Source organism: Pectobacterium betavasculorum, assembly GCF_000749845.1.
Classification (GTDB): Bacteria; Pseudomonadota; Gammaproteobacteria; order Enterobacterales; family Enterobacteriaceae; genus Pectobacterium; species Pectobacterium betavasculorum.
Map to the genome: position 1 here is coordinate 288,357 of NZ_JQHM01000001.1, position 57,671 is coordinate 346,027.

50 protein-coding genes and 1 tRNA gene (2 of these 51 cut by a window edge) are annotated in these 57,671 nt (G+C 45.8%); 36 read left to right on the forward strand and 15 right to left on the reverse strand.

The annotated features are described in order from the left end of the window. The 4 genes from galM to modE form a co-directional block, all read right to left on the reverse strand. Positions 1 to 131, reverse strand: partial view of a galactose-1-epimerase gene (galM, locus tag KP22_RS01305; RefSeq protein WP_039321901.1) — the 5' portion only. The gene continues 916 nt to the left of window position 1, outside the view; the window shows 131 of its 1,047 coding nt (coding positions 1–131); the start codon lies at positions 129 to 131; the stop codon falls past the left edge of the window. 367 nt (positions 132 to 498) lie between these two features. Continuing rightward, positions 499 to 1,518 carry a UDP-glucose 4-epimerase GalE gene (gene galE, locus KP22_RS01310; protein ID WP_039321904.1) on the reverse strand — a complete coding sequence of 340 codons (1,020 nt, stop codon included), beginning with the start codon at positions 1,516 to 1,518 and terminating at the stop codon, positions 499 to 501. A gap of 204 nt (positions 1,519 to 1,722) precedes the next feature. Beyond that, on the reverse strand, positions 1,723 to 3,192 hold the full coding sequence (modF, locus tag KP22_RS01315) for a molybdate ABC transporter ATP-binding protein ModF (protein ID WP_039321907.1): 1,470 nt from the start codon (positions 3,190 to 3,192) through the stop codon (positions 1,723 to 1,725). A 40-nt stretch (positions 3,193 to 3,232) separates the two neighbouring features. After that, positions 3,233 to 4,024, reverse strand: a complete 792-nt coding sequence (modE, locus tag KP22_RS01320) for a molybdenum-dependent transcriptional regulator (RefSeq protein ID WP_039321910.1) — start codon at positions 4,022 to 4,024, stop codon at positions 3,233 to 3,235. Between the two features lie 201 nt (positions 4,025 to 4,225). Between modE and KP22_RS21385 the strand changes: the two genes are divergently transcribed. The 4 genes from KP22_RS21385 (at position 4,226) to modC (ending at position 7,044) form a co-directional block, all read left to right on the forward strand. Beyond that, a complete protein-coding gene (locus tag KP22_RS21385) occupies positions 4,226 to 4,381 on the forward strand; it encodes an AcrZ family multidrug efflux pump-associated protein (RefSeq protein WP_010285329.1) in 156 nt (51 codons plus the stop codon). Between the two features lie 145 nt (positions 4,382 to 4,526). Then, positions 4,527 to 5,297 carry a molybdate ABC transporter substrate-binding protein gene (gene modA, locus KP22_RS01330; protein ID WP_039302175.1) on the forward strand — a complete coding sequence of 257 codons (771 nt, stop codon included), beginning with the start codon at positions 4,527 to 4,529 and terminating at the stop codon, positions 5,295 to 5,297. Next, on the forward strand, positions 5,297 to 5,986 hold the full coding sequence (gene modB / locus KP22_RS01335) for a molybdate ABC transporter permease subunit (RefSeq protein ID WP_039302179.1): 690 nt from the start codon (positions 5,297 to 5,299) through the stop codon (positions 5,984 to 5,986). Before modA ends, modB begins: the two co-directional genes overlap by 1 nt. After that, complete coding sequence (gene modC / locus KP22_RS01340; RefSeq protein ID WP_039302183.1) at positions 5,986 to 7,044, forward strand: molybdenum ABC transporter ATP-binding protein ModC; 1,059 nt, start codon at positions 5,986 to 5,988, stop codon at positions 7,042 to 7,044. The genes modB and modC overlap by 1 nt, the downstream gene beginning before the upstream one ends. A 41-nt stretch (positions 7,045 to 7,085) precedes the next feature. On the opposite strand, the gene KP22_RS01345 is transcribed toward modC, so the two are convergent. Then, a complete protein-coding gene (locus tag KP22_RS01345) occupies positions 7,086 to 7,907 on the reverse strand; it encodes a pyridoxal phosphatase (protein ID WP_039321913.1) in 822 nt (273 codons plus the stop codon). A 262-nt stretch (positions 7,908 to 8,169) separates the two neighbouring features. On the opposite strand from KP22_RS01345, the gene KP22_RS01350 reads away from it, so the two are divergent. Next, positions 8,170 to 8,257 (forward strand) — tRNA-Ser (locus KP22_RS01350). Positions 8,258 to 8,356: 99 nt separating this feature from the next. Here the strand turns inward: KP22_RS01350 and KP22_RS01355 are convergent. Further along, positions 8,357 to 8,719, reverse strand: a complete 363-nt coding sequence (locus KP22_RS01355) for a DUF4186 domain-containing protein (protein WP_039302190.1) — start codon at positions 8,717 to 8,719, stop codon at positions 8,357 to 8,359. A 233-nt stretch (positions 8,720 to 8,952) separates the two neighbouring features. Here KP22_RS01355 and pgl point away from each other — a divergent pair, with 233 nt between their 5' ends. Continuing rightward, positions 8,953 to 9,951 (forward strand): 6-phosphogluconolactonase, encoded by a 999-nt coding sequence (gene pgl, locus KP22_RS01360; protein WP_039321916.1) that lies wholly within the window; start codon positions 8,953 to 8,955, stop codon positions 9,949 to 9,951. A gap of 51 nt (positions 9,952 to 10,002) precedes the next feature. On the opposite strand, the gene KP22_RS01365 is transcribed toward pgl, so the two are convergent. The 6 genes from KP22_RS01365 to metG form a co-directional block, all read right to left on the reverse strand. After that, on the reverse strand, positions 10,003 to 11,253 hold the full coding sequence (locus tag KP22_RS01365) for an LVIVD repeat-containing protein (protein ID WP_039321919.1): 1,251 nt from the start codon (positions 11,251 to 11,253) through the stop codon (positions 10,003 to 10,005). Between the two features lie 13 nt (positions 11,254 to 11,266). Further along, the gene (locus tag KP22_RS01370; RefSeq protein ID WP_039321921.1) at positions 11,267 to 12,343 is read right to left on the reverse strand and encodes a sugar ABC transporter substrate-binding protein; all 1,077 of its coding nucleotides are present in this window, start codon (positions 12,341 to 12,343) and stop codon (positions 11,267 to 11,269) included. 266 nt (positions 12,344 to 12,609) lie between these two features. Beyond that, positions 12,610 to 13,245: a formate dehydrogenase-N subunit gamma gene (gene fdnI, locus KP22_RS01375; RefSeq protein ID WP_039302202.1), complete on the reverse strand. Its 636-nt coding sequence runs from the start codon at positions 13,243 to 13,245 to the stop codon at positions 12,610 to 12,612. Beyond that, positions 13,238 to 14,146, reverse strand: a complete 909-nt coding sequence (gene fdxH / locus KP22_RS01380) for a formate dehydrogenase subunit beta (protein WP_039302205.1) — start codon at positions 14,144 to 14,146, stop codon at positions 13,238 to 13,240. Before fdxH ends, fdnI begins: the two co-directional genes overlap by 8 nt. A 12-nt stretch (positions 14,147 to 14,158) precedes the next feature. Continuing rightward, positions 14,159 to 17,206, reverse strand: a complete 3,048-nt coding sequence (fdnG, locus tag KP22_RS01385; RefSeq protein WP_072012524.1) for a formate dehydrogenase-N subunit alpha — start codon at positions 17,204 to 17,206, stop codon at positions 14,159 to 14,161. A gap of 280 nt (positions 17,207 to 17,486) precedes the next feature. Continuing rightward, entirely contained in the window at positions 17,487 to 19,517 is a 2,031-nt protein-coding gene (gene metG, locus KP22_RS01390; protein ID WP_039323386.1) for a methionine--tRNA ligase, read from the reverse strand. A gap of 223 nt (positions 19,518 to 19,740) precedes the next feature. On the opposite strand from metG, the gene apbC reads away from it, so the two are divergent. The 5 genes from apbC (at position 19,741) to dcuC (ending at position 25,884) form a co-directional block, all read left to right on the forward strand. Next, on the forward strand, positions 19,741 to 20,850 hold the full coding sequence (apbC, locus tag KP22_RS01395; RefSeq protein WP_039302208.1) for an iron-sulfur cluster carrier protein ApbC: 1,110 nt from the start codon (positions 19,741 to 19,743) through the stop codon (positions 20,848 to 20,850). Between the two features lie 177 nt (positions 20,851 to 21,027). Beyond that, positions 21,028 to 21,669 (forward strand): uridine kinase, encoded by a 642-nt coding sequence (gene udk / locus KP22_RS01400; protein WP_039302211.1) that lies wholly within the window; start codon positions 21,028 to 21,030, stop codon positions 21,667 to 21,669. Positions 21,670 to 21,790: 121 nt separating this feature from the next. Further along, positions 21,791 to 22,372: a dCTP deaminase gene (dcd, locus tag KP22_RS01405; protein WP_005974037.1), complete on the forward strand. Its 582-nt coding sequence runs from the start codon at positions 21,791 to 21,793 to the stop codon at positions 22,370 to 22,372. Positions 22,373 to 22,429: 57 nt separating this feature from the next. Beyond that, positions 22,430 to 24,265: an outer membrane assembly protein AsmA gene (asmA, locus tag KP22_RS01410; protein ID WP_039321923.1), complete on the forward strand. Its 1,836-nt coding sequence runs from the start codon at positions 22,430 to 22,432 to the stop codon at positions 24,263 to 24,265. A 266-nt stretch (positions 24,266 to 24,531) separates the two neighbouring features. Beyond that, positions 24,532 to 25,884, forward strand: a complete 1,353-nt coding sequence (gene dcuC, locus KP22_RS01415; RefSeq protein ID WP_039321925.1) for an anaerobic C4-dicarboxylate transporter DcuC — start codon at positions 24,532 to 24,534, stop codon at positions 25,882 to 25,884. Between the two features lie 43 nt (positions 25,885 to 25,927). Here dcuC and hepT read toward each other — a convergent pair whose 3' ends face one another. The 3 genes from hepT to KP22_RS01430 all read right to left on the reverse strand — a co-directional run bounded on the left by hepT (position 25,928) and on the right by KP22_RS01430 (position 28,457). Next, on the reverse strand, positions 25,928 to 26,347 hold the full coding sequence (hepT, locus tag KP22_RS01420) for a type VII toxin-antitoxin system HepT family RNase toxin (protein WP_039302221.1): 420 nt from the start codon (positions 26,345 to 26,347) through the stop codon (positions 25,928 to 25,930). Next, positions 26,344 to 26,727, reverse strand: a complete 384-nt coding sequence (mntA, locus tag KP22_RS01425) for a type VII toxin-antitoxin system MntA family adenylyltransferase antitoxin (protein ID WP_039302224.1) — start codon at positions 26,725 to 26,727, stop codon at positions 26,344 to 26,346. Before mntA ends, hepT begins: the two co-directional genes overlap by 4 nt. A gap of 143 nt (positions 26,728 to 26,870) precedes the next feature. Continuing rightward, the gene (locus KP22_RS01430; protein WP_039302227.1) at positions 26,871 to 28,457 is read right to left on the reverse strand and encodes a TerC family protein; all 1,587 of its coding nucleotides are present in this window, start codon (positions 28,455 to 28,457) and stop codon (positions 26,871 to 26,873) included. A gap of 703 nt (positions 28,458 to 29,160) precedes the next feature. Between KP22_RS01430 and wecA the strand changes: the two genes are divergently transcribed. From wecA to KP22_RS01555, 25 genes are all read left to right on the forward strand, one after another. Then, a complete protein-coding gene (wecA, locus tag KP22_RS01435; RefSeq protein WP_039321928.1) occupies positions 29,161 to 30,258 on the forward strand; it encodes a UDP-N-acetylglucosamine--undecaprenyl-phosphate N-acetylglucosaminephosphotransferase in 1,098 nt (365 codons plus the stop codon). Positions 30,259 to 30,375: 117 nt separating this feature from the next. Continuing rightward, positions 30,376 to 31,512 carry a polysaccharide export protein gene (locus tag KP22_RS01440; protein WP_039321932.1) on the forward strand — a complete coding sequence of 379 codons (1,137 nt, stop codon included), beginning with the start codon at positions 30,376 to 30,378 and terminating at the stop codon, positions 31,510 to 31,512. Between the two features lie 8 nt (positions 31,513 to 31,520). Further along, on the forward strand, positions 31,521 to 31,955 hold the full coding sequence (locus tag KP22_RS01445; protein ID WP_039302237.1) for an arsenate reductase/protein-tyrosine-phosphatase family protein: 435 nt from the start codon (positions 31,521 to 31,523) through the stop codon (positions 31,953 to 31,955). A gap of 15 nt (positions 31,956 to 31,970) precedes the next feature. Further along, complete coding sequence (gene wzc, locus KP22_RS01450; RefSeq protein WP_039321935.1) at positions 31,971 to 34,139, forward strand: tyrosine-protein kinase Wzc; 2,169 nt, start codon at positions 31,971 to 31,973, stop codon at positions 34,137 to 34,139. A gap of 247 nt (positions 34,140 to 34,386) precedes the next feature. Beyond that, positions 34,387 to 35,823, forward strand: coding sequence for an undecaprenyl-phosphate galactose phosphotransferase WbaP (gene wbaP / locus KP22_RS01455; RefSeq protein ID WP_039321939.1), 1,437 nt, complete (start codon positions 34,387 to 34,389; stop codon positions 35,821 to 35,823). 59 nt (positions 35,824 to 35,882) lie between these two features. Further along, positions 35,883 to 36,788: a glycosyltransferase family 2 protein gene (locus tag KP22_RS01460; RefSeq protein WP_039321942.1), complete on the forward strand. Its 906-nt coding sequence runs from the start codon at positions 35,883 to 35,885 to the stop codon at positions 36,786 to 36,788. 50 nt (positions 36,789 to 36,838) lie between these two features. Beyond that, positions 36,839 to 37,903 carry a dTDP-glucose 4,6-dehydratase gene (rffG, locus tag KP22_RS01465; protein ID WP_039302249.1) on the forward strand — a complete coding sequence of 355 codons (1,065 nt, stop codon included), beginning with the start codon at positions 36,839 to 36,841 and terminating at the stop codon, positions 37,901 to 37,903. Between the two features lie 19 nt (positions 37,904 to 37,922). After that, entirely contained in the window at positions 37,923 to 38,792 is an 870-nt protein-coding gene (gene rfbA / locus KP22_RS01470; RefSeq protein ID WP_039302252.1) for a glucose-1-phosphate thymidylyltransferase RfbA, read from the forward strand. A 1-nt stretch (position 38,793) separates the two neighbouring features. Beyond that, entirely contained in the window at positions 38,794 to 39,330 is a 537-nt protein-coding gene (gene rfbC, locus KP22_RS01475; protein ID WP_039321945.1) for a dTDP-4-dehydrorhamnose 3,5-epimerase, read from the forward strand. Continuing rightward, a complete protein-coding gene (rfbD, locus tag KP22_RS01480; protein ID WP_039321948.1) occupies positions 39,327 to 40,184 on the forward strand; it encodes a dTDP-4-dehydrorhamnose reductase in 858 nt (285 codons plus the stop codon). Before rfbC ends, rfbD begins: the two co-directional genes overlap by 4 nt. Positions 40,185 to 40,261: 77 nt before the next feature. Further along, the gene (locus KP22_RS01485; protein ID WP_039321950.1) at positions 40,262 to 41,368 is read left to right on the forward strand and encodes a glycosyltransferase; all 1,107 of its coding nucleotides are present in this window, start codon (positions 40,262 to 40,264) and stop codon (positions 41,366 to 41,368) included. Continuing rightward, on the forward strand, positions 41,365 to 42,261 hold the full coding sequence (locus tag KP22_RS01490; protein WP_039321954.1) for a glycosyltransferase family 2 protein: 897 nt from the start codon (positions 41,365 to 41,367) through the stop codon (positions 42,259 to 42,261). The genes KP22_RS01485 and KP22_RS01490 overlap by 4 nt, the downstream gene beginning before the upstream one ends. A gap of 73 nt (positions 42,262 to 42,334) precedes the next feature. Next, positions 42,335 to 43,318: an EpsG family protein gene (locus tag KP22_RS01495; RefSeq protein ID WP_039321957.1), complete on the forward strand. Its 984-nt coding sequence runs from the start codon at positions 42,335 to 42,337 to the stop codon at positions 43,316 to 43,318. Between the two features lie 38 nt (positions 43,319 to 43,356). Next, complete coding sequence (locus KP22_RS01500) at positions 43,357 to 44,886, forward strand: hypothetical protein (RefSeq protein WP_156107254.1); 1,530 nt, start codon at positions 43,357 to 43,359, stop codon at positions 44,884 to 44,886. Positions 44,887 to 45,094: 208 nt separating this feature from the next. After that, positions 45,095 to 45,895, forward strand: a complete 801-nt coding sequence (locus KP22_RS01505) for a glycosyltransferase family 2 protein (protein WP_244879994.1) — start codon at positions 45,095 to 45,097, stop codon at positions 45,893 to 45,895. 47 nt (positions 45,896 to 45,942) lie between these two features. After that, on the forward strand, positions 45,943 to 47,175 hold the full coding sequence (locus KP22_RS01510) for a rhamnosyltransferase WsaF family glycosyltransferase (RefSeq protein WP_039321967.1): 1,233 nt from the start codon (positions 45,943 to 45,945) through the stop codon (positions 47,173 to 47,175). 9 nt (positions 47,176 to 47,184) lie between these two features. Beyond that, entirely contained in the window at positions 47,185 to 48,408 is a 1,224-nt protein-coding gene (locus KP22_RS01515; protein ID WP_039302283.1) for an MATE family efflux transporter, read from the forward strand. A 172-nt stretch (positions 48,409 to 48,580) separates the two neighbouring features. Beyond that, positions 48,581 to 49,747 (forward strand): nucleotide sugar dehydrogenase, encoded by a 1,167-nt coding sequence (locus tag KP22_RS01520; protein WP_039302288.1) that lies wholly within the window; start codon positions 48,581 to 48,583, stop codon positions 49,745 to 49,747. A 91-nt stretch (positions 49,748 to 49,838) separates the two neighbouring features. Then, complete coding sequence (locus KP22_RS01525) at positions 49,839 to 50,735, forward strand: sugar phosphate nucleotidyltransferase (protein WP_039302879.1); 897 nt, start codon at positions 49,839 to 49,841, stop codon at positions 50,733 to 50,735. Positions 50,736 to 50,965: 230 nt separating this feature from the next. Beyond that, positions 50,966 to 52,372 carry an NADP-dependent phosphogluconate dehydrogenase gene (gene gndA / locus KP22_RS01530; protein WP_039321970.1) on the forward strand — a complete coding sequence of 469 codons (1,407 nt, stop codon included), beginning with the start codon at positions 50,966 to 50,968 and terminating at the stop codon, positions 52,370 to 52,372. Positions 52,373 to 52,804: 432 nt separating this feature from the next. Then, complete coding sequence (gene yjbE, locus KP22_RS01535) at positions 52,805 to 53,062, forward strand: exopolysaccharide production protein YjbE (protein ID WP_039302294.1); 258 nt, start codon at positions 52,805 to 52,807, stop codon at positions 53,060 to 53,062. A 76-nt stretch (positions 53,063 to 53,138) separates the two neighbouring features. Beyond that, positions 53,139 to 53,816 (forward strand): YjbF family lipoprotein, encoded by a 678-nt coding sequence (locus tag KP22_RS01540; protein WP_039321973.1) that lies wholly within the window; start codon positions 53,139 to 53,141, stop codon positions 53,814 to 53,816. 9 nt (positions 53,817 to 53,825) lie between these two features. Further along, complete coding sequence (locus KP22_RS01545) at positions 53,826 to 54,608, forward strand: capsule biosynthesis GfcC family protein (RefSeq protein ID WP_039302300.1); 783 nt, start codon at positions 53,826 to 53,828, stop codon at positions 54,606 to 54,608. Next, positions 54,605 to 56,740 (forward strand): YjbH domain-containing protein, encoded by a 2,136-nt coding sequence (locus KP22_RS01550; RefSeq protein ID WP_039321976.1) that lies wholly within the window; start codon positions 54,605 to 54,607, stop codon positions 56,738 to 56,740. The genes KP22_RS01545 and KP22_RS01550 overlap by 4 nt, the downstream gene beginning before the upstream one ends. A gap of 378 nt (positions 56,741 to 57,118) precedes the next feature. Then, positions 57,119 to 57,671 carry the 5' portion of a chorismate mutase gene (locus KP22_RS01555; RefSeq protein ID WP_039302305.1) on the forward strand. 5 nt of this gene lie beyond the right edge of the window, so only the first 553 of its 558 coding nucleotides appear in the window; it begins with the start codon at positions 57,119 to 57,121; its stop codon lies beyond the right edge, outside the window.

The window sequence follows — 57,671 nt, forward strand, 5'->3', positions numbered from 1 at the left end:
GGGAGCTCACAGGAAAGCCAGGTTGCACCCCAGTCCATCAGACACACCCGCATGCCTGCCTGATTCTGCAACGTCGTTAATTGAAACGGCTGGCCATCTGGTGCCAGCGTGCTAAGACTTTCATTCAACATGACTTGCTCCTGTAGAGGCCTGAGAAGATAGAGAGGATTGGCCGATGGTTGCAATGTTGGGAAATTAAGCAGAAAGGAGTTTGCTGACAAAGTACGCCGAGCGGTGTTAATGGGTAGATCGTAAAGACGCTGCAAGTACGTCCGTTGTAAGCTCGAACCGCGCAGATAGGAATCTCATTCCTGAGATTCACCCTTTCAGGGCCGTCGCAAGCGACGTTCAAAAACGTTCCTGACGTTTTTGTCCCTGGCGCGGACTTTACTCTTCTATCCCATTATCACCGTTCTTGTTCCCTAAATGGGGTTGTCAACGGTATGAATCAGTTCTGCTTATCTTCCCTTATCTGTCACTCGGCGTGAAAAAACGTCGTCAAGCCTCTTCGTACCCATTAGGGTGGTTGGATTGCCAGCGCCAGGTATCCTGCGCCATTTCTTGTAATGAACGCGTGACTCGCCAGTTAAGATCTTTCGCTGCACGCTCGGCATCCGCCCAGTAAGCAGGCAGATCGCCCTGACGGCGCGGTGCAAAATGGTGAGCCAGCGGCTTACCACAGGCCTGACTAAAGGCTTCGACGACCTGCAATACACTGTAGCCTATGCCTGCGCCCAAGTTATAAATGTGTACGCCAGCACGATTTTGCAGGGTGTTCATGGCGGCGATATGACCGTCAGCCAGATCGACGACATGGATGTAATCGCGTACGCCAGTGCCGTCAACGGTAGGATAGTCATTACCGAAGATCGCCAGCGAATCGCGACGGCCTACAGCAACCTGAGCGATGTAGGGCATCAGGTTATTAGGAATACCCTGTGGGTCTTCACCCATCTCACCGGATGGGTGGGCACCGACTGGGTTGAAATAACGCAACAGCGTAATACTCCATTCTGGTTCCGCATGTTGCAAATCTTGTAGGATTTGCTCAACCATCAGCTTGCTGCGGCCATAAGGGCTGGCTGGGTGTCCGGTTGGGAAGCTTTCCTGATAAGGCGTGTGTGGTTGATCGCCATAAACGGTGGCGGAGGAGCTGAAAATCAGGTTTTTCACACCGGCTTTCTTCATCGCTTCAACCAGCACGAGCGTACCGTTGACGTTATTGTCATAGTAACTCAGCGGTTCACGCACCGACTCCCCCACGGCTTTTAAGCCAGCAAAGTGGATGACGGAATCAATAGCATGTTTAGCGAAGATATCGTCCAGCAGCGCGCTGTCGCGGATATCTCCCTGATAAAAAAAGGGCTTTTTATCGGTTAAACGTGTAATGGTTTTAACGACGCTAGCCTTGCTGTTGCACAAGTTATCAAGAATGACGGGAGTGTGCCCGGCAGCCAGCAATTGAACGCATGTATGACTCCCTATGTAACCGCTACCACCTGTAACCAGAACGTTCATAATGACCTCTATATATCGCAATGTTGTAAAATAACATGGATGGATACTGAAAAAGGTGATCCACAGCGAGAATCTGCCTCTGTTATCAATGATTTTTTTACAAATAAATTTAGTGAAGCGTATACGACAGTGTAAATGAGCTCGTCTTTCTACCCTACATTTTATTTTGTGGTAGCGTTATCATTTCTGTTTTAAGCGTTATCCCTATAGCTCATCAATTTGATAGCCATAGATATTATTTTGTGGGACGAAAGTGAGCCGATGCGTGATGCACTCAGGTGCGTCCTCCGCATGGTGGGAGACAAAGAGCAACTGCGTTTCGCCCTCGCCAATCAGAATATCCAGCCAGCGGCGTACTAGCTGGCGATTGAGCGGATCAAGCCCCTGTAGCGGTTCGTCAAGAATGAGCAGGGCAGGGTGTTTGACTAACGCGCGGGCAATCAGCGTCAGACGCTGCTGACCCCAGGAGAGTGATTGAAACGGCGTATCGGCGATAGCGCCACTGAGCCCAAGCAGGGTGAGCCACTGTTCAGTCAGGTGACGTTGACGATCGGAAACTGCTTGATAAATACCGATAGAGTCAAAGAAACCAGACAGGATGACGTTACGCACGCTGGTGCTGACACGGTAATCCAGATGCAAGCTGCTACTGACGTAACCGATGTGGCGTTTGATATCCCAGATGGTTTCACCGCTGCCGCGTTTACGGCCAAACAGGGTGAGATCATTGCTGTAGCCTTGCGGGTGATCGCCAGTAATCAGGCTGAGCAGCGTCGATTTTCCTGCGCCATTTGGTCCGACAATCTGCCAATGCTGCCCTGGCAATACTTCCCAGGTCAGCTTGTGCAGAATAGGGCGATCGTTGTACTGCACTATGCCGTTACGTAGCAGAATACGCGCTTCATCGGCGGGGAGCGTCATATACCGCTGTGGATCTTCGGGTTCTGGCAGCGAACTTCCCGACAGTTTTTCGCTAAACGCGAGTTGAGCCACCAGTGCTTCAGAGAGAATCGCTTCACGCTTGCCAACGCGAGTCAGCGTGCAGTCGGCCAACACACCAACATGGTTGATAAACTCAGGAATGTCGTCAAAGCGATTTAAAATAAGCACCAGCGTATAGCCAGCGCTTGCCAGTTTCCGCAGTTCGTCAACAAGCTGCTGGCGAGAGGCAATATCCAGCCCATCAAAAGGATCATCAAGGATCAGCAGATCGGGCTGAGGCATCAGCGCCTGACAAAGCATTGCCTTGCGGGTTTCCCCCGTCGAGAGGTATTTGAAGCGACGCTCCAGCAAATGCGCAATATCAAACTGGCGTGCCAGCTGTTCACAACGTGCAGGATCGTTGAGGCTATCCTGAATCACTTCTGCTGTGGTGCGGCCAGTGTCGTCTTCGCCTTCGCTCAGGAGATCGGTGTTATTGCGTTGCCACTCGTCAGAAACCAGCTTTTGCAATTGCTCAAACGACAGACGAATAGGATGTTGAAATCCGGTTATCCGCTCACCACTCAATAACGGTAGTTCGCCAGAGAGCGATCGCGCCAGTGCCGATTTACCACTTCCGTTGGCTCCGACAAAGGCCCAGCACTGGTTTTGTTCAAGCGTCAGTTCGTCCAAACGCAGCATGCGGGTATCGCTGAGACGAAACAACCCTTGCGTAATTTTCAACAATGACATCTTCTATCCTTCGTCAATGGCCTGTAGCGCTAAAGTGGTATTAACAAAGCGTGGCGATGATGACCCGGTCGGCATGAAAACAGGCCTTCACATCCATTCCCAGTTGCAGCTTTTGCTGTTCAAGCAAGGTATTCGACACCATGGCACACAGGGTTTCTCCCCCAGTTAGCGTAATCAGAATTTCGCTGTTTTCCGCACCGTGCTGAATGGCCTGAATTTGTCCTGGCAAGACGTTATCTACTGCGGGCGCGGCGGAGGTGGTGGCATACACATCGATCCACGGTGCTTTAATCAGCGCCAGCACCTCTTTTCCTTTCTGTAATTGCAGACGCTCGGCGCTTTGCTGCGTAATCAGCGCGCTGATCGTTGTTTTACCATCGGCGAGTAAAATATCCAGATGTTGTTGCACCTGTTCTTCACCGCGTGCGAGCACCGTTCCAAAAAATTGATTACGTGCGCTGGTTTGCAGCGAGAAACGCGCGATGGCTGCCAGCAGGCTATCCAACGGCAGTCCTTCTTCCTGCAAGACATCAAAGGCTTTTTGCTGAATTTGTGCGAGTAAATCGTACAGTTGAAGAAGGCGTGCGCCATAGCGGGTAAGTTGTGCACCGCCGCCGCCTTTGCCGCCCGTCATGCGCTCGACGATAGTTTGCTCGGCCAGTTGGTTCATCTCATTGATGGCATCCCATGCGCTTTTATAGCTAATTCCCGCCAGTTTGGCTCCCTGACTGATTGAACCGGTATGGCGAATTTGCTTGAGCAATTCAATACGCCGCGGGTCGGCGAATAAACGCTGTTGGAGTTTCAGGGTGAGGAGAATTTCAGCCTGCATAGTGAGAGCACCGTCGATGAGTTCAATTCCCTGTATTGTCGCTATTTTTTTCATCAGGGGCAAATCGCACAAATAGGCGCACTATTTTCTATTACTGCGGTAGACTACATCACAATTACGACGATCTCGGTTTACAGTGAAATAGCGTACCAAAAGGGCTAAAGTAGCGTTACCGTTGCAATAAGTGAAAGTGAGGTAAGCATGTTGGAGTTGTTGAAAAGCCTGCTGTTTGCAGTTGCCATGGTTCCTGTGATGATGGTGGTTATCATGGGGGCGATTTATTGCCTGGGCGAAGTATTTAACGTGTTGTCCCGCATCGGCCATTCCGACGGCCAGCGCGCAAAGAATCAGCACTGATTCACGTTCCTTTTCTATTTGATGTCCGGCTTCTTGCCGGACATTTCTTTTCTACCTCTCTGTATCTACCTCTTTAAAGCACATGACACTGCTTCATTATTCGTTATATTATTATTTACACAACGATAATTGTCAGGAGACAAGAATGAAGCAGCAATGGTTAAAATGGTTTGCCGCATTGACACTCAGTGCAGGAATGGCGTTGCCCGCGGTGGCAGAAGATAAAGTCACGGTGTTCGCCGCGGCATCATTGACGAATGCGTTGCAGGAGATCGCTACGCAATATCAGAAAGAGAAAAATGTCGCCGTTGTGGCATCTTATGCCTCATCCTCAACGCTAGCACGCCAGATTGAACAAGGTGCGCCAGCCGATATGTTCATTTCCGCTGACCAACAGTGGATGGACTACGCGCAAGATAAAAACCTGATGGATACCGCTACGCGTCACACGCTGCTGGGTAATGAGCTGGTCGTGATTGCGCCGAAGGCGAGTACGCAGAAAGAGATTAACATTGACGTTAAAACGGACTGGAAAAGCCTGCTGAAAGGCGGACGTCTGGCCGTTGGCGACCCGGATCATGTGCCTGCTGGGATCTATGCCAAGGAAGCATTACAGAATCTGAAAGCCTGGGATGAACTTTCCCCGCTGATGGCGCGAGCCAACAACGTGCGTGCAGCCATGGCACTGGTTGAACGTGAAGAAGCCCCTCTGGGTATTGTTTATGGTTCTGACGCAGTTGCTAGCGATAAAGTTAAAGTTATCGGCACGTTCCCTGCTGCGAGCCACAAGCCTGTCGAATATCCAATGGCGATAGTGAAAGAGCATAAAAACGCCGCGGTTACCGGTTTTTATGATTATCTGAAAACGCCTGAAGCGGCAGCCGTATTTAAACGCTATGGCTTCGCGCCGCGCTAATGATGCTGAGCGATTACGAATGGCAGGCGGTTGAGCTGAGCCTCAAAGTTTCCGTTGTGGCTGTGGCGTGCAGCTTGCCGTTTGGGATACTGATGGCGTGGGTTTTGGTGCGCTGTCGGTTTCCCGGCAAATCACTGCTGGACAGCATTATCCATTTACCATTGGTGTTGCCACCCGTGGTCATTGGTTACCTGCTGCTGGTGGCGATGGGAAGACGCGGCGTAATTGGTTCCTGGCTCTATGACTGGTTCGGCTTCAGCTTTAGTTTTAGCTGGCGCGGTGCGGCGTTAGCGTCGGCGATTGTCGCGTTTCCGCTGATGGTTCGGGCGATCCGGCTGTCGCTTGATGCCGTTGATACGCATCTGGAACAAGCCGCCCGAACACTCGGTGCCTCGCCCTGGCGCGTCTTTTTCACCATCACATTACCTCTCTCTTTTCCTGGGATCGTGGTTGGAACCGTATTGGCGTTTGCCCGCTCGCTTGGCGAATTTGGCGCGACAATTACGTTTGTCTCCAATATTCCCGGCGAAACCCGAACCATTCCACTGGCGATGTACACCCTGATTGAAACGCCCGGTGCGGAAGCTGATGCGGCAAGGTTGTGCATCATTGCTATCGTGTTGTCGCTGGCTGCGCTGATGGCATCGGAATGGCTAACAAACTTGAGCCGCAAGCGATTGGGGGGATAATGCTGCAACTCGATTTTCATCAACAACTGGGGAGCCTCGAACTCCACGTTCAGTCTGAATTGCCCGCCAACGGTATTACCGCTATTTTCGGCGTATCTGGGGCAGGAAAAACGTCATTGATTAACGCCGTTGTTGGTCTGACTCGACCTGATGGCGGCAGGATTGTGCTCAATGACCATGTTCTGGTGGATACGCAGCAGCGTGTTTTCCTCCCGCCGGAAAAGCGGCATATTGGCTATGTGTTTCAGGATGCTCGGCTATTTCCGCATTACCGTGTACGTGGCAATTTGCGCTACGGTATGGCTGAAACAATGGCATCGCAGTTTGATGATATCGTCAATTTACTGGGTATCGAGCATTTACTGAATCGCTACCCGCTGACGCTGTCTGGTGGCGAAAAGCAGCGCGTTGCGATTGGCCGGGCGTTGCTGACTGCGCCGGAATTGCTGCTCATGGATGAACCGCTGGCATCGCTGGATCTGCCCAGAAAGCGTGAGCTGTTGCCCTATTTGGAACGGTTGGCAAAAGAGGTCAATATTCCTATTCTATATGTCAGTCATAGTCTGGAAGAAATTGTTCGGTTAGCCGATCATGTTGTGGTGCTCGATAAAGGTAAGGTGAAAGCGCAGGGGCTGCTGGAAGAAGTGTGGGCCAGTAGCGCGTTACGCCCTTGGTTACCTAAAGATGAGCAGAGCAGCATTCTGAGTGTGCGCGTGTTGGCACAGCATGAGCATTACGCGATGACGGCATTGGCAGTAGACGATCAGCAGGTGTGGGTTGGAAAAGTCGAGCTACCGCTGGACGCCGCATCGCGTATTCGCGTGAATGCCGCCGATGTCTCTCTGGTGCTACAGCCACCGGAAAAAAGCAGCATCCGTAATGTACTGCGAGCCAGAGTAGTGGAATGCATTGAGGTTGACGAACAGGTTGAAGTGAAGCTGGCGGTCGGTCAGCAGACGCTGTGGTCACGTATCACTCCATGGGCGCGGGACGATCTCGCGCTTCATCCTGGGCAAATGCTCTACGCGCAGATTAAGAGCGTATCGATTACGGCATAAACCGTGTTAGCCACCAGTGTGTTGATGGCTAACATGATAAACTAGGCCAGAATGCGGGTGCGGATGACCTCTGCGATACTCGGTTCTTCATTACTGCCAATCACCAGATCGGCCCGTGCCTTGATCTCGTCGGCGCTGTTGCCCATTGCGATACCTAACCCTACGCCTTCCAGCATGCTGATATCATTAAAGTTATCGCCAAATGCCACGACGTCCTTCATGCTAATACCCTGTTCGTCGAGCCATTGCTGAAGCAGTTTACCTTTGCTGTTGCCGGTTTGGGCGATATCAACCTGATCCTGCCATGACCACTCGCAGGCTAATCCGAGCTGTTTTTCCACTTCCGCCGCGAAATTATTCAGCGTAGGGACATCGGCGTGGGTGGTCGCGAATTTCCAGATGTCACGAGACTCCTCCGTTTGACGCACCAGATTTTCCACCTGTGCGAAGCGCGGTCGCTGCTGCTCCGGCAGGCTAGAAGCCCATGCCAGCGTGCGAACTACGTGTCCGGTAGGATACTGATAATACATATCGTCATCGGCATACATCAGCCCGTGAATATCGAATTCCTCTAGTAGTGTGATGACATTTTTTGCCTGATCGACAGAGAGCGGATTGGTGTGCGACGCTCGGCCCTGCTGGTAATCATAGACGTAGGTGCCGTTGCAGCAGATTGCTGGCGTATCCAACTGCAATCCCTGATAAAAAGGGTGGATTGCTGAGTGGTGGCGTCCCGTGACGATCATCACTTTTATGCCTTGCTGACGGGCCAGCGCGAGTGCGCTAAGAGATTCTGGGAGGATTTTTTTCTGTTGATTCAGTAGGGTACCATCAAGATCCAGTGCAATTACTTGGTAGGTCATAGCTGTCTCGCAAATAAAAATGTGGGTAGCAAATTACCTCTACGATAAAGGACACGGCGAAAAATAGACAGATAACAGCGAGATAAAAGTGTCTGGGTTGGCTTGGTTGCGAAGTATTCGTTATGATGGGATGAAGTGGAGTCATGCAGGATGTTATTGTCTATTTTCTATGCTTTCAACGGGTTATCATCTATTTTTTAAGCAATCAATCACAACATAGCTTTACAATACGTGGCGTACTGTTTATAGTGCGCGTCATTGCGGAGGAGTGGCCGAGTGGTTGAAGGCACCGGTCTTGAAAACCGGCGACGCGAAAGTGTTCTAGAGTTCGAATCTCTACTCCTCCGCCACTTTCAATATTTCCCTTTCTTATCCAATTTCTTCTCTTGTCATTTATATCTGGCGATTTATCTCCTGTCGTTTCTGCTTTGCTCATCATCGTGGCATTTTTAGCGTCGGCTAATCAAATCGTTTTCCAACCAATACAGAATGACCTCAACTACATAGCGCTGTTCTTCGTCGTTCAGCGGTCGGTGTTGGGCGATGTGATGCCATTTTTCCAGGCATCCCCGGCAGCATGTAGCGGTAGCGTGCTGTGCAATAAACACCGGATGACCACGCATCGGTGTCTGTTTCCCGTCATTGATCGGATCCGCTGGTGCTAGCCTACGAGCGACAAAATCGGCCGCGTGGGATGCAACCCTTTCCTTACCTTTGCTGTAGCAATAGTCACGCTCTTTGACACCCAACTGAAAACGCTGGCGGAAAGGGGAACGCGATAGTCGAGAAAACAGCGAATCAAACATGCTCATAATATGAAGTCCGTAGAATGTAAATCATGCAATAACCGATAAGTTCGGGCACCACCGTATAACTTAAATCAGCCATTGCTTAAATCAATAGTAGCCTTGCGCTGTCTCTGTAGAATAGAGTGGTTGGTCATTTATGGTATACCGTGCGTCAGGGTGAGCCAGTTCTAGCCTTGCAATGAATCTCTTCTGAGCTTTCCTGTGCCGCCACATTCGCGTGAAATAAGGAGAATACGATGCAGCAAGTGGTTTATGTCGCCAGCCCGGAAAGCCAGCAGATTCATGTCTGGCAGCTCGGCGCTCAGGGAAATCTGACATTATTGCAAACCGTTGAAGTCCCAGGACAGGTTCAGCCGATGACGATTGCGCCAAATAAACGCCACCTGTATGTCGGTGTGCGTCCTGACTTCAGGGTTCTTAGCTATCGTATTGATGAACAGGGTAAATTGACGGAAGCAGGTGTTGCATCCTTACCCGGTAGCCCGACACACCTGTCGACCGATAACGACGGGCGTTTCCTGTTTAGTGCGTCTTACAGTGGTGCTTGTGTTAGCGTTAGCCCGATTGGTGCTGATGGCGCCGTCGGCGAGCCGATTCAGCAACTGGACGGACTGGAAGGGTGCCACTCTACCAATATCGATCCAACCAATACCATTGTGTGGGCGCCTTGCCTGAAAGAAGACCGTATCCGCCTGTATGATCTAGGTGCGGCGGGAGAATTGAGCGTACATCGTCAGGCTGAAATGACGACGGTATCGGGGGCCGGTCCGCGCCATATGGCTTTCCACCCGAATCAGCGCTTTGCCTACTGCGTGAATGAACTGGACAGTTCAGTCGATGTGTATCAGTTGGATGCGGCCAACGGCGACGTGCAGAAAGTACAAACGCTGGATGCTATGCCAGCAGGTTTCAGTGATACGCGCTGGGCAGCAGATATTCACATTACGCCAAATGGCCGCTTCCTGTACATCAGCGATCGTACTGCCAGCCTGCTGAGTGTTTTCCAGGTGTCAGAAGACGGCAGCACGTTAACGCTGACCGGGCATCAGCCAACCGAAACGCAGCCGCGCGGTTTCAATATCGACAACACCGGTGAATTCCTGATTTCTGCGGGGCAGAAGTCTCAGCACATTGAGGTGTATCACATCGATCAGCACACGGGCGATCTGCAACCGCTGGCGCGTTACGCCGTCGGTCAGGGGCCAATGTGGGTGGCGGTGCTGGCGCTGGATTAAGTTTACGCTCAGCAATAAGCCCTGTATTTATCCGCAGGGCTTTTTTTTCGATTAACCCCGGTATTCGATGATCGATAAACCTGCGTTGTAATCCGTGCTGTAGATGATGCCATCGGCATCAACAAACACATCGCAAGACTGAATAATTTGCGGTCTACCGGGACGTTTATCGACCATTGTGGCTGGCGCCGCAGGCACGAGTGCGCCAGTTTCTTTCGGCTGATACGGATTACTGATGTCGTAAGCCCGTACTCCTGCGTTTTGATACGTAGCGAAAATCAGCGATGAACTGATGAAACTGCCGGGTCGATTTTCATGCAGGTTATGTGGGCCAAAGTGTGCGCCTTTTTTCACATAATCCGTCTCTTTCGGCTGTGGAAAGGTCGCGATGCTCACCGGATTACTCGGTTCACGAATGTCGAAAACCCAAATCAATTTCTCGCCATCTTCCTGATTATCCAATACCGCTTCATCCAATACTATCAACAGATCGCGATCTGGCAGCGGTAGCGCTGTGTGGGTGCCACCGCCAAACGGCGGGCTCCAGTTACGGTGGCTAATGAGCTGTGGATTGGTGCGATCGCTCACGTCCAGCAGCGTCAACCCGCCATCGCGCCAGCTTCCGTAGGCGGTGTCGCCGCTGATGATGGCATGGTGAAGCGCGTAACGCTTGCCTTCCGGCCAACTTGCGGTTTCTCCGCCTGCGGTGTGCATGCCGGGTAACCAGTAACGCCCGGCAACTTCAGGGCGCTGCGGATCGGCCAGATCGATAGTCAGAAAGATGTAGTCGCTATAGCCGTCGAGCAACGCAGAGACATAGGCCCAACGCCCGCCCACATACCAGATGCGGTGAATGCCGATGCCGTCCAACGGCAGGAAGCTGATTTCGCGCGGTTTATCCGGCGTTGAGATATCGAAAATTCGTAATCCGGCGCTCCAGCTTTTGCCTTGCTGTTTGGTACTAACTGTATCGGCGACGGAGCGGGTGTAATAGACCTTTTCCTCGGCGAAGCTGGCGTCGGCAAACAAATCCCGCGCATTGACGACGAGTAACAGGTCATCATGCGTTTGCAAATGGATGTTCCAGGTGCCGGGCGGGGCTGCAATAAACCCCGCCGGCTTGGGATTCTTGGCATCGCGCACATCCACAATCGACACGCCTTGTGAAACCATATGCCCGATGTAAGCGTAGCCGCGATGAACCATCACCTGCACGCCATCGGGTCTGCCGCCCTGATCGCTGTGCCCAATCAGCCGCATATTGCGGCTGTAATCGGGTGTTGGCAGAGGAGTCGATGCCATGAGTATCTCCGTATTATTTCGCCTGTTTGGCTTCCAGTGTAGCAAACCACGGTGCGATAAAATCATCCGTATGGCCCCAGCCTGGGATGATTTTCGCCAGTCCACCAACGTTGACCGCACCCGGCTGGCTGGCTAACAGTGCTTGTGGAATTGCGGCGGCACGGAACTCGTAGGTTGCTGGCGTCGGTTCACCGGCAATCTTGTTGGCAACCAGACGCAGGTTCACTTTACCGATCAGCTTAGGATCGACGGCCACGCTGACTTTCCACGGGCTGCTCGCTTCGCGCATCAGTTGTAAATCCTGATTAGAGATGTCGATGCTATATAGCTTGATTTCAGTCCGGCCATTTTCTTTCAATGCTTTATAAGCGCCCTGGCTGAAAGCATCCCACGATCCCCAGATCGCATCGATTTTGCCTTTTGGGTACTTCGCCAGTACAGCACCGACTTTGTTGGCGGTATCACCCTGTACGTCAGAGGACACGGCACCAATCGATTCCAGCTCCTTGATGCCTGGGTTGGCTTTCAGAATCTGTTGATAAGCGAGCTGGCGGCGTTCCATTGGCGGGAAGCCTGCGACCCACAGCTTGATGATATTGGCTTTGCCGTTGAAGTCCTTCACCAGTTGGCCGAATGATTCGTTAGTGAGTGAAGCATCATCCTGCTGGGTGACGGTCACGCCCGGAATCTCGCCGTTCACGGCGGTATCAAACACGGAAACGGCAATGCCGCTGTCGACGATGCGCTTAATCAAATCGGTAGAGTAGGGATCGCGGCCCTGTGACAGGATAATGCCATCATATTTCTGGCTAATGGCCTGATTCACGAAATCCTGAAAACGGGCATCATCGCCGTTGCTCAAGAACGTGCTGACCTTGAAGCCCAGCTTTTTACCTTCTTCAAGCACGCCGGAAACAAACTGCGTAGTGTTGTCGTCCGATCCCAGATTGCGGATAACGGCGATCCGAACCGGACCATTATGATTGGCAATAGCGGCCGGAACCGGAGCAATAGTGGCATTTTGATTAGCCAGTGCCGGTAATGCTGTCAGTAAGCTCAGTGCAAGCAGGGCAGGCGTAAATTTCTTCATTATCAGCTCCGTGGCGTTTTATAAATTGATGTCGTGTCGATGACAATATTGTTATGTAGGTTGCGTTACTACTTTATAGCTGTCTTTATGTCTGGATGTCTATTTAAAAATAGTACCGCATCATAGCGGTTGAGCGATAGCCGAGAAAGAGGGGAAGATTATGATTTTTGGGCTTAAGTTATAACGATTCGTACTGACTGCGGATAAAAAGAAAATGCCCGCGAGGCGGACATTTGAAGGGAGCTATTAGACGAAGAAAGCGTGAATTATTTCTTCGTCTCTTTTTCTTCCATTTCACGTGCCCAGCGCGGGTGGTGTTTACGCGCCCAGCGTTTGGAGACCTTGCCTTCAATCATGCCTTTAATCGACCCTTTGACCCAGAACGCCATGTACATGTGGATAAGGATGGCATGGATCAGGACGATAGCGGCAACCGCATGAATCAAAATGGCGTAACGCACGATATCAATCGGGAACAGGTGGGCAAAATAAGGACGCCACATGATAACCCCGGTGATCAGCAGTACCAGCGTCAGTCCCATGATGCTCCAGAACATCAGCTTCTGGCCTGGGTTGTATTTACCCACTTCAGCCACTTCATGCTCATTGCCTTTCAACACTTCTATGATGTTGAGGAACCACGGCAGATCGCGTTTCTTCGGAATGTTATGACTAACAAAACGGAAGAACATCGGAATCAGGCAGATGACGATCAGCACGCCAAAGAATGGGTGTAAGATACGCCCCATTTGCGGCGTACCAAACGTCTGCGTCAACCATTGCAGGGTTGGGAAAAACAGAGCAATCCCTGAGAGCGCGACCAGGAAAAAGCTAATCACCACAATCCAGTGACAGATGCGATCGATAAACTTGGTGCGCAAAATCATTTTTGGTTTACTCATGTTTGTCTCTCCCTTCTTTGTCTTCACCCTCGTGTTCATGCTCCACTTCTTCTGTGTTCGGGCCCACACCGATGTAGTGGAACATCAACCCAGCGAACGTGGCGACAAACCCTAATGCAGACAGCGGCTTCAGAATGCCCTTCCACAGGTTGACCGGTGTGGAAATCTGTGGGTCATCCGGCAGATTGTTATAGAGTGATGGCCTGTCTGCGTGGTGCAGGACATACATCACATGCGTACCGCCCACGCCTTGTGGATCGTAAAGGCCTGCGTTCGCATAACCACGGCTTTTCAGATCGGCGATGCGTTCTTCCGCCAGATGTTTCATCTCTTCTTTCGTACCGAAACGAATGGCACCGGTAGGACAGGTTTTCACGCAGGCAGGTTCTTGCCCAACGCTGACCCTGTCGACGCACAGCGTACATTTATAGACGCGGTTATCTTCTTTGTTCAGGCGAGGAATATTGAACGGACAACCGGCGATGCAATAGCCGCAGCCGATACAGTTTTCTGACTGAAAATCGACGATACCATTGGCGTACTGGATGACTGCACCCGCGGAAGGACAGGCTTTCAGACAGCCTGGATCGCTACAGTGCATACAGCCATCTTTACGGATCAGCCATTCCAGACGATCGTTCTCTTCCACTTCGGAAAAGCGCATCAGCGTCCAGGATTTGGCGCTTAGGTCTGCCGGGTTATCATAAACTCCGAAGTTATGACCGACTTCGTCACGAATATCGTTCCACTCTGAACAGGCCACCTGACAGCCCTTACAGCCGATACAGGTGGTGACGTCGATCAGTTTTGCCACTTCGCTTTTGTCATTACGCACATGCGGAGGCGGTGTAAAGCCGTTGGTGGCCGAACGTTTAATAATATCTTGTGATTGCATTGACATAGTTGGCTACCCTTACACTTTCTCTACATTAACCAAAAACGCTTTGTACTCAGGCGTTTGTGAATTAGCGTCGCCGACGCTCGGGGTGAGTGTATTAGCCAGGAACCCTTTACGAGTGGTTCCTTCAAAGCCCCAGTGGCAGGGAATACCAATGGTTTCCACGTTGCGTCCGGCAATTTCCAGCGTTTTGATACGTTTGGTGACCACGGCTTTGGCTTTGATGTAGCCACGCTGGCTGGAGACTTTGACTTCATCGCCCGCTTTAATGCCTTTGCTCTTCGCCAGATTTTCACCGATCTCAACAAACTGCTCCGGCTGCACTATCGCGTTCAAACGCGCGTGTTTTGTCCAGTGGCGGAACAATTCAGTAATCGAGTATGTGGTCGCCACGTAAGGGAAGTCCTTCGCCGTACCCATTGTTTTCGCATCACGTGCAAATAAACGTGCTACCGGGCTGGAAATCACCGATGGATGTAGCGGGTTAGTACCGATAGGTGATTCGATTGGTTCGTAGTGCTCAGGGAACGGACCGTCTACCAGTTTGTCCACAGAGAACAGACGTGCCAAACCTTCAGGCAGCATGATGAACGGCCCAGTGTCTTTGCCCGGCGGTACGGTGGCGGCGAAATCCGGTACATCAATGCCTTGCCATCTCTGGCCATTCCATTCCAGCAACTTGCGCTTGCTGTCCCACGGTTTACCTTGCAGGTCTGCGGAGGCGCGGTTGTAGAGAATGCGGCGGTTTTGCGGCCAGCACCATGACCAGTTCGGCGTGCAGCCCAGACCAGCATCGGCATTGTCGCGTTTATCCATCTGGTTACCGGCTTCCGTCCAGCTGCCGGCGTAGATCCAGCAGAAGCTCGAAGTCGTACCGTCATCACGCAGTTGTGAGAAATCAGCAACCTGCTGGCCTTTTTTCAGGAGCAGTTTGCCGCTGTCGTCGTAGATATCGGCCAGCGCCATACCGTTGGCTTCGCGGGCGATCTCTTCCGGTGTTGGATCTTCCGGGTCTTTATAGTTCCAGTTGATGTTCATCAACGGGTCAGAATAAGCACCGCCTTCTTCGGTATACAGTTCACGCAGGCGCATCAGCAGTTTGCCGAGGATTTTGCCGTCGTGATGGGCCTCTCCTGGTGGCTCTGCCGCCGCCCAGTGCCATTGCAACCAGCGACCGGAGTTGGCGATAGAGCCATTCTCTTCGGCAAAACAGGAGGAGGGTAGACGGAAGACTTCAGTTTGAATGGATTTCGTATCCACATCATTGAATTCGCCATAGTTCTGCCAGAACGTGGACGTTTCAGTGATCAACGGATCGATGATGACCATATACTTGAGTTTGGAGAGTGCTTCGGTCGCTTTGTTCTTGTTGGAAAACGCGGCAACCGGATTAAAGCCCTGAACGATGTAGCCGTTCATTTTGCCTTCTACCATCAACTCGGTTTGCACCATGACGTCGTAGCTACGATCCCACTTCGGCAACCAGTCATAACCCCAGTTATTCGCGGCTTGAGCATGATCGCCATAGAAGCTCTTCATCATGCTGATAAAGAATTTTGGCGTGTTTTTCCAATAGTTAACCTGATCGGGCAACAGCGCTGTTGGCGTAATCTGTGTGAGATAGGTTTTCAGATCCGGCTGTTTTTCTGACGGCAGGGGCATATAGCCCGGCAGATTTGTCGTTAGCAAACCGAGGTCGGTATAGCCTTGAATATTGGAGTGGCCGCGTAGAGCATTGATGCCGCCACCTGCCATGCCGATATTACCGAGCAGAAGCTGGATCATTGCTGCTGAGCGGATAATCTGCGCACCGTTAGTATGGTGCGTCCAGCCCAGAGCATACATGAATGTCGCGGTTTTATTAGGCACACAAGTTTCGGCCAGCGTGCTGCAAATGGTTTCATAATCTTTGGCTGACGTACCGCATAGGGATGTCACCATTTCCGGCGTATAGCGGGAAACGTGCTTTTTCAGCAGGTTCCAGACGCAGCGTGGGTGAGACAGCGTGTTATCACGTTTGGCAAAACCAGACTCATCTAACTCGTACTGCCAGCTGGATTTATCATATTGGCGAGTTTGTTCATCGTAACCGCTGAACAAGCCTTCGTCGAAGCTGAAGTCTTCACGTACAATCAGGCTGGCGCTGGTGTAGGACACCACGTATTCGCGGTGAATTTTATCGTGTGTGATGAGGTAGTTAACGATGCCGAGCAGGAAAGCGGCATCGGAGCCCGCGCGAATCGGTGCATACAGATCGGCAACGGCAGCAGAACGGTTAAAGCGGGGGTCGACAACAATCAATTTTGCATTGTTATGTGTTTTTGCCTCAACAGCCCATTTGAAACCAACCGGGTGCGCTTCTGCCGGGTTACCGCCCATCACGATAATGACGTTGGCGTTTTTGATATCAACCCAGTTGTTGGTCATCGCGCCGCGACCGAATGTCGGTGCCAACGCGGCAACGGTGGGTCCGTGGCACAAACGAGCTTGGCAGTCGATGGCAACCATACCGAGTGAACGAGCAAATTTCTGGTCGAGAATACCGGTTTCATTACTGGCGGCAGAAGAGCACAGCATGCCCGTAGTCAGCCAGCGGTTGACGGTTTCGCCTTTAGCGTTGGTGCGTTGGAAATTGGCGTCGCGGTCAGCTTTCATCAGGCGCGCGATGCGTTCAATCGCGTCGTCCCAGCTGATTCGTTGCCATTTGTCTGAGCCTGGTGCCCGGTATTCAGGGTAGAGCAGACGGTTTTCGCTGTGGATGTAGTCGACCAGGCCCGCACCTTTCGGGCAAAGGGAGCCGCGGCTAACTGGATGATCTGCATCGCCTTCGATATGAAAAATAGAGGGTTTTGCATTCTTGGCGCCATCGCCCAGGCTATACATGATCACACCACAACCGACAGAACAGTATGTGCAGTTGTTACGCGTCTCTTTTGCGCGTAACAGTTTGTATTGACGTACTGATGCCATTGCTTCCGTGGGTGTAAAGCCCAATACCGCGAGAGTGGTTCCGGCCATCCCCCCCGCGCAAACTTTAAAGAAACCTCTTCTATTTAGTTGCATTAGTTTCCCTGTGTAATTATGTGTCATTTTTGTTGCGAGCAATTTAACAACACATAAATTGTGGGCTTTGCGCAAAATCAAAATTTAAGTATTTAAACCCGCATTACACCTATAAAGAGGTATATTTTTTATTCGTTATATATTGTAATGCATAACGATTTTGTTATTTCATGGTTACAAACTATGCGAAATTACGGATCAATCGGAGAAGGAGAAGCGGGCATTTGTGTAGAAATTGTTGCAGAAAAAAGCCGGATAAGAATCCGGCTCGATAGGATAGTTATTTGACCTGCATACCAGGCTGAGCGCCGCTGTCCGGACTCAGCAGGAAGATATCTTTCCCGCCGGACCCCGCCGCCATCACCATACCTTCTGAGATGCCAAAGCGCATTTTACGCGGTGCCAGATTAGCAACCATCACAGTCAAACGGCCTTCCAGCTTCGCCGGATCGGGATAAGCCTCACGAATACCGGAGAATACCTGACGGGTTTCTCCACCCAGATCCAGCGTCAGACGCAATAGCTTGTCAGAACCGTCGACAAGTTCAGCCTGCTTAATCAGCGCGATGCGCATATCGACTTTGTCAAAATCGTCAAAGTTAATGGTGTCCTGCACTGGGTTGTCTGCTAATGGACCGGATACGACTTTCTGTGCCGTGACCATATCTTCTTTAGACGCGTCAACCATTGCGTTGACCCTATCTAGATCGATGCGGTTGAACAGCGCTTTGAACGGATTAACCTGATGGCTCAGCAGAGGAGTGGTGATTGCATCCCAACTCAGTTCCGTGTTCAAAAAGGCTTCTGTACGTTGCGTCAGCGCAGGCAGAACCGGTTTCAGGTATGTCATTAATACGCGGAAGAGGTTAATACCCATTGAACAAATGGCTTGCAGATCGGCATCCCTACCTTCTGCTTTCGCCACCACCCACGGGGCTTGTTCGTCAACATAGCGATTGGCAATATCTGCCAGTGCCATGATCTCACGAATAGCACGCCCGGATTCACGGCTGTTGTAGGCTTCCGCAATGCTGGTGGCGGCGTCGGTGAAGGTTTTGTACAGTTCGGCGTCCGCCAGTTTGTCTGCCAGTTTGCCGTCAAAGCGTTTGCTGATGAAACCCGCATTACGCGATGCCAGATTCACAACCTTGTTAACGATGTCAGCATTCACGCGCTGGACGAAATCTTCCAGATTGAGGTCGATGTCATCAATGCGAGAAGACAGTTTCGCTGCGTAGTAATAGCGCAGACAATCGGCATCCAAATGTTGCAGGTAGGTGCCCGCTTTAATGAAGGTGCCGCGTGACTTAGACATCTTGGCGCCGTTGACGGTGACATAGCCATGCACAAACAAATTGGTAGGCTTACGGAAACCGCTGCCTTCCAACATGGCTGGCCAGAACAGGCTGTGGAAATAAACGATGTCTTTACCGATGAAGTGATACAAATCCGCGTCTGAATCTTTCTTCCAGAAATCATCAAAATTCAGATCGCTGCGCTTGTCGCACAGGTTCTTGAAGGAGCCCATGTAGCCGATTGGCGCATCCAGCCAGACGTAAAAATACTTGCCCGGTGCATCAGGGATTTCAAAGCCGAAATAGGGTGCATCGCGGGTAATGTCCCACTGTTGCAGACCAGAATCGAACCACTCCTGCATCTTGTTAGCGACCTGTTCCTGCAATGCGCCGGAACGCGTCCAGGATTGCAACATGTCGCTGAAAGCGGGTAGATCGAAGAAGAAGTGTTCTGACTCTCGCATCTCCGGTGTCGCACCAGAAACTGCGGACTTCGGTTCGATCAGCTCCGTTGGGCTGTAGGTCGCGCCACATACTTCACAGTTATCGCCATATTGATCGGCAGCCTTACATTTCGGGCAGGTGCCTTTAACGAAACGATCCGGCAGGAACATGCCTTTCTCTGGATCGTACAACTGAGAAATTGTGCGATTTTTAATAAAACCGTTATCTTTCAGACGACTATAAATCAGCCCTGACAGCTCACGGTTCTCTTCGCTATGCGTAGAGTGGTAGTTGTCATAACTGATATTGAAGCCAGCAAAGTCTTGTTGATGCTCCTGACTCATTGCCGCAATCATCTGTTCTGGCGCAATCCCCATCTGCTGTGCTTTCAGCATGATTGGCGTGCCGTGGGCGTCATCCGCACAGATAAAGTGAACCTGGTTGCCGCGCATTCGCTGGTAACGAACCCAAATATCGGCCTGAACGTGTTCAAGCATATGACCGAGGTGGATCGAACCATTAGCGTAAGGCAGCGCGCACGTTACCAGGATTTTCTTTGCGACTTGAGTCATGAGGAACTTGCTTTCTTTTGTGAATAGAGGGAGATCGATGTTAACCGATAGCGCCTTGCTGCGTAAACCGCTGGCGTGAGTAAAAACGACAGGAAACAACATGACAAATTCTATTTTGCGTGACGTTTCCACGTTTTTGATGCCGAAGGGCGTCAGGTGGCTATGGCTCTGATATGCTATGTACGGTCTCAACGGTCAAATATGAGAATTTTAAGGAGCCGGAATGAACGCTACAGTCCCCGAACAACGTCCTGAAGCATTGCGTGCGATGGTCACCGGGGTTTTATCTACTTTTCAGCACCCGACACTGAAAAATAACCTGACGACACTGAATGCGCTGCGCCATTGTGCACTGCTGGATAATGTGTTGCACATCGAACTAACGATGCCTTTTGTCTGGCTGAGTGGTTTGGCTGTATTAAAAGAAACGGTTAGCGATGAGTTATTACGTTTATCAGGCGCAAATGCCGTCGAATGGCGCTTAACACATGATGTCGCTACGCTGCGTCGGGTTAACGATCAGGCGGGCGTTAAGGGCGTGAAAAACATCATTGCCGTCAGTTCCGGTAAAGGAGGCGTTGGCAAATCCAGTACGGCGGTCAACATGGCGCTGGCATTGGCGGCTGAAGGCGCCAATGTGGGCATTCTGGATGCCGATATTTACGGTCCTTCCATTCCGACCATGTTGGGTTCGGCCAGTGAGCGTCCAACCTCGCCGGACGGTCAACACATGGCGCCGATTATCGCGCACGGTCTGGCAACCAACTCGATTGGCTATCTGGTGACGGACGATAATGCGATGGTGTGGCGTGGGCCGATGGCCAGTAAAGCGTTATTGCAACTGTTGCAGGATACGCTTTGGCCAGATCTGGACTATCTGGTACTCGATATGCCGCCAGGTACGGGGGATATTCAACTGACGTTGGCGCAGAGTATTCCCGTCACTGGTGCTGTTGTCGTGACGACACCACAGGATATCGCGTTGATGGATGCCATGAAAGGCATCGCGATGTTTGAAAAAGTCAGCGTGCCAGTGCTGGGTATCGTTGAGAACATGAGCGTCCATATTTGTAGCAACTGTGGTCATTTGGAACCGATCTTCGGCACAGGTGGTGCGCAGAAACTGGCGGAAAAATATCACTGTTCTTTGCTGGGTCAGCTTCCACTGCATATTTCCCTGCGTGAAGATCTTGACCGTGGTGAACCGACGGTGGTCAGCCAGCCGGAGAGTGAATTCACGTCTCTATACCGTGAACTGGCAGGGCAGGTTGCCGCCCAGCTCTACTGGCAAGGCAATGTTATCCCCAGTGAGATTTCTTTCCGAGCGCTATAACGTATCTATCAATGCCGGGATTGTCCCGGCTTGTTGGATGCGCCAGTGCCTTGTTTCCCCTGACACAATGCGCAGAAAGGGTGGCGTGAAGGGGGCTAACTCCCTATAATTGCGCGTCAAAGCGCCTGTTGGCGCACTCCCCTCTCTTTTATTTATGTTAATCAGGTCGTTAATACCATGACTGATCAGTCTCACCAATGTGTCATCATCGGGATCTCAGGAGCGTCCGCTTCGGGTAAAAGTCTTATTTCCAGCACCTTGTATCGTGAATTGCGCGATCAGGTTGGTGATCAGCATATCGGGGTGATATCTGAGGACAGTTATTATAAAGATCAAAGCCACCTGACTATGGAAGAGCGGGTAAAAACCAACTATGACCACCCAAGCTCAATGGATCATAGCCTGCTAATCAAGCACTTGCAGATGCTGAAAGCGGGTCAGGCAATCGAAGTGCCGCAGTACAGCTATGTCGAGCACACCCGTAAACAGGAAACAGTGCATATTGAGCTGAAAAAGGTCATTATCCTGGAAGGTATCCTGTTGCTAACGGATGCACGGCTGCGTAATGAGATGAATTTCTCTATCTTTGTTGATACGCCACTGGATATTTGCCTGCTGCGCCGTATGCGTCGCGACGTTAATGAACGTGGACGTTCAATGGATTCCGTGATGGAACAATATCAGAAGACCGTGCGCCCGATGTTCCTGCAATTCATTGAGCCATCTAAACAGTATGCCGATATTATCGTGCCGCGCGGCGGTAAAAACCGTATTGCGATTGATATTTTGAAAGCGAAGATAAGCCAGTTCTTTGAATAGTATGCCCTGAATCATTCAGGTTGCGTAACCGAACGTTAGCATTTGGAACAAGACGCAGCGTATGTATGACGGGTATAGAAGAGGTTTATCTGATAGATACCGGTGTCGAATGGAGAATAAGATGAGACTGTGTGACCGTGACATTGAAGCCTGGCTGGATGATGGCCGACTGGTGATTACACCCCGTCCGCCAACTGAGAGGATCAGTGGTGCGACCGTTGATGTTCGTTTGGGAAATCAGTTTCGCGTCTTCCGCGGACACACGGCGGCTTTCATTGACTTAAGCGGCCCGAAGGATGAAGTCAGTGCGGCGCTGGATCGCGTTATGAGTGATGAAATTAATTTGCCAGAAGGTGAGGCATTCTTCCTGCACCCAGGGGAATTAGCTCTGGCCGTGACGTTTGAGTCTGTCACGCTGCCGGATAATTTGGTGGGCTGGCTGGACGGTCGTTCTTCTCTCGCTCGTTTGGGATTGATGGTTCACGTCACCGCACACCGCATCGATCCAGGTTGGCAAGGAAGAATTGTGCTGGAGTTCTATAATTCAGGTAAGTTGCCGCTGGCGTTACGTCCCGGCATGATGATTGGTGCACTGAGTTTTGAACCGCTTTCCGGGCCGGCAGCTCGTCCATATAACCGCCGTCAGGATGCCAAATATAAAGATCAACAGGGTGCGGTAGCGAGCCGGATCGATAAAGACTAAGCGTTTGGCGACAGGCATGCAAAAGCAGGTAGCCGTACGTTTCGCAATGAGGATGGCATGAGAAGATTTCTGACGACGCTTGCAATCCTGCTCGTAGTGCTGGTGGCAGGAATGACAGCCTTGGTCGTACTGGTTAATCCCAATGACTTCCGCGCTTACATGGCGAAGCAGGTTGAGGAACGTAGCGGCTATCGCCTGCAACTGGATGGCGATCTGCGCTGGCACGTATGGCCGCAACTGAGTATTTTATCTGGCGGTATGTCATTAAGTGCACCGGGTTCTAGTGCACCCATTGTCAGTGCTGAAAACATGCGCCTTGATGTGCAACTATGGCCGCTGCTGTCGCATAAGCTGGCCGTCAAACAGGTGATGCTGAAAGGCACCATCATTCGCCTGACGCCGGAAAGTGAAGCCAAACAGTCGAACAATGCGCCAATTGCCCCAGCGGGTTCGCAAGCCCCATCTGAAGAACGGCGCTGGCGATTAGATATCGATAAGATAAAAGTTGCCGATAGCCTGTTGATTCTGCAACGTAGCGATAATGAACAGATTAATGTTCGCGATATTAATCTTGCGATGGAGCAGAGCAGCGATCGCCAGATCAATATCGAATTATCTAGCCGCATCAATCGCGATCAGCGCGATATTGCTTTCTCTCTCGCCGCTGCTGTCGATTTGCTGCACTTCCCGCAGCAGGTAAATGCCAATATTACCAAACTGGATTATCAGCTTCAGGGAGCGGGTATACCGGCAAACGGTATCAGCGGAACGGGAAGTGTTCAGGCAAGTTATCAACAGCAGCCTGAAAAAATCACGTTTAGCCAGCTTTCACTCAATACCAATAACAGCCAGTTGTCTGGGGCGGGTAGCGTGACGCTGGGTGATATCCCGCATTATGAATTGGATCTGTTATCTGAAAAACTGGATTTGGACTCTCTGCTGGGGATCGCGTCGGTAAAAGAGAATAACGTCACTACGGTGGCCGTTAAACCAGCCGCTCCCGTTATTTCAAATGAAAGTGGCGCGGCAAAGCCAGAAGATAGCCTACAGCAATTCACCGCTCGTCTGTCGTTGCAGGCCGCATCGCTGAGCTACCGTGGGCTTGATGTCCGACAATTTGCGCTACGGGCAGACAATCAGCCAGGGTTGTTAGATATCACTACGTTAAGTGGCGAACTGGGGGAGGGGCATTTCTCATTACCCGCTAAAGTCGTGACAAAATCATCAACCAACATCACGCTACTGCCAGATCTCAAGAATATTGAACTGTCTCAACTGGTGTCTGCATTTGCGTTGCCTGCCAAGACGGTCAGCGGAAAATTGTCGATGATCGGACAATTTAGCGGAAACAGTATTGCACTACCTGCATTGCTCCAGCAATGGCAAGGATCGGCGACGCTGGAAGCCAATAATGTCCGTCTACAGGGCTTGAATATTCAGCAGATGGTGCAGATGGCTGTAGCGCGTAGCAACGGAAATGTGCGAGGACAAGAGCGTTATGAGCGTTATACCGAACTGCAACAACTGACAGGAAAGGCACAGTTGAATGCAGGTAAGTTGCGACTTACCGATCTCAATGGTCGCTCAGAACTGCTGTCGCTAAGCGGTGTAGGCCAATTCGATTTGCCCGCTCAAACGTGTGACGTCAACCTAAATGTCTCTATCACGCAGGGGTGGCAGGGCGATGAGCGACTCGTCAGCGTGTTGAAAAATACAGCGATTCCGCTACGCGTCTACGGCGAATGGGATAAATTGAATTACCAGTTGCAGGTGGATCAGTTATTGCGTAAACGTCTACAGGACGAGTTGAAGAAGCGCCTGAATGATTGGGCTAGCCAAAATCAGCAAAGCCAGAAGGGTAAAGACCTTAAGCAGTTGCTCGATCGTCTTTAATTTTTTAGAAGTGCTGTGTTCTTGGTCGATTTGCTGATTCCTGTTAGCAAATCGGCGGCTTCTCCTTAATACTTTCCCTTAATCTGTTACTCTTCTCCCAGTCAGACTTTGTGCTTGATGTCTCTTTTTTAACTCTGCATATAAATATTTTTCTCTTTTTTTATTTTCTAAAGCAGTAAACTCCGCTCCCTGTTTTCGGTGCGGTGCGATTCCGCTGCCGGGGAATTTCTGTCAGATAATTTATTACTCAGGTATCGAAACCCACTATGCTCGAACTTTTGATTGGTGTTGCTGTAACGATTCTGGTTGGTCGTTACATTATAAAAGGGTACTCAGCGACCGGCGTGTTGCTGGTGGGAGGCCTGTTACTTTTGGCAATCAGTGCCATGCTGGGGAAAAACGTATTGCCAGCCAGTGCAAAGGCAACGGGCTGGAGTGCGACGGATATTGTTGAATACGTAAAAATTTTGCTGATGAGCCGCGGTGGCGATCTCGGCATGATGATTATGGTGCTGTGTGGGTTTGCGGCTTATATGACACACATCGGTGCTAATGATGTCGTCGTTAAACTTGTTTCTCGCCCACTTAAAATGATCAACTCGCCTTATTTGCTGATGATTGCCGCCTATTTTGTCGCCTGTCTGATGTCTCTGGCTGTATCATCGGCTACTGGGCTGGGCGTGTTGTTGATGGCAACGCTGTTTCCCGTCATGGTGAATGTCGGTATTAGCCGCGGTGCCGCTGCGGCAATCTGCGCATCTCCGGTGGCATTGATCCTATCGCCAACGTCGGGCGATGTGGTGCTTGCTGCGCAGGCATCGCAGATGAAATTAGTCGATTTCGCCTTTAAGGCCACGCTGCCTATTTCCATCATTGCCATCGTGTGTATGGCCGTCGCGCATTTTTTCTGGCAGCGCTACCTGGACAACAAGGCGAATGTCAGCCATGAGATTCTGGATGTCAGCGAGATCATGACGAATGCTCCGCGTTTTTACGCCATTCTGCCGTTTACGCCGATCATGGGCGTACTGGTCTTTGATGGCAAATGGGGGCCTGAGCTTCATATTATCACCGTACTGGTTATCTGTATGGTGCTTGCCGCGGTGCTGGAATTTTTCCGATCATTCAACGGGCAGAAAGTATTTGATGGGCTAGATGTTGCTTATCGGGGCATGGCAGATGCCTTCTCTAACGTTGTAATCCTGCTGGTTGCAGCTGGTGTCTTTGCTCAGGGGCTTGGCACCATTGGCTTTATCAGCGGATTGATTGGCCTTGCGCAGTCATTTGGCAGCGGTGGGTTGGTGATTATGCTGGTACTGGTGGTCATAACGATGCTGGCGGCTATGACGACGGGCTCAGGTAATGCGCCGTTCTATGCGTTTGTAGAGCTGATTCCAAAGCTGGCGTCACAAATGGGCATCAACCCTGCTTATCTGGCCATTCCGATGCTTCAGGCTTCCAATTTGGGCCGTACTATTTCTCCGGTATCCGGTGTGGTCGTTGCTGTCGCTGGGATGGCGAAAATATCGCCATTCGAGGTGGTGAAGCGCACATCGGTTCCCGTACTGGTTGGGCTGATTGTGGTGGTGATTGCCACCGAGATTATGATACCTGCCTGATAACCGAAATTAGTTAAACAGCTGCACCTTTAGTTTATGTAGTCTAGAGGTGCTGACTGTCATCGTATCGGGCTACTTCTTTGATGAAACGTTCAAAGTCGCTTAAACGATGAGAAATGACGTGGATGACAATATCCAGATTGAGCGTCTGATAGTCATGCACGGCAATATTTCTTAATCCCACCATTTTTTGCAAATTATCAGACAGATCAATTGTAATTATCTGGTTTGCGGAGAGAAGTGCGAAGCTATCTCGGCTGCTTTGTGGTATGCCTAACTGCTTGGCGCGGATAAGATAATTAGCAATATCAATAGCGGCCTCGCAGGCACGCTGTATGTTAAGTATGACGGAATCTTGCTTCGTGAAGTTTTGACGAAGCCCTTCCTCAGTATCGAATTCCTCACGGATACGACGTAGGCATCTTTGTATGGTGCTGCTTTTGTTGAGTAAGATATCTGTCATGCTTTTAGATCCTGATTAAAGCTACGAATGATATCCGCACGCTCTTTTTGCAGATGCTGGTACATTGAAAGTGTTGTCATTTCAAATTCTCCCGCCGCTGCTTTTGCATCATAAAGTAGCTTGCCGTTACGAACGATCTCCATTTTTAATACCGTTGAGGCCTGCAATAAATCGATAAGATCGACATCACGGCCCACTATTTTTGCTAACTGGTGAGATAGCTCCCAACGTTCAACGGGATCCAGTTTTCTCGTAGTCATGATTGCGATATCAACATCGCTGTCTTCTCTGGCATTGCCCGTTGCCTGGGAACCAAAGAGATAAATAATCTTGATGTCGGGTATCTGTTTTTTTAATGTTAAAACGATCTTATCGAACATGTAATAGCCCCCGTTCCTACGATTGTCTTATTGTCTGACAGGATTGCCCGAACATCAATTTATTGCCAGCCAAAGGAAAGAGAGACGTTATCCCTTCCACCTCTGTCACCTCTGTCTATTTCACGCTTTATTGACCTACTTCATCACACTTCAAAATCAGTTTGTGGCTCGTCGTTCGGTGTGATGCGGACCTCCACGATACGGTGACTTTCCACCGCTAGAATAGTGAACTGATAGTTATCGATTGATAATGTATCGCCCACTTGCGGAACTCGCTGAGCGTGCTCCATCAGCAGCCCTGCCAGCGTGTAGTATTCGCGTTTCTCATCCAGAGTCAGCGGAACATACATCGTCAGGTCTTCCAGCGGAATATAGCCGTTCACGGTCCAACTGCCGTCGCCATTCTGCTGAATGCTATGGCGTGCATCGCGTTCTTCTCCTTCGCGCGGTAGGTTGCCCGCGATGGTTTCCATCACGTCACTTAATGTGACAATCCCTTCCATCGAACCAAACTCATCAACGACAAACGCAAAATGTGTTCTTCCTTCTCTAAACTGTTCTAACGCCTGCAAAAGAGAAAGCTGTTCAGGAAAGACTAGCGGCTGACGAATCAGAATACGTGGGTTAAACGGTTCGCGGTTTAGCTGTTGTTGTAGCAAATCAGCAACATGCACGATACCTAGCGGTTCATCGGAGGTATTATTGTCGGTGACCACGAGCCGGGAGTGCTGGTTGGTCTTTAACAGCTTAGCTAGCGCATCCTGTGTGATATCCAACTCAACCGACTCGATATCGTGTCGCGAGGTCATAATACTGCTGATGGTTCGCTGTGCCAGCCCTAATACCCGCTTTATCATCCGGCGTTCCTGAATATTGAAAACTTCCTGACCTGCTCGGGTATTGTCTGCGATCATCGACGAGGTTTGATTGTCCAGCTCTGCTTCTTCATGATTGCCGCGCAAAATACGCAAAACAACCTCTGCGGTACGCTGGCGTAGCGGAACCGTAGAAGAAAGAAAGCGTCGACGGTTAAACAGGGAAACCTGATTTAACATCTCGATCAGCACCGAGAAGCCTATCGCAGCGTAGAGATAGCCTTTGGGGATATGGTAACCAAACGCATCTGCTACCAGACTGAAACCAATCATCAACAGGAAGCTGAGGCACAGGATAACGATAGTCGGGTGTTCAGCGACAAAACGGGTCAGTGGCTTGCTGGCTAGCAGCATCAGGAAGATGGCAATAGTGACAGCGGACATCATTACCAGCAGATGATCGGTCATGCCGACAGCGGTGATCACGGAATCCAGCGAGAATATCGCATCCAGCACCACTATCTGAGCGACTACCGGCCAGAAACGTGCCCCTTTACGTTGGGCTTGCTGTTCCTCATCTTTCCCTTCGAGACGTTCGTTGAGTTCCATGGTGGCTTTAAAGAGTAGAAATAGCCCACCAATCAGCATGATAACGTCTCGTGCGCTGAATGTATGACCAAGGAACGTGAATAGGGGGGTCGTCAAAGACACTAGCCAGGAAATGGACGTCAGTAAGCCCAAGCGCATAATCAGGGCAAGCAACAGACCAACGACTCTGGCTTTGTCACGTTGTTCTTTGGGTAATTTCTCAGCCAGAATGGCGATGAAGATAAGATTATCAATGCCCAGAACCAGTTCCAGGACAACCAGCGTGGCCAACCCGGCCCATATCGTTGGATCAGCGATCCACTCCATATCTATTTTTTCACCTTTTAATGAACATAACCCCGATAGCGTATCAGGGCGTGCACGGATGAACCAGAATTTGCAGGGATAATCTTGGCGTACTGTGTTGTAAGTAAAAACCATGGTGTATTTTTGTACGTTTTTTTATGTGAATCAGCTCGTATTAATATTAATTAGTGTTAAAAAATCCCATTATCTACCTTAAGCAAAATTTTATGCTGTATAACAGGGATACAGGTCGTAACATTTGATCATGTCATGTGTCCGAGCATAGAATACCGCGCCATTGCTAATCTACACATAATTATATGGTTTTATATCCCGTGCAGCCGTTTTTATGATTGAAACAGGCTGACTTTATTCTTTTAGTCGGTTTTTTATACTTATGGAGGTTTTGCCACAGTGGATGTTCATAGTCTTATTCCTAAAAAACCCTCCCTAAACATCTTGTCCTTGTGCTCCCACTTGTGTGGTCAATACTATGTTAGCGTTTTTGGCTGAGTGACTGCTCTAGTTGGGCTTTGAGATAAAAGTGCTCATTTGGCGGTATATTGTACCCGTATAATAAAAAATCATGATAAATCCGTAGCTTAACACTTTAAAGCTTAAGCTACAGGATAGGGGCGTACTTTTACAGTGCATTGGTAGCTACAAGCCAAGGGCGGTAGCGTGCCTATAGCAAAAACGCAACATGGACTACGGTGGTACAAATATGCAAGAGTCCACGCTAATATTCATAAGTGCTTTTGCCTCGCTTTTTTTGATAAGAAAGGCTGCGTTTAGAATCGGATTGGTGGATAAACCTAATGTCCGTAAAAAGCATCATGGTCATGTCCCACTTGTTGGTGGTGTGTCCATTTATCTTGCGCTTTGTGTGCTTTATGTACTGCGTGCTGATTTACTTCCGCATTTTTTCCTCTATATGGGGTGCTCAACGGCACTGTTGATCGTTGGCATTATTGATGACCGCTTTGACCTGCCTGTGTTACCGCGAATCGGGTTACAGACGTGCGTGGCCATCGCGATGATGTCTATGGGGGTGTCTATTTCCTCTTTAGGACATATTTTCTTTAATAATGAGATTTTTTTAGGCTCATTGGGCTATGTCGTCACACTTTTTGCGGTCTGGGGGGCTATCAATGCTTTCAATATGGTTGATGGTATGGACGGCTTACTCGGTGGACTTTCTTTCGTCACGCTTAGTGCTTTAGTTATCGTTTTTTATCTTGGGGGAAACAATGAGCTTGCACGTTGGAGCATGTGTTTTCTGGCGGCAATGCTGCCCTATATTTTGCTAAATTCGGGTATGTTGTTTGGGAAAAAATTCAAAGTCTTTATGGGAGATGCGGGAAGTACACTGATCGGGTTCTCCGTTATCTGGTTACTGATTCTTGCGACTCAAGGTGAAAAGCGAGTAATGCAACCCGTAACTGCAGTATGGCTGATTGCTGTCCCACTTATGGATATGGCAGCCGTAATGATACGGCGTGTCGCCAGAGGGAGAAACCCTTTCAAGGCCGATCGTGAGCATTTGCATCATATCTTAATGCGTGTGGGTTTGACCCCGCATCAGGCCTTGATTGTGATTCTTCTTGTCGCGATGCTATTTGCCGCTATTGGTATTTTAGGCGAGCGTATTGGTATCGCTGAGTCTATTATGTTCAGTGTCTTTCTGATGGCTTTCTGCGGCTATTTCTGGATGATCAACCGGATATGGCGAGTGTTGACATGGTTTCGTAGAGCAACCCGAGGCTCGCATTCCGGTGTAACGAGCACCGATAAAAATGCTACCACGCCGTTAAAACGGTGAATTGCTAGCGTTTTATACCGTAGACTTCAGGGTAATCTAATAATTTATTCTCTATAATGATGGGCTATTTTGTAGGGATTTGCGCAATATTCAATCAAGAGCGATGGCATAGACAGGATGATAAAGCACAAACGAAAATTGATGCCCTTGATGGTGTCGGTAGCGCTACTTAGCGGCTGTACTTTGGTGCCTGGTTCCCACCTTTCTACTAGCGGCAAAAATGTCGTTGAGCAGCAAGATGCGGATTTCAATATTGATAAACTGGTCAATGTTTATCCATTAACCCCTTATTTAGTCGAAAAAATGCGTCCTAAGCCGCTAATAGCACAGACTAACCCTGCTTTGGAAAAGGAATTGCAGGGTTATGAATACCGTATCGGTATTGGTGATGTCATCATGGTGACTGTATGGGATCATCCTGAATTGACGACCCCAGCGGGGACGTATCGCACTGCTGCGGATACCGGTAACTGGGTGCATTCCGATGGTACGATTTTTTATCCTTACATCGGTAAAGTAAGCGTTGCAGGCAAGACGGTTACAGAAGTGCGCGATCAGATTATGGGTCGTTTAGCACAGTACATTGAATCGCCCCAGGTTGATGTCAGTATTGCCGCTTTCCGTTCACAGAAAGCCTATGTGACGGGGGAAGTGGCGACATCGGGGCAACAACCAATCACCAATGTACCCCTGACAGTGTTGGATGCGATTAACAAAGCGGGCGGGCTGACGGAAAATGCAGACTGGCGTAATATTGTTCTGACCCACAATGGCAAAGAGCAACGTCTCTCTCTTCAGGCGTTAATGCAAAACGGCGATCTTTCCCAAAACTATCTGCTTTACCCCGGTGATATCCTCTATATTCCTCGTAATGACGATCTGAAAGTGTTTGTTATGGGTGAAGTCAAAAAGCAAAGCACCCTCAAAATGGATCGCAGCGGTATGACGCTGACGGAAGCATTGGGCAATGCTGAAGGTGTTGATCAGGCCGCTTCCGATGCAACAGGAGTGTTTGTCATCCGCTCTTTGCGTGGTGCCGAAGGACCTAAGCTAGCAAATATTTACCAGTTGAACATGTCGGATGCGACGGCAATGGTGATGGGGACAGAATTCCAGCTTCAACCTTACGATATTGTTTATGTAACTACAGCGCCAATGGTTCGTTGGAATCGTGTAATCAGTCAGATTGTACCGACAATTTCCGGATTTAATGAATTAACAGAGGCGACGTTACGTATTCGTAACTGGCCATAGAAGCAAATATGTTTAATTCCATATTAGTGGTGTGTGTGGGGAATATTTGCCGTTCCCCAACTGGGGAAAGGCTGTTGAAACAGGCTTTGCCAACGAAAAAAATCGCGTCTGCGGGGTTAGGTGCATTGGTAGGCAAGCCCGCCGATGCAATGGCAACCGAGGTGGCGAATCAGCATCATCTTTCTCTTGAGAAGCATGAGGCACAACAATTAACTTCTGCTTTGTGCCGCCAGTACGATCTGATTCTGGTGATGGAGAAAGGTCATATTGACGGAGTGAGCCGCATCGCGCCAGAAGTGCGAGGTAAAACCATGCTGTTTGGTCACTGGCTAAATCAGCAGGAAATTGCTGACCCTTATCGTAAAAGCCGCGAAGCATTTGAATTCGTTTACTCACAACTTGAGCAGTCTGCGCAAAAATGGGCGCAGGCGTTGAATCGTTAATCGTCAGAGAATCCGATGACAGAGAAAACTTCAGTAAAAGTATCTGAAACCCATTCAGATGAGATCGATTTAGGGCGTTTATTAGGAACATTGCTGGATAATCGCTGGTTGATTATTGGTGTGACGGCGGTATTTACCGTTTTAGGCATTATGTATGCCATGTTAGCCACACCGGTTTATAAAGCCGATGCGTTGATTCAGGTGGAGCAAAGCTCTGGCAATTCGTTATTAAATGATATTTCCAGCATGTTGCCGGATTCTAAACCGAAATCCGATGCTGAGATAGAGCTCATTAAATCGCGTATGGTAATTGGAAAAACTGTCAATGATCTGGCATTGGATATTGATGTCCAACAAAAGTATTTTCCGGTTGTAGGCAAAGGTTTGGCTAGACTAACAAACGAAGAAACCGCAAAAATAGTGGTTTCACGTCTTGATGTGCCGGAAAGTTGGCAGGATCAAATATTCACTCTAAAGATTATTGACGGTACTCAATATTCTGTTGAAGCTGGAGATGTGTTGACTTTTACAGGCACAGTCGGACGACTTGAGACGCATAATAGTATTACATTGCTGATAAGCGATATTGCGGCTAAGCCTGGCACCGTTTTTAACATTAAGAAACTTAATCAACTGACCGCTGTGAACAGCGTATTAGATAATTTAGTTGTTGCGGACAAAGGAAAAGATACGGGAGTTCTTGAGTTAAGTCTTGAGGGGGAAGATTCCGTATTGACAAATAAAACACTGAGTAGCATCAGCCAGAACTATCTTCAGCAAAATGTAGAACGGAAATCTGAGGAAGCTGGGAAAAGCCTAGAATTTCTAAAAGAACAATTGCCAAATATACGTACATCACTTAATGAAGCTGAAAACAAGCTTAATCAATTCCGCCAACAGAATGAGTCGGTCGATCTTTCCTTAGAAGCGAAAGCAGTACTGGATACCACCGTAGCGGTTGAAGCGCAGTTAAATGAACTGACGTTTAAAGAAGCGGAAATTTCGAAACTGTATACTCGCGAACATCCCGCTTACCGCGCCCTGATGGAAAAACGCAAAACGCTGGAACAGGAAAGGGATAAGCTTAACAAGCGTGTAGGGGCGATGCCCAAAACCCAGCAGGAGATTTTACGTTTAACGCGGGATGTGCAGGCAGGGCAGGAAGTCTACATGCAGTTGCTGAATAAACAGCAGGAACTGAGCATTAATAAAGCGAGTACAGTCGGTAACGTGCGCATAGTCGACAATGCGGTGATTCAGCCTAAACCAGTGAAGCCGAGAAAAACGCTGATTGTGCTAATCGCAACGATCTTGGGTGGCTTGATTTCAACGGCTTTTGTCATACTGAAAACGCTGTTACATAAAGGTATAGAGAGCCCAGAGCAATTGGAAGAGTTAGGCATTAACGTGTATGCCAGTGTACCTCTTTCCGAGTGGCAACAGAAAAAAGACAGAGCTTTATTGAGTTCGAAAAGTAAGAAAGGCAATACGCGAGCAACGGATTTATTGGCGGTAGGTAACCCGACCGATCTAGCGATTGAAGCTATCAGAAGCCTGCGTACCAGTCTCCATTTCGCCATGATGGAAGCGAAAAACAATGTGCTGATGATATCTGGTGCTAGCCCTGCTATTGGTAAAACGTTTGTCAGTGCTAACCTTGGTGCTGTTATCGCCCAGTCAGGGCAGCGAGTACTCATCGTTGACTGTGATATGCGTAAAGGCTACGCCCATGAACTGATGGGCACTCATGGAACAGACGGTCTTTCAGATATTTTATCAGTACAGTGCAGTACAGAAAAAAGCATACGTAAAACCGGGGTGGAAAATATGGATTTTATTCCCCGTGGGCAGGTACCGCCGAATCCTTCTGAATTGCTAATGCATAATCGTTTTGCCGAGTTTGTAAAATGGGCGGGAGAACACTACGATCTGGTGTTGTTGGATACGCCGCCGATTCTGGCAGTGACTGACGCCGCAATTATCAGCCGTCACGCAGGTACTTCTCTGTTAGTTGCGCGTTTTGAAATGAATACGCTGAAAGAGATTGAAGTCGCTATTCGTCGTTTTGAGCAGAATGGTACAGAAATTAAAGGCGTTATTCTGAATGCGGTAATGAAGAGAGCAGCAAGTTATTATGGGTATGGTAATTACGATTATTATACCTACGAATATAAGTCGAAATAATTTCCTTGCATGACATACCGGTTTGCTATGGTGAATGGCAAACCGGTATCTGTATTACTGTAAATTTATACTGAATGAAAAACATATACTCATCATATTATCTATTCTCGATAACTTTTTTGGCATATTTTAAATCGCTTCTAAATGTAGCTGACTAATTTCCCTATGCCATCCTTCTGTTTTTAATATAATCATAAAGCCATATTGTTTTATCTGGTTTTTACATGTCTATCGGGGTGTTTATTTCATGAATTTACGAGTTGTTTTTAGAAAAAACAATTTTGTTAAATTGTTTTTAGCGTTGTCTGATTTTTTCTTTTTTAATTTCTCATTGCTATTTACACTATGCATGATCTATTTGCTTGGATATGACGTTTACTCGTTTATTCCAATGTCTGAATTACCCGCAAGGTTTTTATCACATATAACGCTATCGTTGTTATGCGTTGGTTGGTTTTGGATAAGATTGCGACACTACACGTACAGAAAACCATTCTGGTTTGAATTAAAAGAAATTATAAGAACACTCATCATTTTTGCCGTTTTTGACTTAGCTCTAGTTGCATTTTCAAAATGGCAATTTTCTCGTTATGTCTGGTGTATTACTTGGCTGCTGGCGATCATTCTGGTACCAGTTGGACGTGTGATAGTAAAAAGAATTTTAGACAAACTTAACCTTTGGAAAAAACATACTGTTATTATTGGTACAGGAAAAAATGCCAGAGATGCATATGCCGCTCTCCAGAGTGAAGAGGTATTAGGTTTTTCTATCGGTGGCTTCTACTCTAGTCACGATGTCGATGGTGTCCGCGATATTTTTGGTGTGCCTGTGATTAATAATGAGGAAGAACTTTGGCAACAAAGTTGTCCTAATGACACACAGTTTATTGTAGCTTTAGAGTTTGAAGAGCATGCCTTAAGAGATTATTGGTTGAAAAATCTCGCTAAGCATAATTGTCGGTCGATCTCTGTTATTCCTACATTACGAGGCGTTCCATTATATGGAACTGACATGTCCTTTATATTTAGCCATGAGGTCATGATCCTACGTGTCAGTAATAGTTTAGCAAAGAGAACCTCACGATTTATTAAGCGGACTTTTGATATTTTTGGCGCGTTAGCTATTGTTATCATACTTTCCCCTATTTTGGTATCTCTCCTTTATTTAGTCTCAAAAGATGGGGGGAATGCAATTTACGGACATGAACGAGTGGGGAGAAATGGGAAGAAATTCAAATGCCTTAAGTTCCGATCTATGGTGATAAATTCCCAAGAGGTGCTCAATGCGTTGTTGGAAAATAGTCCAGAGGCTAGAGCTGAATGGGAAAAGGATTTTAAACTCAAAGATGACCCTAGAATAACAAAAGTTGGTCAGTTTATAAGGAAGACTAGCTTGGATGAACTACCTCAGCTTTTTAATGTTCTCAAAGGAGAAATGAGCCTGGTTGGCCCAAGACCGATTATCGAAGACGAACTGGATAAATATGCCGGAGATGTCGATTATTATTTGATGGCTAAACCGGGTATGACGGGGCTATGGCAAGTTAGCGGTAGAAACGATGTAGATTATGATACCAGAGTTTACTTTGACTCATGGTATGTTAAAAACTGGTCATTATGGAATGATATCGCCATCCTCTTTAAAACTGTCAGTGTTGTATTGAAGAGAGATGGAGCATACTGATTGGATTATGTTTTATAATCTGTCCGTCACAAGCTTGTATCTATTAATTAGTGAAGAATATGAAATATTTTATAGCCATTCCAACTTATAATGGTGGTGATGTCTGGAAAGATGCAGCTGAAAGCCTAAAGCGCTATGGCCCTGATGGCATAAATGTTCAGGTGATAGATTCTGGTAGTAGAGATACAACTATTCAGGTGGCAAATAGCTTAGGCTTTAATATTATTAATATTGATGCGAGCGATTTTAATCATGGAGGTACGCGTAACCAATTAGTTGGTGCTAATGGTGACGCAGATGTAGTTATATTCCTAACTCAGGACGCAATCCCCGAGCCAGGTTATATTGAACATATTCTCTCTGCTTTCAGCGATCCAGATGTTGTCTGCGCTTATGGTCGACAGTTACCCCACCACAGCGCTAACCCAGTGGCTCAGCATGCCAGATATTTCAATTACCCAGAAAAAAGTGGCGTGTACAGTTTTCATGATGCTGAAAAAATGGGGTTGAAAACAGTTTTTATGTCCAACTCTTTCTCTGCTTATCGTATTGATGTATTCAAAGCGCTGGGCGGGTTTCCCTCAAATACTATTTTGTGTGAAGACATGTACTTTACGGCGAAATCCGTTTTGGCTGGGCATAAAGTGGCTTATGTTTCAGATGCTGTAGTTAGACATTCTCATAATTACAGCCCGTTAGATGAATTTAAGCGCTATTTTGATATTGGTGTTTTCCACGCAGATGAACCTTGGATTAGAGAAAAGTTTGGTGGTGCTGGTGGAGAAGGGAAGAGATATATTCTTTCAGAACTACGTTTTCTTTTGAAGAAAAATCTCCTATATATTCCTTTGGCTTTTATAAATAATTTTATGAAACTAACAGGGTATAAGTTAGGTCAACATTATAAACATATTCCTCGTTCTTTGGTTAAAGCTTTTAGTATGCATAAGCGCTATTGGAATTAATGCTACTTACAAGTCTGAACGCCCAGATTTGAATATTATTAGAGGTTGAGATGAGAATTATTGTAACGGGTGGAGCTGGTTTCATTGGCTCAGCTGTTGTTCGTCATATTATTAACAACACCAATGATGAAGTATTAGTCGTAGATAGCCTAACTTATGCGGGTAATCTTGATTCATTAAAATCGGTAGCAGATAATATACGTTTCAGGTTTGAACGTATCAATATCTGTGATCGTGAGAGTTTAGAACAGATATTTGATGAATATCAACCAAACGTCGTTATGCATTTGGCCGCGGAAAGTCACGTTGACCGCTCTATCGACGGCCCTGCGGCATTTATTGAAACTAATATCGTTGGTACCTATACGTTGCTGGAGGCCACACGGAAATATTGGAATATATTGGATGATAATGCCAAAAAAGCATTTCGCTTCCATCATATCTCCACCGATGAAGTCTATGGTGACCTTCATGGTACGGATGATCTCTTTACCGAAACTACCCCGTATGCCCCCAGCAGCCCATATTCAGCTTCTAAGGCATCCAGCGATCATCTGGTTCGTTCCTGGTTGCGTACCTATGGCTTGCCGACCATTGTGACGAATTGCTCTAACAACTATGGGCCTTATCATTTCCCAGAAAAATTGATTCCATTAATTATTCTCAATGCGTTGGAAGGTAAACCGCTGCCGGTATATGGCGATGGTGCTCAGATTCGTGATTGGCTGTATGTGGAAGATCACGCCCGTGCATTGTACAAAGTGGTAACTGAAGGGAAAGTTGGGGAGACCTACAACATTGGCGGACACAACGAGCGAAAAAATATTCAAGTGGTGCAAACTATTTGTCGCTTGTTGGATGAAATGTTGCCAAACAAGCCTGCTGGCATTGATAAGTATGAATCATTGATTACGTATGTTACCGATCGTCCTGGACACGATTTACGTTATGCCATTGATGCAAGTAAGATTTATAACGATTTAGGCTGGAAACCGCAGGAAAGCTTTGAGAGTGGCATTCGAAAAACAGTGCAGTGGTATTTAGAAAATGAGCAATGGTGGTGCCGGGTCAAAGATGGCTCCTATGCTGGTGAGCGCTTGGGTATAACGCGTTAATTTTGGAGATATAAAGAATATGAAAGGTATTGTATTGGCTGGTGGTTCAGGAACGCGTTTGCATCCCATTACTCGCGGTGTATCTAAACAGTTATTGCCGATTTATGATAAACCGATGGTGTATTACCCCATTTCAGTGCTCATGTTGGCGGGCATCAAAGATATTTTGATTATTTCTACGCCAGAAGATATGCCTTCATTTAAACGCCTTTTAGGCGACGGTAGTCGTTTTGGCGTTCAATTCAGCTATACCGTTCAGCCTAGCCCTGATGGATTGGCTCAGGCATTTATCCTCGGTGAGGAGTTTATTAATGGCGATCGTTGTGCGTTGGTGTTAGGGGATAATATCTATTTTGGTCAAAGTTTCGGTAAAAAATTAGAAGCAGCATCAGCACGAACGGAAGGTGCGACAGTATTTGGTTATCAGGTAGTTGATGCCGAACGTTTTGGTGTGGTTGAATTTGATGAAAATAATCGAGCGATCTCTCTCGAAGAAAAACCACTGAAACCTAAATCCAACTGGGCAGTAACTGGCCTCTATTTCTATGACGATCAGATCGTAGATATGGCTAAGCAAGTCAAGCCTTCAGCACGTGGCGAGCTTGAAATTACAACTTTGAACGAAATGTATCTGGAAAAAGGTTTGCTGAATGTCGAACAGTTAGGACGAGGTTTTGCCTGGCTGGATACCGGCACGCATGACAGCCTGATAGAAGCATCGCAATTCGTTCACACTATCGAAAAACGCCAAGGGTTTAAAGTTGCTTGTCTGGAAGAGATCGCTTTCCGCAAGGGGTGGTTGAGCAAAGAACAAGTGGCTGAAGAGGCAAAAGCCTTAAGTAAAACGAATTATGGGCAATATTTGGCCCGTTTGATTGGGGAGAAATAAGATGCAGGTTAAGGATACTCGTATTGAGGGCGTGAAAATCGTTCAGCCGAAGGTTTTTGGCGATGCAAGAGGATTTTTTCTGGAAACGTTTGAAAAACGACGTTATCAGGAGATGTTGAATATCGATCTGGATTTTGTACAGGATAACCACTCCCGATCCTCCAAAGGCGTATTACGCGGGCTGCATTTCCAGAAATCAAATCCGCAAGGAAAACTGGTGCGGGTCGTTCGTGGTGAAGTCTTTGATGTCGCTGTTGATATTCGTCCTGGCTCGCCAACTTATGGCGCTTGGGAAGGGGTGATCCTTTCAGAAGAGAATAAAACCCAATTCTGGATCCCGCCTGGCCTGGCACACGGTTTTGTTGTGCTGTCTGACGTGGCTGATTTTGAATATAAATGCACCGATTATTACAACCCGGCAAATGAAGGCTGCCTGCTGTGGAACGATTCGGACGTCGGTATCGAATGGCCTGTAACCGAGCCTCTGCTTTCTGAGAAAGACAAGTTAGGTAAACGATTTAAGGAGCTGGCGGTATGAAAATTTTACTGACGGGTGCAAACGGCCAGCTTGGCCGCTGTTTCCAGGATAGACTGCCCGCTGGATGGCAGGTATGGGCGACGGACACCGCCGAGCTTGATATCACCGATTATGAGAAGGTATTGGCGGCAGTAACAGAGTTTCAGCCGGATGCTATTGTCAATGCGGCTGCTTACACCGCGGTGGATAAAGCGGAAAGCGAACCGGAACTGGCGGCATTGGTGAATAAAACCGGCCCGGAAAATCTGGCGCGGGCTGCTAAAGAGGTTGGCGCGCGTCTGGTTCATGTATCGACGGATTATGTTTTTGACGGCAACGCCACGGTTCCTTATATAGAAACCGACAAAACCAACCCGCTGGGTGTGTATGGCAAGACCAAGCTGGACGGCGAGATTGCCGTTTCCAGTGTGCTACCTGAAGCGATTATTATCCGTACGGCATGGGTATTCAGTGAATATGGTAATAACTTCGTTAAGACGATGCTGAGGTTAGCAAAAGAACGTGATGAGTTAGGCATTGTTGCTGACCAACGCGGCTGCCCGACTTATGCCGGAGATATCGCGCAGGCAATTATTGATTTATTGAAGCAGAATGCTGATGGGGGTGTTTATCATTATTGTGGCGACAGTGAGGTTGCATGGAGTGATTTCGCTGAAGCTATTTTTTCTTCGGCGAAAAAACAGAGTATGCTTGCTAACATTCCTGTTGTTAACGCAATTTGTACTGTTCAGTACCCCACTCCGGCAAAGCGTCCTTCGTATTCAACACTGAATAACGATAAAATTATTCAGATAGGAATTATTCCTTCAGACTGGTTAAAAGCAGTATCTCTGGTTTTATCTAAACTTGATTAGATTGGTTTTGCCAGAAAGTGTTTCTATCTCCTGTGGTTTTTATTCGAGCAATGGATAAAGAGTGAAGAAAATACTAAATGACTCGGAAAATATTGTTTGTAACGCATAATAATGAAGATGAGAGTGATGGGGTTTGGAAAAAAATAATCTCTCAGGTTTCAGCCCTCAGAAATATGGGGGCTAGTGTTGATTTTTTTTACATGAAAAATTCTATCATAGTTCATGATGATGGTTTGACTCTAAAAAAAATAGAGAGTAGATATAAGTGTAAATATTTTTTCTATTATGATATAAAAAATTATATCAAAAGGGAAAATAAACAATTCCATTTGGCTTATGTACGAAAACCTCATGGTGGTTTGTTTGTGATTTTTTTATCAAGCTTGCTTGCGTTAATGAAAAAAAAAGGTGCTAAAATTATCATTGAAATCCCTACATATCCTTATAAAAAAGAATTAAAATCGTATAAAGAAAAAATCCTTAACGTTATTTTTGATTTTTCATTATTTTTTTTTAAAAGATATGTTGATGAAATTGCTTATATGGGGGATTTTACAAATGAAATATGGGGGGTGAAATCAAGGAGGATAGCTAATGGAATAGATATGAAATCCATAAAACCAATAAAGGAGAAACAAAGGAGAAAAGAAGAACCGTTAAATATTGTTGGTGTGGCAAAATTAGAAGCTTGGCATGGCTATGATCGCCTCATTGAAGGGTTATATCATTATAGAGGAAATGTACAAGTCTTATTTAACATTATTGGCTATTCACCGCATGAGTATGCTAGACTTAAAAGTATGGTTGCTGAGTATTCTTTAGAAGGAAAAGTGATATTCCATGGTAAAAAATTTGGTAAAGATCTAGATGTTTTATTAGAGAATGCTGATATTTGTGTTGATGCTGTAGCTAGGCACCGTAGTGGGAATAATACAAATAGCTCTATAAAATCAAAAGAGTACACGGCAAGAGGTTTACCTTTTATTAAGAGCCACGTTGATTACTCTTTTGGCAACGAAGAGTTTATATTACAAGTTTCGGCAGACGATAAATACATTGATATAAATGAGTTAATAATATGGAGAGAATCTCTCCCTAGTGATTTTTCTAAAAAAGAAATCGATTTTGCTAAAAAAAACCTTACATGGTCTAAACAACTTCAATTTTTATTGGAGATAAAATGAAAACTCTAGCCGTTGTGGTTTTTTATAACCCAGAAGGCGATTATTTTAATCGATGCTTATTAATAGCTTCTCAGGTAGACGAATTAATTGTTTATGATAACTCCATCGATGAAAGTGTCATCACGGAAAATAAAAAGAATATCCTGAAAATAGATAATGCAATATATTACTCGGAGGGGGTAAATAATGGTATTGGAAAAGCACTAAATTATGCAGTCATTAAATCTAAAGAAGGTGGGTATGATTTACTTTTTACGTTTGATCAAGATACAGAAGTTCCCAGTTCGTATGTTAAATCTTTAATATCATCTTATTTAAGTGAAAAAAATATAGGAGCTATCGGGCCTATTTATAAGGATATAAATGTAAATCGGGAGTGCCGTTTCCCGGTTAGTTTAGGGCCTTTTGTGGTTAGGAAGACGTTATCAGGTGAAAGCAAAATTCAAGATGTATTAAGCATTATTACATCAGGTACATTGTATCCTGTCAAAATATTCGATAAGATCGGTTTTTTTGATGAGGATTTTTTTATAGATTATATTGATAACGAGTTTTGCCTCAGGCTTCAAAAAAATGGATACCGTGTGTGTGTGGAGCCTAAAATATGTATAAATCATGCATTAGGGAATAGAACAGTAAAAAAATCGATAGTGAAATTTTCGCCTACTAACTATCCATTTTATAGGAAATATTATATTACAAGGAATAGGCTTTTTGTCTATAAACTGTATTTTTTAAAATATCCAGGATTTGTTTTTTATGATTTTTCTGCATTCGCTCTTGATTTTTTGAGAGTGATTCTATTTGAAAGTGATAAAATAAATAAATTAAAGGCATATTTTTATGGCGTTAAACATTTCATTCTAAATAAGAAAGGGAAAATTCCTTACTAAAAGTTATTTTTCATAAGTTAATTATAAAACTCGATATTAAACTATCTCAATATTATTGGCGATATTTCATTATATGAAAAAAAACATTTTGATTGTTAGGAAAAAGAGCTTAGGGGATTTTTTTTTGCTGTATATGGCAATAATTCCTTTTTTTACTTATCTAGTTGGCTACAAAAATTTAAATTATTGGATTGACAATCAAACTTATCAAAATTATTTTTTTTTGGCACAATATAACAGCTATATAGAAATAATTAAAAATGGTGTCGATCCATTATTTATCATGTTTATGAAGATATTCTCTTCATTTGAAGATGGATATACTTATTTTTTAATCGTATGTGCATTTATCACACTTGTTTTTAAATTTGCAGGATTAAAAAAGAGCACGAATAATTTTATTGTTTTATTAGCCTTATATTCATCTTATTTGTTATGCCTACATGATTATGTGCAGATAAGGATTGCATTAAGCATGGCTTTTGTTGCTTTTGGCATTTATTCTGGTAAGTCAAAGGTAATAATTTCAACTTCTTTTTTTATCGCAATTTTGATGCATGTTACATCTATTATCGTTATTCTCCCTTATCTCTTCTATACAAGGTTCGGTGCTAGATGGTTTGCCATAGTAATTATTTCTTCTTTGTTTTTACCAATGCTATTTTTTTCTGGGATTATAAAGAATGCCAGATTGGAAACTTATATTGAATTAGCGAAATATAAAGAACAATATGCCACGGCAAATATATTCGCGTCTCAACCAATACTTCAGATACTTGGTTTATTATATATATATATATCACCTAAGCTAAAAGATAATATTAAAAGCTTTGAATACTTGTTTTCTATTCTTGGTGTTTTGTTTTTTTATATGTTTATCCAGGTGCCCGTTCTATCTTTTAGACTTTTCGAAATAACAATGTTTTTTTATATTATTCTGCTGTCAAGAGTTTTTTCATCATCAAAGATAATAATGATAATTTGCAGTCTTTATGTATTAGTAGGTATAAAGAACATGTTTTTTGGAGAGTCTGCCTTGATCACTTTAGGTAATTAAAACTAATTTATTCAAACCTTATAATAACGAGATCGCATATGAATCGTCGAGGTTTTATTCATTCTATTACATATTTTATATTATGTAGTAAAAATTTAGTTTTTGCCTATCCAAAGGAAAAGATAAATGTTCTTCGGTCAATGTCTGAATTAAGAAAATACACTGCTCAATATGCAGGTGAGAAAGTAAAGTTGTCTTCTTATTATGAAAATAAAAATACTGGTGGTGGGGTTTTCGTTGCGGTAGAAGATATCAAATCAAAAGATGATGGCGGTATAAATATTCGGCAAAATAATAAGTTAATCTGGAAAAGAATAACTGATGATAGTTCAATTATAAAGCCTGAGTGGTTTGGTTGCATAGGTGATGGATTATCCGATGATGCCGATTCGTTTAATAAAATGCTTCTTTTTCTAGATGTTGGTAGTGTGGTTTTTTTTAAAAAAAATGCAATTTATTATAATGCTCTAAAAGATAGAGGCTCTGAATGGATTGTTAAGAAGGATAATATAACTATCATTGGTAACAATGCGTCATTAACTCGTAGGCCTGCAAACTCTGTTAAAACTGATGATAATTTAGCGACGCTTAAGGTAGCAGGAAATAACTTTAAAATTGTAGGTAGATTAAATATTAGTGGAAAAGAAAAAAGCACGTATCTTGTTGATAAAAATAATAATCGTATAAGTTCAAATTTTTATACAAGAGCAGTAACGAGTTCACACGGATTATTTATTCAAAATGTCAAAGGCATCTATATTGAAAATATCGTTTGTGAAGATGCCGTATTCCCATGTTTTGTATCTGGTTGCAGGGATATATATATATCAGGGCAATTTAATAACTCAGGTCAAGTCTATCCTGTAAAGGGTAATGATTTACAATTAGGATCAGGATTAAAAATATCTAACTCTGAAAGTTTTATATTAGATATTAGATCTGAAAATAGTGCATATTGTGGTTGTGAAATTGAACCAAATTGTAAAGATGGGCGAGTAAAGGTTAACTCAAGATCACCTTATATGCACGGTTGCATTTTGCATAAAAATATAGAATCAGTTATTTTAGATATAAATACAATTGAAGCAATAAAAGGTTCGGGGTTACGAATTAGTTCAGGATGTAGAAATATTTCAGGATATGTGGATGCTGATACTTGCCAGTATGCGATACTAGTTATATCAGATAAAAATGAAATTTGTAAAGAAATTAATCTAAAGGTCTCTTATAAGAAAATAATTAAAAGAGTAATTGTTATATACAATACTGAAAAAGGATCTACGTCACTAGATAAAGGCTTGTTCAAAATTGAAGGGAATGACGAAAATTTAAGAAAAAGTAATAAATATATGATTGAGCAAGATGCCGTAGTGTCGTTCTACCTAGACGGTATAAAAAAAACAAATTTTATAATAAATGATACGAGAAAAATGGTAATTGAAATAAGAAAAACAGAAAATGTTAATATTAAATTAGCTCCAGGTATAGATAGCGGGAAAATTAATTTTATTGAAGATGATAATTACTGTCTGGTAATTCCTTCTAAAGGGCATGTTTTTCCTGACTAGCTTGAAATATAACAGGATTTCATTGAAGGATAAGAGCGGTATGTTCTTAGTTATGAACTGTTAGTTAAATTTTTATTTCTGTAAATAAGTAAATTACTGATGGTTTGATTTCTTGTTTTGAATATTTATTCATGGTGTTTTATACGAGGAAGATATGTGGGCTAATATCATATTAGTAATTATTTATAATAAGACTCTTCAAGAGTCCATGACCCTGAAGACATTATCAGAATATAAATTTTATAATACTAAAGTCGTGATTCAAAATAATGGCCCCAGTGAGGTAAGTTATGATTGCGAACTTTTTGTGCGGTTGAATCAATGTTTTGATAATCAAGTTGAACTAATTAATTCCATTGATAATGTTCCCCTTAGTGTTATATATAATGATATTTTTTTAAAATATAAAGGTTCTGACAGATTCATTCTCTTAGATGATGATACTGAAATATCGGAATCCTTTGTAAAGGCAGTAAAAAATAGTAAAGTAGATTTGGAGGTTCCTAAGATAATCTCATCCGGTGACAGGTGCGTTTATTATCCTATATGTGAGAATGAGATTGTTACCACAGATAGAGACTTAGATCCAAAGTCTGCGTTATCTATTGGTTCTGGTTTAATAATAAACAACACTCTGATAGAAAAATTTAAGCGGCATGGTTTAAAACTTTTTGATGAGCACTATGCCTTATACGGTGTTGATTTTAGCCTTTTTCGTCGTATTTACAAAATTTGTACTAAAGGCGAAAGTGTAAAAATTCGATCATCTTCTTTTTTGGTGCATTCTCTTTCTAGGTTGGATGAAAGCTCAAGAAAAAATAACCTTCGAAATATAGAGCGTGCCTTAGACGTGGCTATTACTGCCAGACGCTATCCAACGTTTCATTTGCACTATTTACTTATTCGTAAATTTGTTGCTGAATCCATGAAAATGAATTGGAGCAATGTATACAATATAGCAAAGGCCTATCTCTTAGGTTGCCACCCACGGTGCTTAAAGAAGTATTGATTTTTTGAAATTTACTTGATGTGTTATTATAAATAAATGAGGTTAATGTGTTAAGGGAAATTAAATCTAAAATTCTTCGTAAAATAAAAGAAAAAAAACTGAAGGCTTTATATATCAGCAATAGTGCTAAATATGATAACGCGGCAGCTTATTCTCGATTAACTACTTATAGCTTAGCCTCATCATGTGTTAATGTAGATTCGACTGTAGAAAAAAAAATAAACTTAATCCTGCCAGGATTACCAGCAAATGGGATTTTTGCAGGGATTAAGACAGCGCTAGAATTCTCTTCTCGTTTATCATCAAGTTTATCCTTAAATATTAGGGTTATTACTTTTGGTGAATCACCAGATAACTCGACTCGTTCATGGATACAGAAGAATATATTCCCTGATAGCCGCATTGAGTTTGTGAGTGATATTGATATTGTAAACCTTAGTGTAAATGTTGATGATATTTGGGTGGCTACTTATTGGACAACAGCACATTCTTTAACTGTGGCAGCTCATTTGGGGATCATTAAACCACAAAATGTCATTTATCTGATTCAGGATTATGAATCTGGATTTCATCCGTGGTCAACAGCGTTTGCTCTGACTGAAGAAACATATTTAACGGGTTTTTGTCATGTGGTAAATTCGTATCCACTTTTTAATGCATTAAAAAAAGCGAATATACCTTGCTCCAAAGAATTGGTGTTTTTCCCTGAAATTGACTTACATATGTTGGAGAAAGCATCGGCTAATAGGAAGCTATCAAAAAAAATTCGCGTGTTATTTTATGGAAGACCAAGTAAATCTAGGAATTTATTTGATATTGGTATTGGGGCACTGACTCTTCTGGCCAAAAGAACTGATAACACTGATTATGAATTAGAAATTTTAAGTGCAGGTGAAAAACACAGTGATATCGTTCTGTCTGAAAAAGTTACATTACGCTCACTAGGCAAGTTATCATGGGATGGATATTTCAACAGACTTAGTGAAACAGATATTGTCTTTTCCCTTCAGTATAGTCCGCATCCATCTCATCCCCCGCTTGATGCGATCACAAGCGGTGCATATGCCGTCACAAATGATCTTAATGGCACGAGAGTAGGTCTACATCCTCGAATGTATGTAGCTGCTGCATCTCCTGATAAATTGGCAGATAAACTGCTTTGCGCGATCCAGGATCTACATAAAAATGGGTGTTATGAGTATGATGAGAGTTTAGTACAATCTTATGGAAGACCAATGAGTGACGTGATTGAGGCTATTTCTAAACATATCCATAACTGAGATAAGAGAATGTTATTTACTAAACAAAATATATGGAAAATGTTTTTATATTTTGTCCTCCCGTTATTGTCAGCTCTCATACCCTTTATCGTTTATCCGACAATAACAGACTTGTATGGAAATAAGGTTATTATTGCGATTGGTATTGCTCAATCCATTGGTGGTGCTGGAGCTGTAATAGGTGAACTGGGCTGGGGAGTCATAGGCCCTCAATTAGTTGCGGGATTAAACGATAATGAGCGAAAATTGTGGTATGGAAAATCTTTATCATCCCGGCTAATTTCGAGTGTTTTTTGTGTTCTCATTGCCGCATTAGTTTGCTTTCTTTTGGTTGACGATTTTTTGCTTTCTGCGATTGTAATGGCTATTGCTATTACATGTGGGGCTCTTTTACCCAATTGGTATTTGATCGGTTTAAATAAACCTGAATATATTCTCTATTATATTGTTATACCGAAACTTATATTGTGTGGTATTAGTATTTTCCTTATTAAATTCTACGGCGGTTTGATTTTTTATAGTTTGGCAATGTTATTTTCTTTTTTTATTTCAATGATGCTTTTGTCATATTTTTTAAAAGTGCCATTGATACCAGGTAAGAAAGACTTTAATGAGTTAACATTATTGTTTAAAGATCACTATCAGTTGGTTTTTGGTCGTGTTATTAGTACTTTTTATACGGCTCTACCTATTACGTTAATTGGATTTGTTAATCCTGCTGCTGTGGCTACTTTTACCGGTATTGAGCGACTTTTCAGAATGGCGCTGTCTATTTTAAGTGGATTTCCTAGTAGATTACAAAGTTGGATCGGAACGGCACCAGCAGATGAACGCGCTAAGAGAATAAAAATTTCGATTATTATTAATTTTTGTGTTGGCCTATTTAGCATGGTAGGGTTTACTATCTCGTGTTATTTTATTAGCCCATACATATACTCAAATACAATTAATGTTAGCCTGGAGTATTCTCTCCTTGCCGGCGTTGTCGTTGCTACAATTTGCACATCGAGAGGATATGGCTTAGCTTTAGTTGCTATGGGGGTTTCGAAAAAAATATCAATTGCAAATATAGCTTCAGCGATAGTCGGTGTGTCAGCTATCTGTATTCTGGGCTATTATTATGGTGTATGGGGCGGACTTTTGGGGGAGATTTTAGCAGAGATTGCGGGTTTGTTAACTCAGCTATTTTATTACAACAAACATGTGAGTAAATTGAAATTACATTCTTGTTAAATAATCAACGCTCATACGTATTATAAAATTGTTTTTATTTATATCACTATTACTAATGGTTGCGTTTTTTATAAAATGTGGTGGAATTAAAATAAATGACTACCATTTTAAATGGTTTTCAGTTTTATGATTGTTGACTGATAAGTTGTCTTTATTCTAGGTGAATTAAATTATGAAAATAGCAATTGCCGGTACAGGTTATGTTGGCCTGTCTAATGCCATTTTGTTGGCGCAACACAATGAAGTCGTAGCAGTTGATATCATCGAGGAAAAAATTAATTTACTTAATAAAAAAAAGTCGCCTATTGCTGATAATGAAATAGAAAATTTCTTAGAAAATAAAGATCTCAATTTTCTTGCGACAATAGATAAAAATCTTGCTTATAAAGATGCTGACTTTGTTATTATTGCTACACCGACTGATTATGATGCAAAAAAAAATTATTTTAATACTAGCTCTGTAGAATCGGTCATTCGGGATGTTTTGGCAATTAATCCGCGTGCAGTGATGGTTATTAAATCGACGATTCCTGTCGGTTTTACTCAGCAGGCAAAAACTCGGTTCAATACAGAAAATATTATTTTTTCTCCTGAATTTTTGCGAGAGGGAAAGGCGCTTTATGACAATTTACATCCATCAAGGGTCGTGGTTGGTGAGAATTCAGAACGCGCTAAGACATTCGCTGGTTTGTTGTTACAAGGCGCAATTAAAAAAGATGTCCCTGTGCTGTACACGGATTCGACAGAAGCAGAAGCCATCAAACTTTTTGCGAACACATATTTAGCTATGCGCGTGGCTTACTTTAATGAACTGGATACTTACGCGCAAACCTTAGGGCTTAATAGCAAGCAAATTATTGACGGTGTTGGTTTAGATCCGCGTATTGGCACACATTACAATAATCCATCGTTTGGTTACGGTGGGTATTGTTTGCCTAAGGATACAAAGCAGCTACTCGCTAACTATGATTCTGTGCCGAATAACTTAATTGGCGCAATAGTAGAGGCGAACCGCACAAGGAAGGATTTTATCGCTGATTCTATCATTGCGCGCAATCCTAAGGTTGTGGGGATCTACCGCTTGGTCATGAAAGCCGGGTCTGACAATTTCCGCGCATCTGCTATTCAAGGGGTGATGAAGCGAATCAAGGCTAAAGGTATCGAAGTCGTGGTTTATGAACCCGTTCTTAGAGAAGAGAATTTTTTCAGATCTCGAATTATTGACGATCTTGACGAGTTCAAGAAAGCTGCCGATGTCATTATTTCAAACCGTATGGCGCCAGAATTATCTGATGTCGTAGAAAAAGTCTACACACGTGACCTCTTCGGTTCGGATTAGGTGTAATCTTAGTGTCATAAGTGGCGCTATGGCATTACGCTACGGAAGTAATCAACCAAATAAAAACCATCAGATTGAAGAGAGTCAATCCATGACATCATTGAAAGCGATTATCCCTGTCGCAGGTTTAGGGATGAATTTGTTACCGGTGACCAAGGCCATTCCTAAGGAAATGTTGCCACTGGTTGACCGTCCGGTGATTGAAAAAATCGTCAACGAGTGTGTGCGGGCAGGGATTAGAGAAATCGTTCTGGTTACACATGCGTCGAAAAACGCGATTGAAAACCATTTTGATACCTCGTTTGAGCTTGAGTCTTTGCTGGAGGAACGCGCTAAGCGTCAATTGTTAGCCGAAGTTCAGGCTATCTGTCCGAAAGGCGTGACAATTATGAACGTTCGTCAGGGAGAAACGCTGGGGTTGGGGCACGCGGTTTCCTGCGCTCGCCCAATCGTTGGCGATAACCCGTTCGTGGTAGTGTTGCCTGATGTGGTACTGGATGAGAGCACAGCCGATCAGACAAAGGAAAATCTGGCGCTGTTGATTTCCCGTTTCGAAGAAACTGGACGTAGTCAGGTACTGGTGAAACATCGCCCTTATGAGGTATTGCCAGAGTACTCTGTTGTCGATTGTGAAAAACCATTGGTGAATCCAGGGGATGCGGCTGCGATTACGTCAATGGTTGAGAAACCTGAGGCACCCTCTGACACAGGCTCCGATCTTTCTGCGGTAGGGCGCTATGTTTTAACTGCTGATGCCTGGCCACTGCTGGAGAAAGCACTCCCTGGTGCATGGGGGCGTATTCAGTTAACAGATGTGATTGCCGATATGATCGCGACCAAACAGGTTGATGCAGTGCAGATGTCGGGTAAGAACTTTAACTGCGGACGCAAACTGGGTTACGCGCAGGCATTTGTGTCTTATGGGTTACGCAATCCTGAGTTCGGTGCCGAATTTAAAGAAAGTATTAGGGCACTGCTGAAGAAGTAATAATAAGTGGTAGCATGCTGTAAAACCGCAGTTCGTTGAATCGTTCTGCGGTTTTTTCTTTTCCCCGCCATACGTTCCGATTGGGTGAGCTTTCTCTATTAAACCAATCACTACCCACTCACGCAAAGCTGAGTTACCATGTTGACCTGTTTTTAAATTGCTTGCGAGGTCACAACGCGAGGCGTTGTCGCTGTTGCAGGCAGGTTATCCTTCAGACAGGAGTTGCTTTAATGTCCAAACAGCAAATTGGCGTTGTTGGTATGGCGGTGATGGGGCGCAATCTGGCGCTGAACATTGAGAGCCGTGGCTATAGCGTTTCCATCTTTAACCGTTCTTCCGATAAAACCGATGAAGTTATCGCGGAAAACCCAGGTAAAAAACTGGTGCCTTCTTACACCGTTGAAGAGTTTGTCGAATCCCTGGAAAAACCCCGCCGTATTCTGCTGATGGTGAAGGCTGGTGAAGCAACCGATAAAACGATTGAATCGCTGAAACCTTATCTGGAGAAGGGTGATATTCTGATCGATGGCGGTAACACTTTCTACAAAGATACGATTCGCCGCAATCGCGAATTGTCCGCTGAAGGGTTTAACTTCATCGGTACAGGTGTATCCGGTGGGGAAGAAGGCGCGTTGAAAGGGCCTTCCATTATGCCGGGCGGCCAGAAAGAAGCTTATGAATTGGTTGCTCCGATTCTGGAACAGATTGCTGCGCGTGCTGATGGTGAAGCTTGTGTGACCTACATTGGCGCGGATGGTGCGGGCCACTATGTCAAGATGGTGCATAACGGCATTGAATATGGTGATATGCAGCTCATTGCTGAAGCCTATGCATTGCTCAAGCAGGCACTGAACCTGGGCAACGATGAGCTTGCAGCGACGTTCTCCGAGTGGAACAAAGGCGAATTAAGCAGCTACCTGATTGAAATTACGGCTGATATCTTCAAGAAAAAAGATGAAGACGGTAAATATCTGGTTGATGTGATTCTGGATGAAGCGGCTAACAAAGGTACCGGTAAATGGACTAGCCAAAGTTCTCTGGATCTGGGTGAACCGCTGTCACTGATCACGGAATCCGTTTTTGCACGTTACCTCTCTTCACTGAAAGATCAGCGTGTAGCGGCGTCTAAAGTACTGACTGGCCCGACCGCTCAGTCATTCGATGGTGATAAAGTCGAATTCGTTGAAAAAGTACGCCGTGCGCTGTATCTGGGCAAAATCGTTTCTTACGCTCAGGGCTTCTCACAGTTGAAAGCGGCATCAGATGAAAATAACTGGGATCTGAATTACGGTGAAATCGCCAAGATTTTCCGCGCAGGCTGCATTATTCGTGCACAGTTCCTGCAAAAAATTACCGATGCGTATGAGCAGAAAGCGGATATCGCTAACCTGCTGTTAGCTCCTTATTTCAAGAAAGTGGCTGACGAATATCAGCAAGCGCTGCGAGACGTGGTATCCTACGCTGTACAGCAAGGTATTCCGACACCAACATTTTCCGCGGCAATCGCTTATTACGATAGCTACCGCTCAGCCGTGTTGCCTGCTAACCTAATTCAGGCTCAGCGTGACTATTTCGGTGCACATACCTATAAGCGTACGGATAAAGAAGGCGTATTCCATACCGAGTGGCTGGAATAATCGTTTCTTATGCTTAGGTAATGCTGTTTTTAATAAAACGCCAGAGTAGGAAATATCTGGCGTTTTTTTGTATTGACTAACCAGTGTATTGATATCGTCAGGATATTTATGGTTTTTTTTCTGAAGCATTGTAAGTTTCATTAAAGAAATCTGATTTGCTACCGAGATCATTGCTGTTTATTACATCGGGATCTTGCTATTTTTACTAATGTTGCAAAAATTGAGTTGTAGTTTTGCTTTCTGGTGTTGCTTAACAGAGGTGGTTTGATCGCCATTGAACTGTAACTCATTACTGGGAGGATCCCGGTAACGGTCCGTAACGACGCAAAATTAAATCGATTTGGCGTTGTTGCTGACTGGAATGAAGGACGGGGTATGGTCTTTTCGACGGTACTCCACCCTGAAGTACTTCATGTTTAAAAGGAAATCGTAATGAAGAAAACGTTAATCGCACTGGCCGCTGTACTGGCTATGTCGTCAAACGCGTTTGCTGTTGATGGCGTCTCTAGCACCAACTCAAATGCAGGGGCTGCTGGCGCTTCAGCAACGACCTTCGCATCTGGCTCAACGGGGTTGGTTGCTGTTGGTGTTGCTGCCGCTGTAGCTGTCGGTGTTGCTGTTGCTGTTGCTGAAAATGATGACGGCGGTAGCACTGGTACCTCTACTACGACGGTAACTGGTACACGTTAATTTCGTGTTTTATTCTAAGGCCACTTCGGTGGCCTTTCTTTTTCCAGGCTGCGTTGTTCAACGAGAACTGCATTTCATGACAAAAATAAAACGAATGGCAAAGGTACGTTCGCTGATTGCCATACCTCTTTTATCGATTGTGTTGACTGGCTGTTCCCAAAATGTGGAGCAGGTGGGGAAAACATTTAAACTGGCGTTTTTTGGTCAGGATGATACCCATGTGACGGCGAAACAGGTTGCCAATACACCTTATGCGTCGGCTTATCTGAAGGTGGGGAAAGCGCCGCAGGCGTTTGTTGTGCTCGCTTTTGCCGAACAGAATCAGTTGAAATGGATCGGGGCCGATAAAAATATGGTCGCGACCCAACATGGCCGTTTAGTGAAAACACAGGGCTTCGGCGAAGACATTACCTATGTGGATAATCTGCAACAGGATCCCCTGACATTAGGTCTTTTGAAGACATCGACGCCAATGACATGGCAAAGCCGAGTTGAGTGGGCTCAGGTCTTCCGTGGTGGTTACGATACGCACTCCGCTTTTCAGGCCCGTGGTAAAGAAATGATAAAAATTCTGGATACCTCACGTGAGCTGCTGCGCTTTGATGAGCAGGTTACCGTCCCCGCCTTAAATGAATCTTACACGAATAGCTACTGGCTCGATCCGACTAACGGAAGTGTGATTCAAAGCCAGCAGCATATGGGGCCGGGTATGGCATTGGTCACATTCACCGTATTAAAACCCTACGTACAATAAGGGGCTGAAATGTTGGCACTTAACCGTATCGCTACCTTGTTGTTGCTGGTTTCCGGCGTCGCAACGTCCGCACAGCTCACTGTGAAATCGCCTCAAGAAACGCTCGCAGTCGTTAAATTGGACGACGGTACGCGTCTTGAAAAATTTTATGAACAGGTTCCCTGGCCACAGAATATCAACTGGCAAACGGCGTTTATTTCTGATTTTGCAACAACGCAGAAGGTACAAGTACAGGGTGATGTCTTGGAGCGAAAGTTGGCGGAACTGGAAACTCTTTGGCGTAATTCAGGTGATGGCGATCTGGCGATCTCCGCCTGGCTGCTGAGAAAAGCGATTAACCCGATTAATGTTGCTGGTCGTATCCGTACCGATTTGGATCCTGACCGCATTCGTGTGCATAGTGAAAATAATCGCCCTCTGGTGGGGGAATATGCACTGTATGTGGCTCCCCATGATGACAGACTCTCTATGATTGGTTTGGTTAATACCGCTGCCGACGTGGGTGAACTGGAGACGTCGGGAAAACTGGCACTGCGTGCCGGATGGTCGATCGAGAATTATCTTGCCGGGCGGAGACTTTTAGCGGGAGCAGATAACAGTTACGGCTATCTGATTGGGGGGAATGGCCAGTGGCGCAAAGTACCGCTAGCGCTATGGAACCGTCAGCATATTGAGCCTGCGGCGGGTGAAACGATCTTCATCGGCTTCAATCCTTCTGTTTTACCTCAGGATATGTCATCACTTAACGATCAGCTTGCTGACTACCTGTCTAACCGGATCCCACTCGAATGACCAAGAGCAGAAATGTTAAACTAGGCTGTCTGTCGTTGGCGATTGGCAGCATCTTGAGTGCACAGGCGATGGCGGCTGAAACAGAAAGTGGCCGCACCGAAACGAACCCGAACCTGCGTTTTCAGCCTGCGGGAGTATCACAGGCTGATTTCGGTGGTACGGGCCTATTGCAGATGCCGACTGCACGTATGGCGGAAACGGGTGAGTTTAGCCTTAACTATCGTGATAACGAAGAGTACCGGCGCTACTCCGTGTCCCTTCAGGTCTTTGACTGGCTAGAAACGACGGTGCGTTATACCGATATCCGTACTCGTCCTTACAGTAACAACGCTGATTTTAGTGGTAATCAATCCTATAAGGACAAAGCATTCGATCTTAAGGCTCGCCTGTGGCAAGAGAGCTATTGGATGCCGGATGTATCGCTGGGATTGCGTGATATTGCGGGTACAGGGCTGTTTGATAGCGAATATTTGGTAGCAAGCAAGCGTATGGGGCCGTTTGATTTCACGCTGGGTATGGGGTGGGGCAATATGGCTGAGAGCGGCAATATCAAAAACCCAGCCTGTTCACTGAAAGACAGCTTCTGTAATCGTACCAACAATACAGACACTGGCCAGTTTGAGGTGGGGAACTTTTTCCATGGCCCGGCAGCACTGTTTGGTGGGATCGAGTATCAAACGCCGTGGGATCCGTTGCGCTTAAAGCTAGAGTATGACGGCAACGATTACAGTGCAGAACGAACTTCACCTGATGGCCGACCACAGCAGCTTAAGCATGATTCGCCTTTCAACATCGGCGCGGTTTATCGGGTTGGCGATATACTGGATACCACGCTGTCATGGCAGCGCGGAAATACCCTGATGTGGGGCTTTACCCTACGCACTAATTTCAACGACCTGAAGCCGAACTATTTAGACGATGCGCCCCCGGTCTATGCGCCGGTGCACGATGGTAAAGGGACAAACTGGCAGCTAGTCTCGAAAGAGCTGAATGACAAGGCTGGCTTTAAGGACGCCGATATCTATGCGGACCAAAAGCAGGTCACCATTGTTGCCGATCAGACAAAATATCGTGATAGTGAGCAGGCGACACAACGTGCGGCTACGGTATTGGCGAACCACGTGCCGGGCAGTATTGATGAATATCATATTGTTCAGCGTAATCAGCGTTTACCTATTGCCAGTACGGAAGTCGATGCCAAAGCTTTCCATCAGGTTCAACTGGCTGCCGTTCCGCTTGGTCAACCGGAACCTGAAACACATCGCAAAGAGCCGGTATCCGACGTGCGTGGTCAGCAAGTGTTGCTCGCTGAACCCGATCGTCTGACGTATTCATTAGATCCGACGTTAGTGCAGTCTTTCGGCGGCCCTGAATCCTTCTATATGTACCAGGTCGCTCTGAAAGGCAATGTGGATTACCGTCTAAGCGATCACTGGAGCGTGGGGGGAACCGCGACGCTGAATCTGGTGAATAACTATGACAAGTTCAACTATAAAACGCCACCAGCGGACGGCGCGGCGCTGCCGCGTGTCAGAACCTGGGTGCGTGAATATGCCACTTCTTCAGATTTATTATTGACCAACTTGCAACTGACCCGCAGGGATAATCCCGCGCAGGACTGGTATACACAGGTCTACGGCGGCTATCTGGAATTGATGTATGCCGGTGTCGGTTCTGAAGTGCTGTATCGTCCGTTCGGTAAAAGCTGGGCGCTGGGGATGGATGTGAACTATGTCAAACAGCGTGACTGGAACGACATCATGAGGATGGCCGATTACGATGTGGTGACAGGTCATCTTACTGCATACTGGGAGATGCCGTTTATAGAAGGTGCTGTCGCGAAAGTGAGCGTGGGGCGCTATCTGGCTGGTGATAAAGGGGTGACCCTCGATCTCTCTCGCCGCTTTGACAGCGGGATTGTTGCAGGGGCCTTTGCGACCAAAACCGATGTTAGCTCCGCTGAATATGGTGAAGGAAGCTTTACCAAAGGCTTCTATGTCTCGATACCGTTTGATCTGCTGTTCACTGAACCGACGGTGAAACGTGGATCTGTCGGTTGGGTACCGCTAACGCGTGACGGTGGTCAAATGCTTCAGCGCCGTAGTTCGCTGTATGGCCTCACCGATCACTAATCGATTCTCGGTCGTTTAGGGTTTATCAAGCCCACCATGGTCTAAGTACCATGGTGGGCTTTTTTGTGCGCCTTTGCTTTGCTAAACAAGTTCATTTAATAACCGATTTGAACTATTTCATTTGGTTATTATTTGTATCTTGATCATGTTGTTTCCAGGTAAGAGAATGATGAGCTGTTATTCCTAAGTTATTGGTAATTTAACTCGTTAATCGCGGTTATCGTGACAGATCGGAAGATTCTCAAGAAGAAGTGTGTCCTGTGAGTAATGATTGAAATAGTTTCGTCATGGAAGGTTCATGCAGCGAAATCTATTATCTCCAGCCTCAATGGCGAAATAAGAACATAGCCATTAATGCTGACAGGAGAGTGCAACTCGATGAATTTGCCTATTTCCGCTGTTATCTCGTTAGTGATGAGTTCTGTCTGGTGTCTCCCTCTGCATGCGGCCATGCAGGATAATCCTCTTGGTATCTATCAACTGATTCAAGAGAGGATGGTGCTGATGAAAGATATTGCGGGTTATAAGGCTCGCCAACACCTGCCGGTTCAGGATTTAAAGCAAGAGGACCGTATTTTGAGTAAGGCGCGGGAGCAATCTGCTGCCGTTGGTTTATCCCCTCAGAGTACACAGCTGTTTTTTACTTCATTAATGAATGCGAGCAAAGCCATTCAGTATCGCTACATGGCGGACTGGCTTGCTACGCCTGAGAGCGACTGGACACCCCTTTCGTTGAACGACACCATCAGGCCCATGCTACTCACGATTGACGACCAACTTCTGATTAGTATTAAACGTTATCTCGCGAATGGCGGGCATTTTGCACCTCAGCAAGAGGCTACATTTCTTTCTTCTATTAATGTTGAGCATCTGTCACAGAACGACAAACGCCAGATTTATGCGGCATTGAGCCACATTGAACCAGACGGCA

What these genes read in the sequence shown, in the direction of transcription:
- modF (WP_039321907.1), bottom strand. Translation starts at nt 3,192, where the DNA reads ATGTCATTGTTGAAAATTACGCAAGGGTTGTTTCGTCTCAGCGATACC.
- KP22_RS01545 (WP_039302300.1), top strand. Translation starts at nt 53,826, where the DNA reads ATGTTGGCACTTAACCGTATCGCTACCTTGTTGTTGCTGGTTTCCGGC.
- apbC (WP_039302208.1), top strand. Translation starts at nt 19,741, where the DNA reads ATGAACGCTACAGTCCCCGAACAACGTCCTGAAGCATTGCGTGCGATG.
- modA (WP_039302175.1), top strand. Translation starts at nt 4,527, where the DNA reads ATGAAGCAGCAATGGTTAAAATGGTTTGCCGCATTGACACTCAGTGCA.
- KP22_RS01370 (WP_039321921.1), bottom strand. Translation starts at nt 12,343, where the DNA reads ATGAAGAAATTTACGCCTGCCCTGCTTGCACTGAGCTTACTGACAGCA.
- KP22_RS01515 (WP_039302283.1), top strand. Translation starts at nt 47,185, where the DNA reads ATGTTATTTACTAAACAAAATATATGGAAAATGTTTTTATATTTTGTC.
- fdnI (WP_039302202.1), bottom strand. Translation starts at nt 13,245, where the DNA reads ATGAGTAAACCAAAAATGATTTTGCGCACCAAGTTTATCGATCGCATC.
- yjbE (WP_039302294.1), top strand. Translation starts at nt 52,805, where the DNA reads ATGAAGAAAACGTTAATCGCACTGGCCGCTGTACTGGCTATGTCGTCA.
- KP22_RS01365 (WP_039321919.1), bottom strand. Translation starts at nt 11,253, where the DNA reads ATGGCATCGACTCCTCTGCCAACACCCGATTACAGCCGCAATATGCGG.
- KP22_RS01525 (WP_039302879.1), top strand. Translation starts at nt 49,839, where the DNA reads ATGACATCATTGAAAGCGATTATCCCTGTCGCAGGTTTAGGGATGAAT.
- KP22_RS01505 (WP_244879994.1), top strand. Translation starts at nt 45,095, where the DNA reads ATGACCCTGAAGACATTATCAGAATATAAATTTTATAATACTAAAGTC.
- asmA (WP_039321923.1), top strand. Translation starts at nt 22,430, where the DNA reads ATGAGAAGATTTCTGACGACGCTTGCAATCCTGCTCGTAGTGCTGGTG.
- KP22_RS01430 (WP_039302227.1), bottom strand. Translation starts at nt 28,457, where the DNA reads ATGGAGTGGATCGCTGATCCAACGATATGGGCCGGGTTGGCCACGCTG.
- rffG (WP_039302249.1), top strand. Translation starts at nt 36,839, where the DNA reads ATGAGAATTATTGTAACGGGTGGAGCTGGTTTCATTGGCTCAGCTGTT.
- KP22_RS01540 (WP_039321973.1), top strand. Translation starts at nt 53,139, where the DNA reads ATGACAAAAATAAAACGAATGGCAAAGGTACGTTCGCTGATTGCCATA.
- KP22_RS01445 (WP_039302237.1), top strand. Translation starts at nt 31,521, where the DNA reads ATGTTTAATTCCATATTAGTGGTGTGTGTGGGGAATATTTGCCGTTCC.
- rfbA (WP_039302252.1), top strand. Translation starts at nt 37,923, where the DNA reads ATGAAAGGTATTGTATTGGCTGGTGGTTCAGGAACGCGTTTGCATCCC.
- KP22_RS01550 (WP_039321976.1), top strand. Translation starts at nt 54,605, where the DNA reads ATGACCAAGAGCAGAAATGTTAAACTAGGCTGTCTGTCGTTGGCGATT.
- KP22_RS01345 (WP_039321913.1), bottom strand. Translation starts at nt 7,907, where the DNA reads ATGACCTACCAAGTAATTGCACTGGATCTTGATGGTACCCTACTGAAT.
- udk (WP_039302211.1), top strand. Translation starts at nt 21,028, where the DNA reads ATGACTGATCAGTCTCACCAATGTGTCATCATCGGGATCTCAGGAGCG.
- wzc (WP_039321935.1), top strand. Translation starts at nt 31,971, where the DNA reads ATGACAGAGAAAACTTCAGTAAAAGTATCTGAAACCCATTCAGATGAG.
- galE (WP_039321904.1), bottom strand. Translation starts at nt 1,518, where the DNA reads ATGAACGTTCTGGTTACAGGTGGTAGCGGTTACATAGGGAGTCATACA.
- wbaP (WP_039321939.1), top strand. Translation starts at nt 34,387, where the DNA reads ATGAATTTACGAGTTGTTTTTAGAAAAAACAATTTTGTTAAATTGTTT.
- fdxH (WP_039302205.1), bottom strand. Translation starts at nt 14,146, where the DNA reads ATGTCAATGCAATCACAAGATATTATTAAACGTTCGGCCACCAACGGC.
- rfbC (WP_039321945.1), top strand. Translation starts at nt 38,794, where the DNA reads ATGCAGGTTAAGGATACTCGTATTGAGGGCGTGAAAATCGTTCAGCCG.
- KP22_RS01500 (WP_156107254.1), top strand. Translation starts at nt 43,357, where the DNA reads ATGAATCGTCGAGGTTTTATTCATTCTATTACATATTTTATATTATGT.
- rfbD (WP_039321948.1), top strand. Translation starts at nt 39,327, where the DNA reads ATGAAAATTTTACTGACGGGTGCAAACGGCCAGCTTGGCCGCTGTTTC.
- KP22_RS01355 (WP_039302190.1), bottom strand. Translation starts at nt 8,719, where the DNA reads ATGAGCATGTTTGATTCGCTGTTTTCTCGACTATCGCGTTCCCCTTTC.
- KP22_RS01520 (WP_039302288.1), top strand. Translation starts at nt 48,581, where the DNA reads ATGAAAATAGCAATTGCCGGTACAGGTTATGTTGGCCTGTCTAATGCC.
- dcuC (WP_039321925.1), top strand. Translation starts at nt 24,532, where the DNA reads ATGCTCGAACTTTTGATTGGTGTTGCTGTAACGATTCTGGTTGGTCGT.
- KP22_RS01485 (WP_039321950.1), top strand. Translation starts at nt 40,262, where the DNA reads ATGACTCGGAAAATATTGTTTGTAACGCATAATAATGAAGATGAGAGT.
- gndA (WP_039321970.1), top strand. Translation starts at nt 50,966, where the DNA reads ATGTCCAAACAGCAAATTGGCGTTGTTGGTATGGCGGTGATGGGGCGC.
- KP22_RS21385 (WP_010285329.1), top strand. Translation starts at nt 4,226, where the DNA reads ATGTTGGAGTTGTTGAAAAGCCTGCTGTTTGCAGTTGCCATGGTTCCT.
- KP22_RS01495 (WP_039321957.1), top strand. Translation starts at nt 42,335, where the DNA reads ATGAAAAAAAACATTTTGATTGTTAGGAAAAAGAGCTTAGGGGATTTT.
- modE (WP_039321910.1), bottom strand. Translation starts at nt 4,024, where the DNA reads ATGCAGGCTGAAATTCTCCTCACCCTGAAACTCCAACAGCGTTTATTC.
- hepT (WP_039302221.1), bottom strand. Translation starts at nt 26,347, where the DNA reads ATGACAGATATCTTACTCAACAAAAGCAGCACCATACAAAGATGCCTA.
- modC (WP_039302183.1), top strand. Translation starts at nt 5,986, where the DNA reads ATGCTGCAACTCGATTTTCATCAACAACTGGGGAGCCTCGAACTCCAC.
- metG (WP_039323386.1), bottom strand. Translation starts at nt 19,517, where the DNA reads ATGACTCAAGTCGCAAAGAAAATCCTGGTAACGTGCGCGCTGCCTTAC.
- pgl (WP_039321916.1), top strand. Translation starts at nt 8,953, where the DNA reads ATGCAGCAAGTGGTTTATGTCGCCAGCCCGGAAAGCCAGCAGATTCAT.
- KP22_RS01490 (WP_039321954.1), top strand. Translation starts at nt 41,365, where the DNA reads ATGAAAACTCTAGCCGTTGTGGTTTTTTATAACCCAGAAGGCGATTAT.
- modB (WP_039302179.1), top strand. Translation starts at nt 5,297, where the DNA reads ATGATGCTGAGCGATTACGAATGGCAGGCGGTTGAGCTGAGCCTCAAA.
- KP22_RS01440 (WP_039321932.1), top strand. Translation starts at nt 30,376, where the DNA reads ATGATAAAGCACAAACGAAAATTGATGCCCTTGATGGTGTCGGTAGCG.
- mntA (WP_039302224.1), bottom strand. Translation starts at nt 26,727, where the DNA reads ATGTTCGATAAGATCGTTTTAACATTAAAAAAACAGATACCCGACATC.
- KP22_RS01460 (WP_039321942.1), top strand. Translation starts at nt 35,883, where the DNA reads ATGAAATATTTTATAGCCATTCCAACTTATAATGGTGGTGATGTCTGG.
- dcd (WP_005974037.1), top strand. Translation starts at nt 21,791, where the DNA reads ATGAGACTGTGTGACCGTGACATTGAAGCCTGGCTGGATGATGGCCGA.
- wecA (WP_039321928.1), top strand. Translation starts at nt 29,161, where the DNA reads ATGCAAGAGTCCACGCTAATATTCATAAGTGCTTTTGCCTCGCTTTTT.
- fdnG (WP_072012524.1), bottom strand. Translation starts at nt 17,206, where the DNA reads ATGCAACTAAATAGAAGAGGTTTCTTTAAAGTTTGCGCGGGGGGGATG.